The organism is Streptomyces sp. NPDC000878 (genome assembly GCF_053599695.1).
The window spans coordinates 56,873-114,543 of record NZ_JBSFMT010000011.1 but is presented as its reverse complement, the minus strand read 5'-3'; the positions used below and the strand labels follow the sequence as shown (position 1 = coordinate 114,543).

45 protein-coding genes and 1 pseudogene (2 of these 46 running past the window's edge) are annotated in these 57,671 nt (G+C 69.1%); 18 read left to right on the top strand and 28 right to left on the bottom strand.

The genetic code is table 11. The features are described from left to right. Positions 1-890, top strand: the 3' portion of a protein-coding gene (locus ACWDR4_RS13165) for an eCIS core domain-containing protein (protein ID WP_450407656.1). Its footprint begins 520 nt before the window's first position; 890 of the gene's 1,410 nt are visible here — the last part of the coding sequence; its start codon lies beyond the left edge, outside the window; the stop codon is at positions 888-890. Between the two features lie 56 nt (positions 891-946). Here the strand turns inward: ACWDR4_RS13165 and ACWDR4_RS13160 are convergent, their stop codons facing one another. Continuing rightward, entirely contained in the window at positions 947-3,325 is a 2,379-nt protein-coding gene (locus tag ACWDR4_RS13160; protein WP_450407655.1) for an outer membrane protein assembly factor BamB family protein, read from the bottom strand. Between the two features lie 232 nt (positions 3,326-3,557). Further along, positions 3,558-4,277, bottom strand: a complete 720-nt coding sequence (locus ACWDR4_RS13155; protein ID WP_450407652.1) for a VOC family protein — start codon at positions 4,275-4,277, stop codon at positions 3,558-3,560. Positions 4,278-4,479: 202 nt separating this feature from the next. Here ACWDR4_RS13155 and ACWDR4_RS13150 point away from each other — a divergent pair, with 202 nt between their 5' ends. Further along, on the top strand, positions 4,480-5,127 hold the full coding sequence (locus tag ACWDR4_RS13150; RefSeq protein ID WP_450407650.1) for a TetR family transcriptional regulator: 648 nt from the start codon (positions 4,480-4,482) through the stop codon (positions 5,125-5,127). 160 nt (positions 5,128-5,287) lie between these two features. On the opposite strand, the gene ACWDR4_RS13145 is transcribed toward ACWDR4_RS13150, so the two are convergent. Next, the gene (locus tag ACWDR4_RS13145) at positions 5,288-5,767 is read right to left on the bottom strand and encodes a nitroreductase family deazaflavin-dependent oxidoreductase (protein WP_450407648.1); all 480 of its coding nucleotides are present in this window, start codon (positions 5,765-5,767) and stop codon (positions 5,288-5,290) included. Beyond that, the gene (locus ACWDR4_RS13140; protein WP_450407646.1) at positions 5,767-7,038 is read right to left on the bottom strand and encodes an acyl-CoA dehydrogenase family protein; all 1,272 of its coding nucleotides are present in this window, start codon (positions 7,036-7,038) and stop codon (positions 5,767-5,769) included. Before ACWDR4_RS13140 ends, ACWDR4_RS13145 begins: the two co-directional genes overlap by 1 nt. Before the next feature lie 141 nt (positions 7,039-7,179). Here ACWDR4_RS13140 and ACWDR4_RS13135 point away from each other — a divergent pair, with 141 nt between their 5' ends. After that, complete coding sequence (locus tag ACWDR4_RS13135; RefSeq protein WP_450407644.1) at positions 7,180-8,352, top strand: thiolase C-terminal domain-containing protein; 1,173 nt, start codon at positions 7,180-7,182, stop codon at positions 8,350-8,352. Between the two features lie 176 nt (positions 8,353-8,528). Here the strand turns inward: ACWDR4_RS13135 and ACWDR4_RS13130 are convergent, their stop codons facing one another. Then, positions 8,529-9,050 (bottom strand): cysteine hydrolase family protein, encoded by a 522-nt coding sequence (locus tag ACWDR4_RS13130; protein ID WP_450407642.1) that lies wholly within the window; start codon positions 9,048-9,050, stop codon positions 8,529-8,531. A 164-nt stretch (positions 9,051-9,214) separates the two neighbouring features. On the opposite strand from ACWDR4_RS13130, the gene ACWDR4_RS13125 reads away from it, so the two are divergent. Continuing rightward, on the top strand, positions 9,215-9,793 hold the full coding sequence (locus ACWDR4_RS13125) for a TetR/AcrR family transcriptional regulator (protein WP_450407641.1): 579 nt from the start codon (positions 9,215-9,217) through the stop codon (positions 9,791-9,793). Positions 9,794-9,853: 60 nt separating this feature from the next. Here ACWDR4_RS13125 and ACWDR4_RS13120 read toward each other — a convergent pair whose 3' ends face one another. Next, entirely contained in the window at positions 9,854-10,264 is a 411-nt protein-coding gene (locus ACWDR4_RS13120; protein ID WP_235480054.1) for a Fur family transcriptional regulator, read from the bottom strand. Between the two features lie 285 nt (positions 10,265-10,549). Here ACWDR4_RS13120 and katG point away from each other — a divergent pair, with 285 nt between their 5' ends. Further along, positions 10,550-12,772 carry a catalase/peroxidase HPI gene (katG, locus tag ACWDR4_RS13115; protein ID WP_450407638.1) on the top strand — a complete coding sequence of 741 codons (2,223 nt, stop codon included), beginning with the start codon at positions 10,550-10,552 and terminating at the stop codon, positions 12,770-12,772. 84 nt (positions 12,773-12,856) lie between these two features. Next, positions 12,857-13,552 carry a pyridoxine/pyridoxamine 5'-phosphate oxidase gene (locus ACWDR4_RS13110; RefSeq protein ID WP_450407635.1) on the top strand — a complete coding sequence of 232 codons (696 nt, stop codon included), beginning with the start codon at positions 12,857-12,859 and terminating at the stop codon, positions 13,550-13,552. Here ACWDR4_RS13110 and ACWDR4_RS13105 read toward each other — a convergent pair. Together ACWDR4_RS13105 and ACWDR4_RS13100 are read right to left on the bottom strand one after the other, a co-directional pair. After that, positions 13,530-14,183 carry a GNAT family N-acetyltransferase gene (locus ACWDR4_RS13105; RefSeq protein WP_450407634.1) on the bottom strand — a complete coding sequence of 218 codons (654 nt, stop codon included), beginning with the start codon at positions 14,181-14,183 and terminating at the stop codon, positions 13,530-13,532. The two genes, ACWDR4_RS13110 and ACWDR4_RS13105, sit on opposite strands and share 23 nt — an antisense overlap. Positions 14,184-14,187: 4 nt before the next feature. Further along, positions 14,188-14,616: a Zn-ribbon domain-containing OB-fold protein gene (locus tag ACWDR4_RS13100; protein WP_450407632.1), complete on the bottom strand. Its 429-nt coding sequence runs from the start codon at positions 14,614-14,616 to the stop codon at positions 14,188-14,190. A 185-nt stretch (positions 14,617-14,801) separates the two neighbouring features. Between ACWDR4_RS13100 and ACWDR4_RS13095 the strand changes: the two genes are divergently transcribed. From ACWDR4_RS13095 to ACWDR4_RS13080, 4 genes are all read left to right on the top strand, one after another. Then, positions 14,802-15,980 carry a flavin-containing monooxygenase gene (locus tag ACWDR4_RS13095; protein ID WP_450407629.1) on the top strand — a complete coding sequence of 393 codons (1,179 nt, stop codon included), beginning with the start codon at positions 14,802-14,804 and terminating at the stop codon, positions 15,978-15,980. A gap of 153 nt (positions 15,981-16,133) precedes the next feature. Further along, positions 16,134-18,425, top strand: coding sequence for an acetate--CoA ligase family protein (locus tag ACWDR4_RS13090; protein WP_450407627.1), 2,292 nt, complete (start codon positions 16,134-16,136; stop codon positions 18,423-18,425). Between the two features lie 28 nt (positions 18,426-18,453). Next, positions 18,454-19,296, top strand: coding sequence for an enoyl-CoA hydratase/isomerase family protein (locus ACWDR4_RS13085; RefSeq protein ID WP_450407624.1), 843 nt, complete (start codon positions 18,454-18,456; stop codon positions 19,294-19,296). Between the two features lie 50 nt (positions 19,297-19,346). Continuing rightward, positions 19,347-19,967, top strand: a complete 621-nt coding sequence (locus ACWDR4_RS13080) for a flavin reductase family protein (protein ID WP_450407621.1) — start codon at positions 19,347-19,349, stop codon at positions 19,965-19,967. Between the two features lie 28 nt (positions 19,968-19,995). Here ACWDR4_RS13080 and ACWDR4_RS13075 read toward each other — a convergent pair whose 3' ends face one another. Beyond that, complete coding sequence (locus ACWDR4_RS13075) at positions 19,996-21,357, bottom strand: MFS transporter (RefSeq protein WP_450407619.1); 1,362 nt, start codon at positions 21,355-21,357, stop codon at positions 19,996-19,998. A gap of 71 nt (positions 21,358-21,428) precedes the next feature. Between ACWDR4_RS13075 and ACWDR4_RS13070 the strand changes: the two genes are divergently transcribed. Further along, positions 21,429-22,526, top strand: coding sequence for a GlxA family transcriptional regulator (locus tag ACWDR4_RS13070; RefSeq protein WP_450407616.1), 1,098 nt, complete (start codon positions 21,429-21,431; stop codon positions 22,524-22,526). Positions 22,527-23,847: 1,321 nt separating this feature from the next. On the opposite strand, the gene ACWDR4_RS13065 is transcribed toward ACWDR4_RS13070, so the two are convergent. From ACWDR4_RS13065 to ACWDR4_RS13055, 3 genes are all read right to left on the bottom strand, one after another. After that, positions 23,848-24,897, bottom strand: a complete 1,050-nt coding sequence (locus ACWDR4_RS13065) for a Zn-dependent alcohol dehydrogenase (protein ID WP_450407613.1) — start codon at positions 24,895-24,897, stop codon at positions 23,848-23,850. Further along, entirely contained in the window at positions 24,897-26,069 is a 1,173-nt protein-coding gene (locus ACWDR4_RS13060; RefSeq protein ID WP_450407611.1) for an acyl-CoA dehydrogenase family protein, read from the bottom strand. The genes ACWDR4_RS13065 and ACWDR4_RS13060 overlap by 1 nt, the downstream gene beginning before the upstream one ends. Positions 26,070-26,175: 106 nt before the next feature. Beyond that, complete coding sequence (locus ACWDR4_RS13055) at positions 26,176-27,096, bottom strand: SDR family NAD(P)-dependent oxidoreductase (protein WP_450407609.1); 921 nt, start codon at positions 27,094-27,096, stop codon at positions 26,176-26,178. 106 nt (positions 27,097-27,202) lie between these two features. Here ACWDR4_RS13055 and ACWDR4_RS13050 point away from each other — a divergent pair, with 106 nt between their 5' ends. Beyond that, positions 27,203-28,138 carry a cyclase family protein gene (locus ACWDR4_RS13050; RefSeq protein WP_450407606.1) on the top strand — a complete coding sequence of 312 codons (936 nt, stop codon included), beginning with the start codon at positions 27,203-27,205 and terminating at the stop codon, positions 28,136-28,138. A gap of 373 nt (positions 28,139-28,511) precedes the next feature. Here the strand turns inward: ACWDR4_RS13050 and ACWDR4_RS13045 are convergent, their stop codons facing one another. From ACWDR4_RS13045 to ACWDR4_RS13030, 4 genes are all read right to left on the bottom strand, one after another. Continuing rightward, a complete protein-coding gene (locus ACWDR4_RS13045) occupies positions 28,512-29,111 on the bottom strand; it encodes an ATP-binding protein (protein ID WP_450407604.1) in 600 nt (199 codons plus the stop codon). 536 nt (positions 29,112-29,647) lie between these two features. Continuing rightward, complete coding sequence (locus ACWDR4_RS13040; protein WP_450407602.1) at positions 29,648-30,550, bottom strand: acyl-CoA dehydrogenase family protein; 903 nt, start codon at positions 30,548-30,550, stop codon at positions 29,648-29,650. Between the two features lie 8 nt (positions 30,551-30,558). Then, complete coding sequence (locus tag ACWDR4_RS13035; protein WP_450407599.1) at positions 30,559-31,689, bottom strand: acyl-CoA dehydrogenase; 1,131 nt, start codon at positions 31,687-31,689, stop codon at positions 30,559-30,561. Further along, positions 31,689-32,882, bottom strand: a complete 1,194-nt coding sequence (locus ACWDR4_RS13030; protein WP_450407596.1) for an amidohydrolase family protein — start codon at positions 32,880-32,882, stop codon at positions 31,689-31,691. Before ACWDR4_RS13030 ends, ACWDR4_RS13035 begins: the two co-directional genes overlap by 1 nt. A 158-nt stretch (positions 32,883-33,040) precedes the next feature. On the opposite strand from ACWDR4_RS13030, the gene ACWDR4_RS13025 reads away from it, so the two are divergent. Continuing rightward, positions 33,041-34,576, top strand: coding sequence for a class I adenylate-forming enzyme family protein (locus ACWDR4_RS13025; protein WP_450407594.1), 1,536 nt, complete (start codon positions 33,041-33,043; stop codon positions 34,574-34,576). Here ACWDR4_RS13025 and ACWDR4_RS13020 read toward each other — a convergent pair. Then, positions 34,549-35,067, bottom strand: a complete 519-nt coding sequence (locus ACWDR4_RS13020) for an EF-hand domain-containing protein (RefSeq protein WP_450407591.1) — start codon at positions 35,065-35,067, stop codon at positions 34,549-34,551. The genes ACWDR4_RS13025 and ACWDR4_RS13020 overlap by 28 nt on opposite strands. Positions 35,068-35,295: 228 nt before the next feature. Then, complete coding sequence (locus tag ACWDR4_RS13015) at positions 35,296-35,697, bottom strand: STAS domain-containing protein (RefSeq protein WP_389351801.1); 402 nt, start codon at positions 35,695-35,697, stop codon at positions 35,296-35,298. Between the two features lie 417 nt (positions 35,698-36,114). Here ACWDR4_RS13015 and ACWDR4_RS13010 point away from each other — a divergent pair, with 417 nt between their 5' ends. Beyond that, positions 36,115-36,720 carry a sigma-70 family RNA polymerase sigma factor gene (locus ACWDR4_RS13010; protein WP_450407588.1) on the top strand — a complete coding sequence of 202 codons (606 nt, stop codon included), beginning with the start codon at positions 36,115-36,117 and terminating at the stop codon, positions 36,718-36,720. Continuing rightward, positions 36,717-38,060, top strand: a complete 1,344-nt coding sequence (locus tag ACWDR4_RS13005) for a zf-HC2 domain-containing protein (RefSeq protein ID WP_450407586.1) — start codon at positions 36,717-36,719, stop codon at positions 38,058-38,060. Before ACWDR4_RS13010 ends, ACWDR4_RS13005 begins: the two co-directional genes overlap by 4 nt. A gap of 18 nt (positions 38,061-38,078) precedes the next feature. Here the strand turns inward: ACWDR4_RS13005 and ACWDR4_RS13000 are convergent, their stop codons facing one another. The 3 genes from ACWDR4_RS13000 to ACWDR4_RS12990 form a co-directional block, all read right to left on the bottom strand. Continuing rightward, positions 38,079-39,344 (bottom strand): ricin-type beta-trefoil lectin domain protein, encoded by a 1,266-nt coding sequence (locus ACWDR4_RS13000; protein ID WP_450407583.1) that lies wholly within the window; start codon positions 39,342-39,344, stop codon positions 38,079-38,081. Between the two features lie 282 nt (positions 39,345-39,626). Next, complete coding sequence (locus ACWDR4_RS12995; protein WP_450407580.1) at positions 39,627-39,998, bottom strand: DUF6415 family natural product biosynthesis protein; 372 nt, start codon at positions 39,996-39,998, stop codon at positions 39,627-39,629. Continuing rightward, positions 39,995-40,177 (bottom strand): hypothetical protein, encoded by a 183-nt coding sequence (locus tag ACWDR4_RS12990; RefSeq protein ID WP_450407578.1) that lies wholly within the window; start codon positions 40,175-40,177, stop codon positions 39,995-39,997. The genes ACWDR4_RS12995 and ACWDR4_RS12990 overlap by 4 nt, the downstream gene beginning before the upstream one ends. Here ACWDR4_RS12990 and ACWDR4_RS12985 point away from each other — a divergent pair. After that, entirely contained in the window at positions 40,176-40,925 is a 750-nt protein-coding gene (locus ACWDR4_RS12985; protein ID WP_450407576.1) for a DUF6879 family protein, read from the top strand. The two genes, ACWDR4_RS12990 and ACWDR4_RS12985, sit on opposite strands and share 2 nt — an antisense overlap. Before the next feature lie 12 nt (positions 40,926-40,937). Beyond that, positions 40,938-41,261: pseudogene (locus ACWDR4_RS12980) on the top strand (helix-turn-helix domain-containing protein); the annotation flags it as partial. Positions 41,262-41,731: 470 nt separating this feature from the next. On the opposite strand, the gene ACWDR4_RS12975 reads toward ACWDR4_RS12980, so the two are convergent. The 7 genes from ACWDR4_RS12975 to ACWDR4_RS12945 form a co-directional block, all read right to left on the bottom strand. Next, positions 41,732-48,328 (bottom strand): polymorphic toxin-type HINT domain-containing protein, encoded by a 6,597-nt coding sequence (locus ACWDR4_RS12975; RefSeq protein WP_450407573.1) that lies wholly within the window; start codon positions 48,326-48,328, stop codon positions 41,732-41,734. A gap of 505 nt (positions 48,329-48,833) precedes the next feature. After that, positions 48,834-52,592 carry a LamG domain-containing protein gene (locus ACWDR4_RS12970; protein ID WP_450407571.1) on the bottom strand — a complete coding sequence of 1,253 codons (3,759 nt, stop codon included), beginning with the start codon at positions 52,590-52,592 and terminating at the stop codon, positions 48,834-48,836. A 763-nt stretch (positions 52,593-53,355) separates the two neighbouring features. Further along, positions 53,356-53,916 carry a dihydrofolate reductase family protein gene (locus ACWDR4_RS12965; protein WP_450407568.1) on the bottom strand — a complete coding sequence of 187 codons (561 nt, stop codon included), beginning with the start codon at positions 53,914-53,916 and terminating at the stop codon, positions 53,356-53,358. 58 nt (positions 53,917-53,974) lie between these two features. Next, positions 53,975-54,559 carry a dihydrofolate reductase family protein gene (locus ACWDR4_RS12960; RefSeq protein WP_450407566.1) on the bottom strand — a complete coding sequence of 195 codons (585 nt, stop codon included), beginning with the start codon at positions 54,557-54,559 and terminating at the stop codon, positions 53,975-53,977. Between the two features lie 76 nt (positions 54,560-54,635). Further along, positions 54,636-55,538 carry an endonuclease/exonuclease/phosphatase family protein gene (locus tag ACWDR4_RS12955; protein ID WP_450407564.1) on the bottom strand — a complete coding sequence of 301 codons (903 nt, stop codon included), beginning with the start codon at positions 55,536-55,538 and terminating at the stop codon, positions 54,636-54,638. Between the two features lie 92 nt (positions 55,539-55,630). After that, positions 55,631-56,512, bottom strand: coding sequence for a formyltetrahydrofolate deformylase (gene purU, locus ACWDR4_RS12950; protein ID WP_450407561.1), 882 nt, complete (start codon positions 56,510-56,512; stop codon positions 55,631-55,633). 79 nt (positions 56,513-56,591) lie between these two features. Continuing rightward, positions 56,592-57,092 (bottom strand): SCO4402 family protein, encoded by a 501-nt coding sequence (locus ACWDR4_RS12945; RefSeq protein WP_450407558.1) that lies wholly within the window; start codon positions 57,090-57,092, stop codon positions 56,592-56,594. 117 nt (positions 57,093-57,209) lie between these two features. Here ACWDR4_RS12945 and ACWDR4_RS12940 point away from each other — a divergent pair, with 117 nt between their 5' ends. After that, positions 57,210-57,671 carry the 5' portion of an ABC transporter substrate-binding protein gene (locus ACWDR4_RS12940; protein ID WP_450407555.1) on the top strand. Its footprint extends 870 nt past the window's final position, so only the first 462 of its 1,332 coding nucleotides appear in the window; the start codon lies at positions 57,210-57,212; its stop codon lies beyond the right edge, outside the window.

The window sequence follows — 57,671 nt, the reverse complement described above, 5'->3', positions numbered from 1 at the left end:
GCCAGGGCCCGGTCGCGGGCACCGACCGAGGCGACGGCCTGAACGTGTCCGACCCCTCGGACCGGTTCGAGGTGGCCGCCGAGGAGAACGCCCGCAGGGTCCTCGCCGAGCCCGTGCAGCGGGCCGCGGACCCGGGCACCAGGGCCGGCGCGACCACGGCCACCGGCCACGACGTACAGCGCGCCGGCTCGTCCCGGGGTACGGCCACCGTCGACCGGCCGGCCAGGCGGCAGCGGGTGAAGGTCGAGGACTGCGCCGAGTTCCTCGCGGGTCCGTCCTACACCCGGTCCGCCACCCGCGGGGCCGGCGGGGTGTACTCCTACGCCGTACTGGGCCCCAACGGCTACTCCAGCAGGGGCACCGACGCCGACAGCAGCCTGCCCCGCGCGATCAAGGACGCCCGGAGGACGTACGACATCCGCTTCGTCGCGGGACACCTGCTGAACGCGGACTTCGGCGGCGACGGCAAGGACGCGAAGAACCTGACGATCCTGACCCCGGGCGCCAACTCGAGCATGAAGGCGTTCGACAACCCGATCAAGAACGCCATGGCCAACCTGTACAACGTGTACAAGGAGCTGTCCAGGCTCTACCTGCCCATCGACCGGCTGCAATACGGGATCGAGATCAAGGTCAGCACCAGCGGCCCCGACCACGTCTGGGACTCCACCAGCTATCCCGCCGAGTGCATCTCCTCCTACATCCACACCTCGGCGAAGGTTCTCGGCGAGTCGACGATTGACCGCTGGTACACGGACTATGTGGACGGCGGACAGTACGACGTCGAGACGAACCAGCGCTGGGCCGACGTACAGGCGAAAATGGCCGACGTGCGCACCTGGGTGGCACACGCGAACGCGAACGACATGCACGACAACGAACAGCGGTGATCACCGGTGGTCACTGGCGATCACTGGTGATCGCCAGTGGTCCTCGGTGAGGATCACTAGGCCCGCGCCGTCCCCGTCCCCTTCTCCGCGTCCAGCGCGTACACGCAGCGGTCCTTGCTGCACGCGTACACGACCCCGTCCTTGACCACGGGCGCACCCGTGATCTCGCCGCCGGTCGCCAGCTTCCAGCGCAGCCGGCCGTCGTCGGCCTTCAGGGTGTAGAGGAGGTGGTCCGTCGAGCCGAAGTGGATCCGGCCCTCGGCGACCGCCGGGGCGCCGACGATGTCGCCGCCCGCCTGGAAGCGCCACTTGGGGGTGCCGGTGACCGCGTCGAGCGTGTAGAGGCCCTTGCCGCTGCCCACGTGGACGTGGCCTGCGGCCACCAGGACCGGTTCGATCGACGCCCGCGACTCCGTCGCGATCCGCCAGCGGTCGCGCCCGTCCGCCGCGTCGAGGGCGTACACCGTGCCGAGGTAGTCGGCGAGGTAGACACCGCCGCCCGTGACCGCCGGGCCCGGGGCGAAGGTGGGCGGTGAGAGGAAGACCGCCGGGGCCTCGAAGTGCCAGCGGACATGGCCGCCGGAGACGTCGATCGCCAGGACGCGGGTGCCCGCGGAGACGTACACCTGGCCGTCGGGGCCCGGGGTCAGCCGGACCGGGACCCCGCCGCAGGAGGCGGCGTCGCCGATCGGGTAGGACCAGCGCTCGTCACCCGTACGGGCCTCCAGGGCGCGCAGCCGCCCTTCCTTCCACACGAACACCGTGCCCTCGTGGACGAGGGGCCCGGCCTCCGGGGACTCGAAGTCCGTCTGGACGCCGGCGTGCTCCCACAGCTTCTGGCCGGTCGCCGCGTCCCAGCCCTGGACGCCGCCGCCGCGCGTACCGGTGACGACCGTGCCCCGGTCGGCCTTGAGGGAGTACACCCAGGCGTCCGTGGACAGCCGCCACAGGTCCATGCCCTCGCGGGCGTCGAGAGCGAACAGGGTCGGTCCGTCGGAGGCGTGGATACGGCCGTCCGCGACCGCCATCGACCAGGCGACGTCCCTCGTCTTGAAGCGCCGGCGGCCCGTCATCACGTCCAGGGCGTGCACCTCGAAGGAGGTGACGTAGACCAGGTCCCCGGCGACGGCCGGGGTGCCCCAGACGTCGTTCGACATCCGGAACCGCCACGGGCGCCAGCCCGCCGGGGACTCCGGGGGCAGCGGCGGGGCGGCCTGCACGGGGTTCGGGTCGGCGCCGTTGACCCCGGGGCGCGGGCGCGACCAGGAGGCGACCAGACCGGCCTCGGGCGGGGGCGCCTGTACGGCGGCGGCGCGCACGTCGGAGACGCGCGGACCGGGGCCGATGGGCACGGGGGCGCCGGCCAGCCGGACGGGGCCGGTGTCGGGCGCTCCGGTGGGTACGGGGGCCGGCATGGGGCCGGGTACGAGGCCCGGTCCCGGGCGGGGGTCGAAGGGCGGCGGGTCGTGGGAGGGCGGGGGCGGGATCGCCAGTCTGCCGCCGCTGCGGCCACCGGACGACTGCGGCTTCGGGGCCGGGCGTCCGCCGCGGCGCGTCTCGATGAGGGTCACCGCCCGTTCGGGCAGCCACGCGGACGCCGTACCGCTGTCGTCGGAGCCGGAGCCGTAGAGGTGGGGGGCCAGCTGGGCCTGGAGGTCGGCCGGGTTGGGGCGGCCCGTCGCCTCCATCTGCATACAGGACTCGATGAGCGGGCGGAGTTCGTCCGGCAGGCCTTCGAGGTCCGGGCCCTCCCGCAGCAGCATGAAGACCGTCTCGACCGGGTTCGCGCCGTGGAAGGGGGCGTGTCCGGTGGCCGCGAAGACCAGCATCGAGCCGAGCGAGAACACGTCGCTGGCGCCGGTCACGCTCCGCGAGTCCTTCGCCTGCTCGGGGGACATGTAGGCGGGCGTTCCGACGGCGACGTTCGTCATCGTCAAACGCGTGTTCGAGACGCCGGACGCGATACCGAAGTCGATGACCCGGGGACCGTCCTCGACGACGAGCACGTTGGAAGGCTTCAGGTCACGGTGCACAAGACCGGCCCCGTGGATGGACTGCAGCGCCTCCGCGACCCCCGCCGCGAGCCAGCGCACCGCCTGGGCCGGCATCGGCCCGCACTCGTTCACTATCTCCTCGAGGGAGGGCGCGGGGACGTACGCGGTGGCCAGCCACGGTACGGCGGCCCGCGGATCGGCGTCGACGACGGCGGCCGTGTAGAAGCCGGAGACGGCCCGCGCCGCCTCCACCTCACGCGTGAAGCGCACCCGGAACAGCTGGTCCTCGGCCAGCTCCGTCCGGACCGTCTTGATCGCCACCCGCCGGCCGGAGGCCGAGCGCGCGAGATAGACCAGCCCCATGCCGCCGGCACCCAGCCGTCCCAGCACCTCGAACGGCCCGATCCGCCGCGGATCGTGCTGCGTCAGCTGATCCACCACTTGCCTGCCACCTCCCCGTACGAGCCGCGTCACCTACATATGTACGCGACCCCGTGCAGCGTCTCACCACCGCCACCGCCTTGGCGGCACGCACCCCGATTCTTCCTGGCCGGGGCACAGGTTGCGAACTCGGGTCCGAAACGGGGTGTCTCCACACAACCCGGGGCAAAACAGGTCGTCGCGCGGGCCTTTCCGACCCTGCTCACGCCCGCCCGTACCCGCTCCCAGCGGCTCATTTCCGGAGCAGTGCGAACGACGCTCCCTGATTGTCCGTGACGACCGCCACATTCCCGTACGAAGTGTCGAAGGGCGTCGACTGGACGCGCCCGCCGAGCCGGTTCACCGTCCCCAGGGCCTCCGCCATGTCCTCGACGGCGAAATGGACCAGGAAATGCGGCGGCATCTCGACCGGAAACACCTCGGACACGGCGGCCCGGCCGAAGTCGGGGGCCGCGTCCGGGCCGAACAGCGCCTCGTGGAAGAGGTTGCCGTAGAAGGTGTTCACGACGGCGGTGTCCCGGGCGTACAGCTCGGCCCAGGCGAAGGTGCCGGGCTCGTGCCGGCGGCCGAATCCGGGGTGCGTACCGGCCTGCCAGAGGCCGAAAACAGCGCCGTCGGGGTCGGTGACCAGCGCCGTCGTGCCCAGGTCCCCCACGGGAACCGGCGCGGTGATCACCTGTCCGCCGGCCGCGTGGATCCGGGCGACGAGAGCATGGGCGTCCGGGGTGGCGAAGTACACCGTCCAGACGGTGGGCATACGGCCGTCCGTCTTGTGGGCGAGGGCGGCGACGGGTTCGCCGTCGCACAGGGCCTGCACCAGGCCCTCCTTCTCCTGGAAGGACCACCCGAAAAGCTCACCGTAGAAACGCTTGCCCGCCTCTACGTCGGGCAGCTGGGCGTCCACCCAGCACGGGACGCCCTCTGTACCGGCGGATGCCCTGTTTTCGGCCATACCGTCAAGTTAACGGTCCTTCACGCATCCCGCAGGGCAGCGACTGGAGCAGCACGGCAGTAGCAAAGGATCAGGCGCCGGACCAGGCACAGCCGCCTCTCACCAGCCCTCCCACCGCCCTCTCACCGCTCACAGATCACCATTGCACCCCATTTGCAGTCGGCCGAATCGCGCTCCGATCACCCCTCGGTAAGCTGACGGCATGACAGGACAAGTGCGTACCGTCGACGGCCGTGTGGCCGGCCGGCGTGGGCAGGCGACCCGGCAGAAGCTGCTCGACTGCCTCAGCGAGATGCTCAGCTCCTCCCCTTACCGGGACGTCAAAGTCATCGATGTCGCCCGGAAGGCGGGGACTTCGCCCGCCACCTTCTACCAGTACTTCCCGGACGTCGAAGGCGCCGTCCTGGAGATCGCCGAGCAAATGGCCGCCGAGGGCGCTGGGTTGACCCAGCTGCTCGCGGGTCGGTCATGGGTCGGCAAGGCCGGCTGGCAGACCGCCCAGGAACTCGTCGACGGGTTCCTGGAGTTCTGGCGCAGGAACGACGCGATCCTCCGGGTCGTCGATCTGGGCGCCGCCGAGGGCGACAAGCGGTTCTACAAGATCCGCATGAAGATCCTCAACTCCGTGAACAACTCCCTTACGGACACGGTCACCGAGCTTCAGGCCAAGGGCAGGGTCGACAAGGACGTCAACCCCGCCGCGATGGCCGGCTCCCTGGTCGCGATGCTCGCGGCGGTGGCCTCGCACCAGAGAGGCTTCCAGACCTGGGGTGTGAAACAGGCCGAACTGAAGCCGAACCTGGCCCTGTTGGTCCACCTGGGCGTGACCGGCAAGAAGCCGACGAAATAGCCGACGCGTCCCCTTACTCCAGGTTCCGCAGGCCCTGCCGGGCCCAAGTCCTGTCACGCAGGCGGTGGTTCACTCCGGTTCCGTCCGGGTGGACCACCGCCTGTCGCGCATCTGCCTTACTGGCTACGGGTGTTCGGCTCCATCATCAGCTTCATCGGCTTCAGCGCCGTACGATCCTGAAGATCCGTATCTCTCGCTCGACCCGCGCTTGGTACGTCGCGTACGGCGGCCAGAACGCGAGCAGGGCCTTCCAGGCGGCGGCCCGTTCCTCACCGGCCAGCAGTTGGGCCCTGACCGGGATGTCCTCCCCTTTCCAGCTGACCTCGGCGTCGGGGTGGGCGAGGAGGTTGGCGGTCCAGGCCGGGTGACCGGTACGGCCGAAGTTGGACCCGATGAGCAGCCAGCCGTCGCCTTCCGGCATGCAGGCGAGCGGGGTGCGTCGTGGCAGCCCGCTCTTGGCCCCGCGCACGGTGAGCAAGACGCCGGGCAGCAGCTGGGCGCTGAGCAGCACCTTGCCCCTGGTCAGCCGGTGGACGGCTCGGTCGAGGGCGGGGACGACGTGCGGGGCGATCCGGGCGAAGGCGGGGGCCGAGGAGACCCTCTGGACCGCCTTCACGACCCTCGCGGCTGTCACTGGCATCAGACGGTCACCTCTCCCGCGTCGAACTCGTCGAAGAGCCGCGCGGCCTCGGCGGCATGGGCCCGGAGCCGGTGCACCGGGCCGAACAGCAGCTCGTCGCCTGCGGCGCGCTTGAAGTACAGCTGGGCCTCGTGCTCCCAGGTGAAGCCGATGCCGCCGTGAAGTTGGATGCCTTCGGCGGCGGCGGTGCGGAGGGATTCGATTGCCTGGGCGAGGGCGAGGGCGCCGACTCGCTCGCCCTCATGGGCCGTTGTCGCGGTTGCCCAGGCTCCGTAGTAGGCAGCTGAGCGGGCTGCCTGGACCTGGACGTACACGTCGGCGAGGCGGTGTTTTACGGCCTGGAAGGAGCCGATCGGCCGTCCGAACTGTTCGCGGGTCAGGGCGTGTTGGACGGTCAGCTCCAGGATTCTGTCGGCTGCGCCGACGGCCTCGGCGGCGAGGATTGCGGCTGCGGTGTCTCCGACGCGGGGCAAGTGCTGTGCGGGAGCCGGGTGGGTAGTTGCTTGTCCGCGGGCCGGTGGGGGCTGGTCGCGCAGTTCCCCGCGCCCCTGGAGGGGCGCGTTTCCCAGCAGCTCGGCTTGTACGTTCCGTAGTTCCAGGCGGCCTTGGGGGCGGGTCGCGTCCAGGGTTGTTTGGCGGGTGCGGGTCAGGCCTGGGGTGTTGCCCTGGACCAGGAAGAGGAAGGTTTTGGAGCGGGCGTAGCCGCCTGTGTGGGCCGGGATCAGGAGGAGTTGGGCGCTGTGACCGTCCAGTACCTGGGCCACCTGGCCGTACAGGCGCCAGCCGTCCGGCCGTTGGGTGGCCTGGACGCCTCCTGCTCGCCCCCCTCCCGCCCAGTCCCGGCGAGGCTCGCCGGTGAGGGAGAGGACGGCGGCAAGGGCCGTGCCGGGGACGGCGAGAGTCGCAGTGAGGGTGCCGGAGGCGATCCGTGGGAGGAGGTCGGCGCGTTGGGCCTCGGTGCCGAGGGCGGTGATGAGGGGGGCGGACAGTACGGCGGTCGCGAGGAGGGGGGAGGGAGCCAGGGAGCGGCCCAACTCCTCTGCTGCCAGGGCTAGTTCCGTCGTCGTACTTCCGTCGACTCCGCCGTACGACTCGGGGAGCGCCAGCGCCGGGAGGCCCAAGTGCTCGGCGAGGGCGGTCCAGAGGGCCGGGTCGTACCCGGCCGGGGTGTCGACGGCGGCCCGTACGTCACCGGGTGAGCAGCGCTTGCGGAGCAGCTCGCGGAGGGTACGGCGGATGTGGTCCTGCTCGGGGGTGAAACGGGCGTCCATGACCAGTCCCCCTGGTTCCTTCTCCCGCTTGGTTCCTGATGTCTGACGGTCCGTCATATTAGGGCGGACGCCCTCTGCCGCACAGAGCCAGAGCTGATATACCGTCAGATTCATGGTGAGTCGACGACGGATGGGCAGACGGTGAGCCGGAAGGTCGCGATCGTCGGGGTGGCCCTGTCGGACTGCGGCCGGGTGGACGACGTAACCCCTTACGCACTGCACGCGCAGGCCGCCCGGCGGGCGCTGGCGGACGCGGGGCTGGGCCGGGAGGTGGTGGACGGATTCGCGTCCGCCGGGCTCGGCACGCTGGCCCCCGCCGAGGTCGCCGAATACCTTGGCCTGCGCCCCACTTGGGTCGATTCCACCTCGGTCGGCGGTTCGACCTGGGAGGTCATGGCGGCGCACGCGGCGGACGCGATAGCGGCGGGCCACGCGAACGCCGTGCTGCTGGTGTACGGGTCGACGGCCCGCGCGGATGTGAAAGCCGGCCGGCGGACGGGGAATCTGTCCTTCGGTGCGCGCGGGCCCCTGCAGTTCGAGGTCCCGTACGGCCACACGCTCATCGCCAAGTACGCGATGGCGGCCCGCCGCCATATGCACCAATACGGCACGACCATCGAGCAGTTGGCGTCGGTCGCGGTCCAGGCGAGGGCGAACGCGGCGCTGAACCCGGAGGCGATGTTCCGGACGCCGATCACGGTCGACGAGGTGCTCGACGGCCCGATGATCGCGGACCCGTTCACGAAGCTCCACTGCTGTCTGCGCTCCGACGGGGGCGCGGCCGTGCTGCTGGCGGCCGAGGAGTACGTCCAGGACTGCCGTACGCGGCCCGTGTGGATCCTCGGGACCGGTGAACACGTCTCGCACGTCAGCATGTCGGAGTGGGCCGACTTCACGGTGTCCCCGGCGGCGGTGAGCGGGCGGATCGCCTTCGAGCGGGCGGGAGTTCGGCCCGAGGAGATCGACTTCGCGGAGATCTACGACGCGTTCACCTATATGACGCTGGTGACGCTGGAGGATCTCGGGTTCTGCGGAAAGGGCGAGGGAGGCCCGTTCGTGGAGGCCGCCAAGGGGCGGCTGAAGGTGGCGGGCGGTGAGCTGCCGGTCAACACGGACGGGGGCGGACTGTCGGCCCAACACCCGGGAATGCGGGGGCTGTTCCTACTGGTGGAGGCCGTACGGCAACTGCGCGGGGAAGCGGGCGAGGCGCGGCAGGTGCGTACCGGGGACGGGCGGCTGCCGCGCCTCGCGGTCGCGTCCGGGACGGGCGGATGGTTCTGCTCGTCCGGGACGGTGGTGCTGGGAAGCGACTAGTTGGTGACCGTCTGTCGGCGGGGAGGGAGGCGAAGCCGGTGCGGGTGGCCCGGCCGTAGGCCGCGGGCGTTCTCCCGCCCTCGACGGAGGCGGGCGCCGCGAGTCCTGGCAGGGACACCCGATGACGCGCGGCCCAACGGCAAGCGATGTTCCGGCCGGTCAGGCACCAGCCCCTGTCACCGGCGCAGTTCGGGGATCTCGTCCGCCGGCAGGACATCGGCGATACGCCACAGCCCGATCCAGCTCTTCGGGGCGACCGACTCGTCGAGGAGTACGGCGTTGACCTGGGGGTCGGGGTCGTCGCAGGCGTCGGCGACGACGGTGACCTTGAAGCCGGTGTCGACCGCCCACCTGGTCGTGGACAGCACGGTCCCGGAGGTGGCGACACCCATGACGACGATCCGGCCGACCCCGGCGGCCTCCAGCCGCTCCCGGAGGTCGGTGGTGGCGAAGGCGCTGAAGCTGGTCTTGGTCAGCACGGTCTCGCCCTCGGCGGGGGCCAGGAGCGGGTGGATCTGCTCCTGCATGCCCTGCGGGACGACGAAGAAGACGGGCAGTCCGGCCGTACGGGCGGCGGCGAGGGCGTGTGCGGCGCGCTCGGCGACGGAGGGGTCGTGACTGAAGTTGTCGACGATGTACGTGACGTAGTCGAGGGCGAGGAACGCGGTGCCGGTGGCAGGGCTGGCGGGGGTGGCCATGGGGGCTCTTCTCCTTGCGGGGCAGGAAGCGGGGCAGAATCGGAGAGTGCGCCCCGGTTGACCACACCGTACCGGAGACAGCGCCCCGTTTAAATGCTCCAGGTAGGTTCGACGCGAGTTCAAGGCAGTCGTACGACAGTCCAAGGCAAGGGAGACCCGTAGAGATGCCGCCAGAGAACCGGCCCCTGCGCGCCGACGCCCGCCGCAACCGGGACCGGCTGCTGGAGGTGGCGCGGGAGGCGTTCGCCGCCGAGGGGCTCTCGGTCCCGCTGGACGAGATCGCGCGCCGGGCGGGCGTGGGGCCGGGCACGCTGTACCGCCATTTCCCGACCAAGGAGGGCCTGTTCGAGGCGGTGGTCCACGAGCGGCTCGACCCGCTCCTCACCGAGGCTCACGCCCTGCGCGACGCGGACGACCCGGGCGCGGCGCTGTTCACGGTCCTGGACCGGCTGGTGACGGACGCGGTGACGAAGGCGGACCTGATCGACGCGATCGCCCACGCGGGCGCCGAGGTCCAGGCAACGGTCGACGCGACCTCGGCCGACCTCCGCCGCACACTCGGCCACCTACTGACCCGAGCCCAGTCGGCCGGCATGATCCGCCCCGACATCGGCATCGCGGACCTGATGGCTCTGCTGTCGGGCCTGCTACTGGCACTACGACACCGGGCGAACGCGGGAGCGGACCCGCACCTGGCCCTGAGGGTGCTGTGCGACGGATTGAGGGCGCGGAGCGCCCGATAGGGGCGCGGGGAACTGCGCGACCAGCCACGACGGCGCCGCGGTCGGCCTCAAACAGAAGACCTACGAACAGGCCCCGCACAGCCCCCGATACGTCACCTCGACCTGGGACACCGTAAAGCCAAACCGTTCCTCCGCCGGAAGGTCCGCCAGCGGGTTACCGGTCGGGTGGACGTCGCGGATCATCCCGCAGTTGGAGCAGATCAGGTGCTGGTGGGGATGGTGGGCGTTCGGGTCGTACCGCTTGGCCCGCCCGTCCGTGGCCACCTCTATGACCTCCCCCAGGGACACCAGCTCACCCAGGGTGTTGTAGACGGTCGCCCGGGAGATCTCGGGCAGCCGCTGCGCCGCACGCGCGTGCACTTCGTCAGCCGTCAGATGGACGTGTTCGCCGTCGAGGACCTCCGCAACGACACGCCGCTGGGAAGTCATCCGCCAGCCGCGTCCACGCAGTCGCTCCAGCAGGTCGCTCATATCGTTCACCTATTCAGGTTCGGTGGAATACACGGATTTTACCAGTGGACGTCCGGGTTCCGATAGGATATGGATTTGTCACACTTCTTGACTTGGACCTTGTCCATTGTAGGATCGCTTACGGCGATGGCCAAGGGACCGGAAGAGACTCCAGTACGGCAGGAGACAGCAGCGACGTGACGGCGTGTGTGACCTCCTCCACGCGCTCCGCGTCCCCCCACCCCCAGTTCCTGAGCACGCAGTTCGTCAGCACCACCGAGATCTGCCCCGTCCGGAAGGATTCCCATGTCTGAGAACCATGACGCGATCGTCACCGACGCGAAAACCGAGGGCACGGGTGGCTGCCCGGTCGTGCACACGCGCGCCCCGCACCCGACCCAGGGCGGCGGCAACCGCCAGTGGTGGCCCGAGCGGCTGAACCTGAAGATCCTCGCGAAGAACCCGGCCGTGTCGAACCCGCTGGGCGAGGAGTTCGACTACGCCGCCGCGTTCCAGACCCTCGACCTCCCCGCCGTGAAGCAGGACATCACGGCGGTGCTGACGGACTCCAAGGACTGGTGGCCGGCCGACTTCGGGCACTACGGCCCGTTCATGATCCGTATGGCCTGGCACAGCGCGGGCACCTACCGCATCAGCGACGGCCGTGGCGGTGGCGGCGCCGGTCAGCAGCGCTTCGCCCCCCTGAACAGCTGGCCGGACAACGGCAACCTCGACAAGGCCCGCCGTCTGCTGTGGCCGGTCAAGAAGAAGTACGGCCAGAGCCTCTCCTGGGCCGACCTCATGATCCTCGCGGGCAACGTGGCCCTGGAGTCGATGGGCTTCGAGACCTTCGGCTTCGGCGGCGGACGCGCGGACGTCTGGGAGCCCGACGAGGACGTGTACTGGGGTCCCGAGAAGGTCTGGCTCGACGACGAGCGCTACACCGGCGACCGTGAGCTGGAGGAGCCCCTCGGCGCCGTCCAGATGGGCCTCATCTACGTCAACCCGGAGGGCCCCAACGGCAACCCGGACCCGCTCGCCGCGGCCCGCGACATCCGCGAGACGTTCCGCCGTATGGCGATGAACGACGAGGAGACCGTCGCCCTCATCGCCGGTGGCCACACCTTCGGCAAGACCCACGGCGCGGGCCCGGCGGACGCCGTCGGCGACGACCCCGAGGCCGCCCCGATCGAGCAGCAGGGCTTCGGCTGGAAGAGCACGTACGGCACCGGCAAGGGCGGCGACGCGATCACCAGTGGCCTGGAGGTCACCTGGACCGCCACGCCGGCCCAGTGGAGCAACGGGTTCTTCAAGAACCTCTTCGAGTACGAGTACGAGCTGACGCAGAGCCCGGCCGGAGCCAACCAGTGGGTGGCGAAGAACGCCGAGGCGATCATCCCCGACGCGCACGACCCGTCGAAGACGAAGCTCCCGACGATGCTCACGACCGACCTGTCGCTGCGCTTCGACCCGGCGTACGCGGAGATCTCCCGTCGCTTCTACGAGAACCCGGACCAGTTCGCGGACGCCTTCGCCCGCGCCTGGTTCAAGCTGACCCACCGTGACCTGGGCCCGGTCGTCCGCTACCTCGGCCCCGAGGTCCCGTCCGAGACGCTGCTGTGGCAGGACCCGCTGCCCGAGGTCACGCACGAGCTGGTCGACGCCGCCGACGTCTCCGCCCTCAAGGCGCAGATCCTCGCCACCGGCCTCACGGTCTCCCAGCTGGTCTCCACCACCTGGGCCGCGGCGTCCTCCTTCCGCGGCAGCGACAAGCGCGGCGGCGCCAACGGCGCCCGGATCCGCCTCCAGCCGCAGTCGAGCTGGGAGGTCAACAGCCCGGACGAGCTGGCCACGGTGCTGCGCACCCTGGAAGGCGTCCAGGAGACCTTCAACTCCGCGCAGTCCGGCGGCAAGCAGATCTCGCTCGCCGACGTGATCGTCCTCGCGGGTGCCGCGGGCGTCGAGAAGGCGGCCAAGGACGCCGGCTTCGACATCGAGGTCCCCTTCACGCCGGGCCGCGCCGACGCGACCCAGGAGCAGACGGACGTCGAGTCCTTCGCCGCCCTGGAGCCGACCGCCGACGGGTTCCGCAACTACCTCGGCAAGGGCAACCGCCTCCCCGCCGAGTACCTGCTGCTCGACAAGGCCAACCTGCTCAACCTGAGCGCCCCCGAGCTGACCGTCCTCGTCGGCGGCCTGCGCGTCCTCGGCGCGAACCACCAGGGTTCCTCGCACGGCGTCTTCACCGACACCCCGGGCCTGCTGACGAACGACTTCTTCGTCAACCTGCTGGAGCTGGGCACGGAGTGGACGGCGACGTCCGAGGACCAGAACACCTTCGAGGGCCGCGACGAGTCCGGCCAGGTCAAGTGGACCGGCACCCGTGCCGACCTGGTCTTCGGCTCCAACTCCGAGCTGCGCGCGGTCGCGGAGGTCTACGGCAGCGACGACGCCAAGGAGAAGTTCGTCAAGGACTTCGTCAAGGCGTGGGTCAAGGTGTCGAACCTGGACCGCTTCGACCTCGTCTGATCCATAGCTCAGCCGAGCAATGACGTCCAGGTCGGCCCGTACGGGTCGGCCTGGACGTTTTCGTCGATACCCGATACTCGTCGCATGCACCTGTCACCGCGCCCTGACCCCGATCTCCACGAGCTGCTCAGGACCCTGCGGGTGTGGTCCCCCGAGGTCACAACCCTGCCCGCCTTCGACCCGGACGCGGCCCCCGCCGAACCCCTCCCCCTCTTCACCACCTGGTTCGCGGACGCGGTGGCAGCCGGTCAGCCCGAGCCGCACACCATGTCCCTGGCGACGTCGGACGCGGACGGCCTGCCCGACGTACGCACCGTGATGCTGCACGGCGCGGACACCGACGGCTGGTCCTTCGCCTCGCACTCCGGGAGCGGCAAGGGCCGGCAGCTGGCGGCACGCCCGTACGCGGCGCTCCACTTCTACTGGCCGGCGCTGGGCCGCCAGATCCGCCTGCGCGGCCCTGTCGAATCCGCCCCCTCCCCCGAAGCACAGGCCGACCTGCACGCCCGCTCGACGGGAGCACTGGCCGCCGCGCTGACCGGCCGCCAGAGTGAAGTGCTGGGCTCGCTGGACGAGTTGGCGAGCGTGTCGCAGGCGGCCTGGGAACGGGCGCAGCGCGAGCCGGACGCCCCCTCCCCGACCTGGACCCTGTACCGCCTGCGCCCGGACGAGGCCGAGTTCTTCCAGGGAGAGGCTCAGCGACGACACGTACGGCTCAAGTACCGCCGTACGGAGGAGAATTCGAAGGCGGGTTGGGTCAGGGAGTTGCTCTGGCCGTAGGCAAGGCGGCTTCCGGATCCGGATCCGGACCCGAATCGGGGTCCTGGGCTATCCGCCCGTGCAGATGCACATCCCGGAACACATCCTGCCGCCCCTCCTCGAACATCGCGCCCCGCAGTGTCCCCTCGTACCGGAATCCGCAGTGTTCGGCGACGCGGCAGGAGGCGTCGTGGCCGAGGGCGTGGCCGAGTTCCAGGCGGTTGAGGCCGAGGCTGTCGAAGGCCCAGCGGGTGCCGAGGGCGAGGGCGCGGGTGGCGACGCGCCTGCCGCGGGCCTCGGGGAGGACCCAGTAGCCGACGCGGGCGAGGCGGATGAAGGGGTCGATGTCGTTGACGCCCAGGTGGCCGAGTATCGCGCCGCTGGCGGCGTCCGTGACACAGAAGGACACCCGGGTGCCGTCGACCGTGGTCCCGGAACGGGTGCCGAGGGAGTCCCGGGCGCTGTCGAGGTCGGTGACCGGCTTCATCGGGGTGTTCCAGCGCCTGAAGTCCGGATCGGTCAGCCCGCGCAGCCACGCGTCGACGTCGGTGTCGGAGTCCGCGCGCCACTGCCGCAGCCGCAGTCCGTGACCGAACAGCTCGGGAAACTCGGGGATCGGGCGGGTGAGGGACCGCTCATGGATAGGAGCCATCACCCTATTGAAGCCGTACGGCTGTACGACTCCCACCCCGTGGACGGAACACGGGCACCCCCTCCCGAAATGCGACCTCCAGTCCCATCCCGACCCGCAACTCACCCTCCGCAGCGTCCACCACCTCCGTCATCATCCGCGGCCCCTCGTCGAGATCGACGACGGCGGCGACGTAGGGCGTCCGCTCCCCGAAGGGCGCCAGATCATTGCGATGGACGACGGACCAGGTGTAGAGCGTGGCCAGCCCGCTCGCCCCCTCCCACACCACGTCCTCGCTCCAGCAGGACGGGCAGAACTCCCGGGGGTAGTGATGCGCCCGCCCGCAAGCCCCACACCGCCGCACGAGCAACCGCCCGTCGGCCGCGGCGTCCCAGTAGACGCGCGTGAAGGCGTCGACGTCGGGAAGATCGAACCGATCGGTGCCCCTGCCCACTGCGGCCCCCTGACAACCACCCGAATCTGACGGTACGTCAGTTCAGTATGACCTCACCGACCTCCCACAACCAGGCCCCCTACGCCACTCGACCCACCCACCCCTCCCACAGCCGTGATCAATCCGCAACCAATTCCGGTCTTGACCGAGACCCATCAAGTGAGCAGGTGAATACGCTCAGGCACATGACCGACTCCTCGACAGCACCTTCGACCTCGACTCCGACGGCTCCCGTGTACGTCATCGGCGGCGGACCCGGTGGTCTCGCCGTCGCGTACGCGCTGCGGGCCCAGGGGGTACGGGCCGTCGTGCTGGAGCGGGGGGAGCGGGTCGGGACGTCCTGGCGGCGGCACTACGACCGGCTGCATCTGCACACCACCCGGCGGCTGTCCTCGCTGCCGGGGCTGCCCATGCCGCGTTCGTTCGGGCGGTGGGTGTCGCGGGACGACGTCGTGCGGTATCTCGACAAGTACGCCGAGCACCACGAGCTGGAGGTCGTCACCGGCGTCGAGGTGTCCCGGGTCGACCGGACCGCCGACGGCACCGGCTGGCTGCTGCACGCCACCGGCGGGCGCGAGCTGACCGGCAGCGCGGTCGTGATCGCCACCGGGACCAACCACACGCCCCGGATTCCCGAGTGGCCCGGGCGCGACGCCTACCGCGGCGAGCTGCTCCACGCCGCCCAGTACCGCAACCCCTCGCCCTACACCGGCCGCGACGTCCTCGTCGTCGGCATCGGCAACACCGGCGCCGAGATCGCCGTCGACCTGGTGGAGGGCGGCGCCTCCCGGGTACGGCTGTCGGTCCGCACGGCTCCGCACATCGTGCGCCGGTCCACGGCCGGATGGGCGGCCCAGTTCACGGGCATCGTCGTACGACGGCTGCCGGTGCACCTCGTCGACAAGCTCGCCGGGCCGATGGCCAAGGTGAGCGTGCCCGACCTGTCCGCCCGCGGACTGCCCCGCCCCGACACCGGCCTGTACTCGCGCGTCACCGCCGGCTCGATCCCCGTCCAGGACGTCGGCCTCATCGACGCCGTACGCAAGGGGCGGGTCCAGATCGTGGCCGCGGTGGAGGGCTTCGAGGACGGCAAGGTCGTCCTCGCCGACGGCGAACACCTCGAACCGGACGCCGTCATCGCGGCCACCGGCTACCTCCGGGGCCTGGAAGGCCTGGTCGGCCACCTCGACGTCCTCGACGCACGCGGCAAGCCGGTCGTGCACGGCCCGCACTCCCCGAAGAACGCGCCAGGGCTCTACTTCACCGGCTTCACCAACCCCATCAGCGGGATGTTCCGTGAGATGGCGATCGACGCGGCACGCATCGCGAAGGCGGTCGCGCGGCAGGCCACCGTACGGAGCTAGCCGACCGCACGGCCACAGCCGACGGCCCTACGGCAACCGTCGACCGCGGCCCTTCCGCAGCTTCTGTGTGCACGCCGGTTCCTGACGGAGTGTCAGTTCAGTAACCTGACACTGCGTCAGTTAATTGGCTGTCACACAGGAGCGGGCGGACCGATGCTTGGATCAACCCACGGCACCCTCACCACCGACTCCCGCCGGGCCCGGGTCATCGCCTGCGGCGAGCAGCCCTCGCCTGTCGTGCACGGCAGGCCCGCCGACGTCGACGATCTCGACGTCGGCGGCCGGCCGCTGTACGCAGGCGTGCCCGATCTCGACCGCTTCTTCCGGCCCGAGTCCCTGGCGGTGGTCGGTGCCTCGGACGCCGAGGGGCGGCCGAACACCGGTATCACCCGGCAGTTGCTGGCGTGGGCCGAGCGGGTCGGTGCCCGGCTGCACCCCGTGCACCCGACCCGCGAGGCCGTCTTCGGCATACCCTGCTTCCCTTCCGTCGCGGACCTGCCCGAGCAGATCGATCTCGCGGTGCTCCTGGTCGCCGATCCCCTTCCCGTGGTCGAGCAACTCGCCGAGACCAAGGTGAAGTTCGCCGTCGCCTTCGCCTCCGGGTTCGCGGAGACGGGCGAGGCGGGCGCGGAGGCACAGGCCCGCCTGGCGACTGCCGTCCGCCGCTCCGGTCTCCGTCTCCTCGGCCCGAACACCAACCTGAACGCCTTCGAGCACTTCCGCGAGGATCTCGACGGCCCCGCGATCGCCCTGATCACCCAGTCCGGCCACCAGGGCCGCCCCGTCTTCGCCCTCCAGGAACTCGGCATCCGCCTCTCCCACTGGGCCCCCACCGGCAACGAGGCCGATCTGGAGACCGCCGACTTCATCTCGTACTTCTCCGAACAGCCCGAGGTGGGCGCCATCGCCTGCTACGTCGAGGGCCTGAAGGACGGCCGCTCCTTTCTCCTGGCCGCCGACCGGGCCGCCCGGCGCGGAGTCCCGGTCGTCGCGGTCAAGGTGGGCCGCACCGAGACCGGCGCTCGCACCGCCGCCTCCCACACCGGCAAACTGACCGGCGCCGACAAGGTGGTGGACGCGGCGATGCGGCAGTACGGGGTGATCCGCGTCGACGGACTCGACCAACTCCAGGACACTTCAGCCCTGTTGGCCCGCGCCCGCCGCCCGCTTGCCGACGGGGTCGCCGTCTATTCGATCTCGGGCGGCACGGGCGCACACTTCGCGGACCTGGCAACGGAGGCCGGCCTGCACCTGCCGACCCTCTCCGCCGCCAAACAGTCCGAGCTGCACCAGTGGATACCCGACTACCTGAACGTGGCCAACCCGGTCGACAGCGGCGGGCATCCGGTCGGCGACTGGCGCGGCCGGAAGATCATCGACGCGATCCTCGCCGACCCGGAGGTGGGCGTCCTGGTCTGTCCCATCACCGGCCCCTTCCCTCCGATGAGCGACAAGCTCGCGCGCGACCTCGTGGAGGCTGCCGAGCAGACGGACAAGCTGGTGTGCGTGATCTGGGGGTCGCCGGTCGGCACGGAGTCGGCGTACCGCGAGACCCTGCTCGGCTCCTCCCGCGTGGCGACCTTCCGCACTTTCGCGAACTGCGTGACGGCTGTCCGCGCCCACCTCGACCACGCCCGCTTCACCGCTTCCTACCGCTCCCCCTTCGACGAGGCCCCTCGCACCCCGTCGCCCAGTTTCCGCAAGGCGCGGGCGCTGATGCGGCCCGGCCAGGCGCTGAGCGAGCACGCCGCCAAGCTGCTGCTGCGCGCGTACGGAATCCGCGTACCGCGCGAGCAGTTGGTGACCAGCGCGGCGGCGGCCGTCCGGGCGGCGGGGCTGGTGGGCTACCCGGTGGTGATGAAGGCGTCGGGCGGCCAGATCGCCCACAAGACGGAACTCGGGCTGGTGAAGATCGGGCTGACCTCGGCCAGTCAGGTCCGCGACGCCTACCGCGAGCTGACCGACATCGCCCGCTACGAGGACGTGGCCCTGGACGGCGTACTCGTGTGCCAGATGGTCGAGCGGGGCGTGGAGATGGTCGTCGGCGTCACGCACGACGAGTTGTTCGGCCCGACGGTGACGGTAGGACTCGGCGGCGTACTGGTCGAGGTGCTCCAGGACACCGCCGTACGCGTGCCGCCCTTCGGCGAGGAGCAGGCGCGGGACATGCTGACCGAACTGCGCGGGCGGGCCCTGCTGGACGGGGTCCGGGGGCGCCCCCCGGCCGACCTGGACGCGCTCGTCGAGGTCGTCATGCGGGTGCAGCGCATGGCACTGGAACTCGGGGACGAGCTGGCGGAGCTGGACATCAACCCGCTGATGGTGCTGCCCAGGGGGCAGGGCGCGGTGGCGCTGGACGCGCTGGCGGTGTGCGGGCCAGGACCGGACAGCCAGAACGACCAAGCCGGCCAGAACCGTCAGAGCGTGCACCAGCCGCCGCTCTAGCCGCCGCAAGAATTGGAGCAGCACCCACATGACTTCCTCCCCCGAAGAACCCGGCACGCCGGAAATATCCGCCGTGTCAGCTGATTCATTGATACTGCACGCCACTGACAATCACGTCTCGTGGATCACCCTCAACCGCCCCGAAACCCTCAACGCCATCACCCCTGACCAGCGAGAACGCCTGATCCAACTTTTTTCGGAAGCCTCCGCCGACCCCGCCGTACGAGCCGTCGTCCTCACCGGCACGGGCCGCGGCTTCTGCACGGGCGCGGACCTGCGGGGAGGCGGGCAGACGACTGGCGAACGGATCGCCGGTGACGTGGCGCGAGTCATCCGCCAGGGCGCCCAACGCCTGATCGCATCGGTCATGGACTGCGAGAAGCCGGTGATAGCGGCGGTGAACGGCACGGCGGCGGGCCTGGGCGCCCACTTGGCGCTCGCCTGCGACTTAGTACTCGCGGCCGAACAGGCCAGGTTCATCGAGGTGTTCGTCCGCCGGGCCCTGGTCCCGGACGGCGGCGGCGCATACCTCCTCCCCCGCCTGATCGGCCCGCAGCGCGCGAAGGAACTGATGTTCTTCGGCGACGCGCTGACCGCCCCGGACGCGGAACGCCTGGGCCTGGTCAACCGCGTCGTCCCGCCCGAAGACCTCCACAAGACGGCCCGCGAATGGGCGGACCGCCTGGCCACCGGCCCGACCCGCACCCTCGCCCTCACGAAACAGCTGATCAACGCCTCCCTCGACTCCGACCGAGCCACCGCCTTCGCGGCCGAGGCCACGGCCCAGGAGATCAACATGGGGACGGCGGACGCGGCGGAAGGCATCGCGAGCTTCGTGGAACGCCGAACCCCTCGCTACGGCGGGAGCTGACCGCCTTACAGGGCTTCACTTCTGACGATCCGTCAGTTCCAATGGAACGTATGTTGGGACAAGCGGGAATGGCGGCGGCTGCCGTCCGTTATCTCAGGTCGGCCGGTGCACCCACAGCGGCACCCGCCGTCGCGCGCGCCGTCGAAGCGCTGCCCCGACCGGCCTTACGGGCGGTCAGGGACGACGAGCGGGCACCGGTCCCCCCGGCCGAATTCCGGCGCGTACTGGGCAACTTCGCGACCGGCGTCACCGTCATCACCGCCCCGCCCGCCGAAGGCGAGACCACTCCCGCCGGCTTCGCCTGCCAGTCCTTCGCCGCCCTCTCCCTCGACCCACCCCTCGTCGTCTTCATGGTCGGCCGTACGTCGAGAACCTGGCCGCTGATCGCCCGCGCGGGCGTCTTCTGCGTCAACGTCCTGGCCGCCGACCAGGGCGAGTTGTGCCGCGGCTTCGCGAGGAGCGGCACGGACAAGTTCACGGGCGTCGACCACGAGCCGACACCCGTCTCCGGCTCCCCCCGCCTGGCTGGCGCCTCCGCCTGGATCGACTGCACGATCCAGGCGGTGCACACGGGCGGGGACCATCTCATCGTGGTGGGGCGGGTGGAGGGGCTGGGGACGGGGGACGAGGACACCGCTCCCTTGCTGTTCCGCAAGGGACGCTTCCTCTAGACCTCTAGACCTCTAAGCCTCTAAGCCTCTAAGCCACGGCGGACCGCATTCCCGTGGCGACGGTCGGCCGCCTCCGTATAACCAACGCCATCAACGCAGCCGCAGCACACAGCGCCCCCGACGCATACCAAACAACGTCGTACGACCCGAAGACATCCCGTGCCATCCCCCCGAGGAAGGCAACCAGCGCCGCCCCGACCTGGTGGGAGGCGAGCACCCAGCCGAAGACGATCGCACTGTCGTCGCCGTAGTGCTCGCGGCACAGGGCGATGGTGGGTGGGACTGTGGCGACCCAGTCGAGGCCGTAGAAGACGATGAAGAAGATCATCGGAGGGTGGATCGAGGGCGCCAGCAGCATCGGGAGGAAGAGGAGCGAGACTCCGCGCAGCGCGTAGTACACCGCCAGGAGGCGGCGCGGTTCGTAGCGGTCGGTGAACCAGCCGGAGGCTATCGTGCCGACCACGTCGAAGACCCCGATGACCGCCAGCAGGGAAGCGGCGGCCGTTATGGGCATGCCGTGGTCGTGGGCCGCAGGTACGAAGTGGGTCTGGATCAGGCCGTTCGTCGACGCTCCGCAGATCGCGAAGGTGCCTGCCAGGAGCCAGAACGGGCCCGTGCGTACCGCCGAGAGGAGAACCTTCACCGTGCGGCGCGCAGCGCCCTGCACCGGGGGCGGCTTCGGTACGAACTCCTTTGCCCCGTACGGCTTCAGGCCCACGTCCGCCGGGTGGTCGCGCAGCAGCAGCCAGACGAAGGGGATGACCGTCAGGGCTGCCAGGGACACCGTCACCGCCGCCGGGCGCCAGTCATACTTCTCGATGATCCACGACAGCAGCGGCAGGAAGATCAGCTGGCCGGAGGCCGACGCTGCGGTCAGGATGCCCGTCACCAGGCCCCGGCGTTCGGTGAACCAGCGGTTGGTGACCGTCGCCGTGAAGGCGAGCGCCATCGAACCGGCGCCCAGGCCCACCAACAGGCCCCAGCACAGCATCAGTTGCCAGGCGGCCGTCATCCACACGGTCAGGCCTGAGCCCAGCGCGATGATCGCGAGGGCGACCGCCACGACCCGCCGGATGCCGAACCTGTCCATCAGCGCGGCGGCGAAGGGTGCCGTCAGCCCGTACAGCGCCAGGTTGACGGAGACGGCGGCGCCGATCGTGCCGCGCGACCAGTCGAACTCCTGGTGGAGCGGGTCGATGAGCAGCCCGGGCAGGGAGCGGAAGGCGGCGGCGCCGATGATCGTCACGAAGGCCACGGCGGCGACGAACCACGCCCTGTGGATGCGGGGGAGGCGCGGGGCCCGGCCGGGCTTCCGGAGATCACTGGCGGTATCGGCGGTATCGGCGGCATCGGTGGCAGTGGCGGCATCGGTCGGCTCTGTCGTCGTCACGCCGTCAAGCTTCCGACCTGCGGACTCCCCGAACGAGTGGCCCGAAGGACAGCATTCGCTAGGATCGGGCCATGGCCATCACCCCCATCACCTCCACCCGCCCGCAGGGGGACGCGGACTTCCGGCCCCACCGCGTCGTCGTCCTCGCCCTCGACGGTCTGCTCCCCTTCGAGCTGGGCATCCCGCACCGCATCTTCGGCCGCCCCAAGGACGCCCGGGGCCGGCTCCTCTACGAGGTCGTGACCTGCTCGATCCGCCCGCCGGGCCCCGTCGAGACCGACGCCGACTTCGCCATCCAGGTCGCCCACGGCCCGGAGGCCCTGGCCACCGCCGACACGGTGATCGTCCCGGCGTCGTACAGGCTCGGCCCGGTCTTCGAGGAGGGCGTGCTGACCGACGAACTGGCCGCCGCCCTCGCCCACATCCGGCCCGGCACCCGGCTCGCCTCCATCTGCACCGGCGTGTACGTGCTCGCCGCCGCCGGTCATCTGGACGGCCGTCCGGCCACCACGCACTGGGCCGACGCCGAGCACTTCCAGCGGACCTTCCCGCAGATCGAGGTCGACGCGGACGTCCTGTTCATCGACGATGGCGACGTGCTGACCTCGGCCGGCGTCGCGGCCGGGATCGACCTGTGCCTGCACATGGTCCGCCGCGACCACGGCGCCGCCGTCGCCAACGAGGTGGCCCGCCGTACGGTCGTACCGCCGCACCGCGACGGCGGACAGGCCCAGTACATCCAACGCCCGGTACCCGCACCCCAGTTGGCGACCACGACCACCGCCCGCGCCTGGGCCCTGGGCCGTCTCCACGAACCGCTCCAGCTGCGCGACATGGCCGAGCAGGAGTCGATGTCGGTACGGACCTTCACGCGCCGCTTCCGTGAGGAGGTCGGCGTCAGCCCCGGCCAGTGGCTCACCCAGCAACGCGTGGAGCGGGCCCGGCATCTCCTGGAGTCCACCGACCTGTCCGTCGACCAGGTCGCCCGGGACGCGGGCTTCGGCACGGCCCAGTCGATGCGCCAGCATCTACAGGCGGTCCTCGGCGTCACGCCTACCGCGTATCGCCGCACCTTCCGGTCCGGGGGCGTGGGGGCGGGCGGGAGCGACCGGATCTCCGGCCGGTCCGGCAGCGTCGACAGCCACGACGCTGTCGGCACCCTGCGCTGAGCCCTGCGCAGAACGCCCCTCGGAACGCGTCTCGCCCCACCACCCGACGGCCGTCAGCACCAGCGTCAGGGCCACGCCGGCCAGGACGGCCGTGGACGGTGCCGTCACCTGGAGCAGGGCGCCCGCGAGCGAACCCGCCGCCGCGTAACCCGCGCCGGCAGCCGCGTACATGACGGAGTAGCCCGCGGCCAGGGCATCCGCCGGAAGCGCCTCGCGCAGGGACAGGTTGCGGGTGACCAGCGCGCCCGACTGGAGCATGCCGCCCATGGCCAGCGCGGCGGCGATTCCTGCCGTGTCCGGTATCAGCGCGGCGGCGGTCACACAGACCGACATGCCGCCGATCAGCACCACGCTGCGGGTGCGCAGCCGCCCCGGCCAGGCCCGGACGCCGTACATGAAGGCACCCAGTCCCGCGCCCACCGCCAGGCCGGTCAGTATCGGGCCGGACCAGCCGACACCGATGCCGCGCTGTTCGAGCAGCGCGGGCAGGACGAGTTCGGCCAGGCCGAGCAGGGTGAGTCCGGCCGCACCCGTGACGTACACGGGCCAGGCGGCGACCAGAAGCCCGAGCAGCGAAGGCCCCCTCCCCTTCTGTCCCTTCCCCTGTCCCTCCGTCCGGTGCTCGTCGTGCGCCGCCCAACCCGCCGGAAGCAGCCACAGGCCGACGATCGACGACGCCATCAGGACGGCGGCGAGGATCAGCGGGACGCGCGGTGCCACGCCCAGCGCGAGGCCGGTGACGGCGGCCGGGGAGACGGCCCATATGCCCGAGTTCAGCATCGACTCGGTGGACAGCGCCTGTGTCACGGCGCGCGCCGGGACCAGGTTGGTGAGCATCGCGCGCAGCCCGCCCGCGACCGCGGCCGGAGCGCCACCGGCAAGGAACGCGAACGCAGCGAGGACTACGGGATGCGCCCCCGGTATCACTCCGAGCCCCGCGAATCCGACGGCCCCGGCCGCGAGCGCCGCCGCCAGCTGAGGACGCGCCCGGTCCGGACGCAGCCGCAGGCCGACAACCGGGGCACCGATCATCTCCCCGACCACGAACGCGGCGGCGAGCGCGGCGCCCAGGGCATAGCCGCCCGGCCGTTCGCGCACCAGGAACACCAGGGCCAGCGGCGCCATGGCCATGGGCATGCGGGCGCCCACGGAGGTGCAGGCCCAGATGAGGACCTGCTTCGAGGCGACATCGCGATAGCTCATGGTCCGAAGGTAGAGGTCGGCACCGACAATGCCCCAGGGGATTTCCGGCACCTGTGGACAACTCCTGGCATGCCCCGCTCAGAAAGCGATCCCGCCGCCCGGAGAGTGATCCTCCGAGTCAGAACGTCAGCACCCCCCGAGCCACCCGCCCCGCCTCCGCGTCCCCCACCGCCTTCTCGAAGTCCTCCACCGGATAGGTCTCGGTCACCAACTCGTCCAGCAGCAGCCGCCCTTCGCGGTACAGGTCGGCGTACAGCGCAATGTCCCGCTGGGGCCGCGAGGACCCGTAACGGCAGCCCAGGATCGACTTGTCCAGGTACATCGACGAGACGAGGAAGGACGCCTCGGCGGTCGCGGGCGGTACGCCGAGCAGCACCGCCTGGCCGTGCCGGTCGAGCAGGTCGATGGCCTGCCGTACGAGTTCCACGCGTCCCACGCACTCGAAGACATGGTCGGCACCGGTCGGCAGAACGTCCCGTACCCCCTCCGTCGAGGTCAGGAAGTGGGTCGCGCCGAACAGCCGCGCCACCCCCTCCTTCGCCGGGTTCGCGTCCACGGCGACGATCCGCAGGGCGCCCGCGATCCGCGCGCCCTGAAGGACGTTCAGCCCGACCCCGCCCGTACCGATCACCACCACACTGTCCCCGCGGTCCACCTTGGCCCGGTTGAGCACGGCGCCCACCCCGGTCAGCACCCCGCACCCGATGAGCGCGGCGGAGGACATGGGGATGTCCTTCGGGATGCGCACCGCCTGCACGGCCTTCACCACCGTCCGTTCCGCGAAGGCGGAGTTGGACGCGAACTGGAACACCGGCCGCCCGCCCCGGCTGAACGGCCGCCCGGGCCGCCCGATCGCCTTCCGGCACATGGTCGGCCGCCCCCGGTCGCACTCCGCGCACGCACCGCAGTTGGCGAGCGTCGACAGGGCGACGTGGTCCCCGGGTACGACATGCGTGACCCCGTCCCCGACGGCCTCCACCACCCCCGCCCCCTCGTGCCCGAGCACGACGGGAACAGGAAAGGGAATGGTCCCGTCGACAACCGACAGATCGCTGTGACACAACCCGGCAGCCGAGACGGCGACCAGCACCTCCCCCGCCCCCGGATCACGCACCTCCAGATCGTCAACGATCTGGACCTGCTTCCCGTCGAACAGCACCCCGCGCATCAGCCAACCCCCTTGATTCCCTTGGATTCCCTGGATTCCCTGGGCAGACCGAGCACCCGCTCGGCGATGATCGTGCGCTGGATCTGATCGGAGCCGCCGTAGATCGTGTCGGCCCGGGAGAACATGAACAGGTGCTGCGCGGCGTCGAGTTGGTACGGCGCCGCCGCCGACCAGTCCACCGGCCCCACGGCGGCCCCCGCACCCCGGACCAGCATCGCCAGCTCCCCCAGCCGCTGATGCCACCCGCCCCACAGCAGCTTGGCCACGCTCGCCGCGCCGCCGACGTCCGCCGAACCCCCCAACGTCCGCAGGGCGTTCCACCGCATCACCCGCAACTCGGCCCACTGCCGCACGAGTCGCTCCCGTACGACGGGATCCGCCACCGCGCCGCTGTCGACGGCCGCCCGCACCACGCGCCCCAACTCCCCGGCGAACCCGATCTGTTGGGCCAGCGTCGAGACCCCCCGCTCGAACCCGAGCAGACTCATCGCGACACCCCAGCCGCCGCCCTCACCCCCGACGACATGCTCCGCACGCGCATGCGCCCCGTCGAAGAAGACCTCGTTGAACTCGCTGGTCCCGGTCATCTGCCGAATGGGCCTGACCTCGATCCGCCCCGGCTGATCCATGGGTACGAGCAGAAACGTGAGCCCGTGATGCCGCCTGGACCCCGCCTCCGTACGGGCGAGCACGAAGCACCAATCGGCCTCATGGGCAAGGGAGGTCCAGATCTTCTGACCGGTGATCCGATACGTCCCGTCAGACGCACGCTCAGCCTTCGTACTCACCCCGGCAAGGTCAGAGCCCGCCCCGGGCTCGCTGTACCCCTGACACCACAGCTCCTCGCCGGCGGCAATCGGCGGCAGAAACCGCCCCCGCTGCTCATCGGTCCCATGCGCGAGGAGCGTAGGCCCAAGCAGATTCTCCCCGATATGCCCGGACCGCACCGGCGCCCCCGACCGCGCGTACTCCTCGGCCCAGGCGACTTGTTGGGTAAGACCGGCGGTGCGATTCCCATACCCGGACTCCCCCCAGGAGAGCCCGATCCACCCGGCCTTCCCCAACACCCGCTCCCAGGCCCGCCGATCACCAGCCCCATCAACATGCGCACAGAGCCAACCCCGAGCTTCCCGACGGAACTCCTCATCAACGGCACTGAATCCAAACTCCACAGGGCTCCCCTCTCAACGCCGGACGCGATGTCCCACCCAGGGGCGCGGGGAACTGCGCGACAAGCCACAACGAACCCGCACCCGCCAAACAACACACGCACCCGAGCTACTGGGCGTTGGGCCGAGCCCCCTCCCGCGCAGCCCTCTCCATCTCCTCCAACCGCACAAGCATCGGCATCGGATCCACCCCCACAGACCCCGGCAAAAACTCCGCGATCCGCTCCGGCGTCCACCCGCCGGAGTCAGACGCATACGCCGCCCGCAACTCCCTCGGCTGCGCCCAAACCGCGATCTTCGGCCCCGCAACCGTGTACACCTGCCCGGTAATCCCCTGCTCCCGAGCCCTCTCGGACAGCAGATACACCACCAACGCGGCCACATCCTCCGGCTCCCCGATCTCCGCCAACTCCATGGGAACGTTGGCCGACATCCGCGTACGAGCAACCGGCGCAACCGCGTTCGCACTCACCCCGTACTTGTGCAACCCCAACGCAGCGCTCCGCACCAGCGAGATGATCCCGCCCTTGGCCGCGCTGTAGTTGGCCTGCGACACCGACCCCTGGTGGTTCCCACTGGTGAACCCGATCAGCGTCCCCGCCCGCTGCTGCCGCATCACCGCCGAGGCCGCCCGGAACACCGTGAACGTGCCCTTGAGATGCGTGGCGACGACCGGATCCCACTCCTCCTCGGACATGTTGAACAGCATCCGCTCGCGCAGGATCCCGGCGACGCAGACAACACCGTCAAGACGCCCGTACGACGAGACCGCCACGTCGACAACCCGCTGACCGCCCGCCATCGTCGAGACATCGTCGGCCACCGCGACCGCCTCCCCACCCGCCGCCTCGATCTCCTTGACGACGCCCTCGGCGACCTCGCTGGTCGGGGACGCGCCGTCCATCGAGACGCCGTAGTCGTTGACGACGACCCGCGCCCCCTCGGCCGCCGCGCCCAGCGCCACCGCCCGGCCGATCCCCCGCCCCGCGCCGGTCACGGCGATCACCTTGCCTGCCAAGAAGTTCCCCATGCCGGCCCCTTCCCGCGGTTTCTGACGGACCGTTAGATTTTATGGCCCGTCAGATATCCGGAGGCAAGCCCCGGGAGGGACCGGTCTCCAGGAAGGAACCGGACTCATGTCACTGCCGGCCGAGTTCCACGCCATCGCCAAACGCGTGAACAACTGGGGGCGTTGGGGGGAGGCCGACGAGATCGGCACCCTCAACCTCATCACCGACCAGGTCGTCCGCGAGGCCGCCGCGACCGTCCGCACCGGCCATCGCGTCCCCCTCGCCCTCCCCCTCCAGCAGGACGGCGTCCAGACCGGCGCGATCCCCGGCCGCCTGAACCCCGTACACGCGATGATCCAGATCAACCAGGAGCTGTTCGGACCGCCGGGCGGCGGGACCGTCGCGACCAGCGACGACATCGTGACCCTCGGGCTCCAGGCCGGCACCCACTGGGACGCCCTCGCCCACGCCTCCCACTCGGGGAAGCTCTACAACGGCCGCCCGGCGAGCAGTATCACCGCCCACTCCGGCGCCGAGTTCGCCAGCGTCGACAAGGCGCGGCACGTCGTCTCGCGCGGGGTGCTGCTGGACGTGGCCCGCGCGCGGGGTGTCGACCGGCTCGACGGGGGGCACGCGGTCACCCCGGAGGACCTGGAGGCTGCGGAGGAACTCGCCGGAACGCGCGTACGAGCGGGCGACATCGTGCTCGTACGGACCGGGCAGATGCAGGTGTACCTGGCCGGGGACAAGCACGGATACACGTATCCCTCGCCCGGGCTGTCGATCCGTACGCCGGAGTGGTTCCACGCGCGGGACGTCGCGGCGGTCGCGAACGACACTCTCACCTTTGAGATATTTCCGCCGGAGTCGGAAGATCTCTGGATGCCCGTACACGCGCTCGACCTGGTGGAGATGGGGATGCCGCAGGGCCAGAACTGGAATCTCGAAAAGTTGTCCACAGCCTGTGGACAAGAGTGCCGCTACGAGTTCCTGCTGTCGGCGACCCCGGAACCGTTCACGGGCGCCACGGGCAGCCCCGTCGCACCCGTGGCGATCCTCTGACCCCTGTCAGCCGGCCGGCGGCGCGCCACTGCCCACCCCAAGTACGGCACGCGCGCCGCCACCCGCCTTCGACGTTCCCACCCCGCCCCCTTGACCCTGAGGAGGCCGACGCCGAATCGCGATCCGCACTCGCCGAGGGCCCCCGTCACCGAACCCTCGCCGTCCCCTCACGGCGAATCGCGCTGAACACAAGCGTGTTCAAGTGGTCACGTCACGTCAACACCCGTTCGGGGATTTATCGCTTACGCCCTTTTTGCGACAACCGCGCACAGGGGCACACCCCGGCGCACCGCACCACACCCGGCAGGAAAACCGGGCATTTCTGCACCCGTGCCCCGCCGAGCGCCGCACCAACAGGCCGCAGACGCAGACGTCACACGGCTTCGTACGCCGCCATGCCCCCGTACGCGGAAGCAGTGACCGAGGCCGAAGCCGTAGCTGTAGCCGTGGCCGCGGCCGTGACTGAAGCCGTGGCCGTGGCCTTGGCCGCCACCGCGCTTCCACTTCCCCCTCCGTACGGCGCCGGAGGGGCCGGACATCGGTCCAGCTCGCACCAGATGCGCTTGCCGATGCCCTCGGGACTCCACCCCCACCGGTCGGCGAGCCCGTCGACCAGCTCCAGGCCGCGCCCGTTGGTCTCGTCGCCGTCGGCGTGCCGGGGCGCGGGCGGGCAGGGGCTCAGGTCGGCGACCTCCAGCCGGACGAACCCGCCGGCCCCGCCCTGCGGACCGCACACGCCCTGCGCACCCCACACACCCGGCGCGCCCTGGAAGGAGAGCCGCAGCACCGCCGGACACCCGGTGTGCACCACCGCGTTGGTGACCAGCTCGGAGACAAGGAGGATCAGCGTCTCGGCCAGCGGCTCGTCGTCCGCGACCCCGGACCCGGCGAGCCGTGACCGCACCCATCTCCGGGCCCGCCCCACCTCCGCGGGGTCGGGCCGGATCTCCAGCTGCACTTGAAGCACCTGCACCGCTCACACCATCCGAACCGGCGGACACATCGCCCCGCGCCGCACGAGGGCCACGATCGTAGCCATTTTCTGCATGCCCAGAACAACGGTTGGGCCAACGGCCAGATCAGGGATCACGGAACGTGAGTCCCTTACGAGAAAGCATGGTTGACGTACAGTCACCCCAACAAGCGCTTCGGGCATATTCCAACGCGAAGGAGTACGCCTGGGGCATACTGTGCGACGCTCGCCGCGGGGAGTCGAACAGGCGGGCACGGACCTCCGACCCGCCCCACGAGCGGCGCGCACTGCCGGATCCGGGGCCGCCTCAGGGGCAACACCGGGATGGCTCGACCTCGGAACCACTCGCATCCCACAGAAGGTACCGGAGCGAGCACACGACTCCGGGCCGTGACGAGTCACGCGAAGGACACAACCCGGTATCGACGCTCAGTAACTACCGCACACTTTCATCACACTTCCGTCACGCCACGATCCATGACATGAATCCGGCCGGTCCCGGCCGATCCCAGCTCCGGACCGGCTTCCGGGTCGCGTCACGACGCCTCGGCCAGTAACTCGGCGGCGAGCAGCTCCTCACACTCCGTCACCGAACCGGGGCGCCGGGCCCGTACCCACGCCCGTTTCAGATACAGATGGACGTCCGATTCCCAGGTGAAGCCCATCCCTCCGTGTACCTGAAGGCAGTCGCGAGCCCCGCGTACGGCGGCCTCGTCGGCGAGCAGCCGGGCCGCCGCGATGTCCGCCGGGTCGCCGGTGACGGCCGCCGCGTACACCGCCGCCCGCGCCACCTCGACCCGCACCAGCATCCCGGCACACAGATGCTGCACCGCCTGGAAGGCCCCGATCGACCGCCCGAACTGCTCACGGGTCCGAGCGTGTTGCACGGCCAGCTCACCCACCCGGGCGGCGGTACCGAGCTGCTCGGCGGCGGTGAGGAGAGAGGTCAGGAGTACGTCCGTAGTACGGGCGTCCGACGAGGAGTCCGGACCGGCCACCCGGTGCAGCGGCGTGAGCGGATCCGCCGACCGCACGGGTACCGCCCCTGCGGCATCCCCCTGTACGACATCGGCCACCGCGAGCCACTCCACCGCCCCGCCCGCGTCGACGACGGTCACCACCGTCTCCCCCGTCGCCGCGCCCGGCACGACGCCCGCCGCGAGATGGGTGGCGATGAGCGGCCCGGGCAGCAGTACGCGCCCCGCCTCCTCGAACACCAACACCGCCTCGGGCAGCCCGAGTCCGACCCCGCCCGCCGCCTCCGGCAGCCGCAGCGAGAAGAACCCGGCGGCCCCCAACTCCCGCCACAGTCCCCGGTCCAGCTGGGGTGCATCCCCCTCCATGGCCGCCCGGAGCCGCTCGCGCCCGAAGCGCCCCGCCAGCAGCCCCCGTACGCCCTCCCGCAACGCCCGCTGGTCTTCGGTGAGTTGGAACCGCATGTGCGAGGTCACCGTCCTTTCGGCAGCCCGAGAACGCGTTCGGCCAGGATGTTGTGCTGGATCTGGGAGGTGCCGGCCGCGATGGTGTACGAGAGGGAGGACAACCGGTCGAGCACCCAGGGCCGTTCGAGATCCAGCGCCGCCCAGTCGCCCAGCACCTCCGCCGCCGCCTCGTACAACTCCTGCCGGGCGTGCGAGTACCGCAGCTTGAACACCGACCCGCCGACCCCGGGCACCCCCTCGCTCGCCTCGCTGACGTTCCACTGCGTCAGCCGCCACAGCGCCCGGAACTCGGCGTTCAGCCGCCCGAGCCGCCGCCGCAGTACGGGGTCGTCCCAGCGCCCGTTCTCCCGTGCCGCCAGGGCGAGTTCACCCAGCACCCGGCGACAGGCGACCACCTCTCCGACGAACGCCGTACCGCGCTCGAAGGACAGCGTCACCATGGTCACGCGCCAGCCGTCGTTCTCCTCGCCGACCCGGTTGGCGACGGGCACCCGGACCTCGTCGAGGAAGACCTCGGCGAACTCGTCCGTCCCGGCGAGCGTGCGCAGCGGCCGTACGGTGATGCCCGGCGCATCCATGGGCATGGCGAGCCAGGTGATCCCGCGATGCTTCGGCGCGTCGAGGTCCGTCCGCACCAACAGCTCGCACCAGTCGGCGACTTCGGCGTGCGAGGTCCAGATCTTGGAGCCGCTCACCACATAGTCGTCGCCGTCGCGCCACGCGCGTGTGCGCAGCGCGGCGAGGTCCGAACCGGCGTCCGGCTCGCTGAACCCCTGGCACCAGACCTCCTCGCCGCGCAGCACCGGCGGCAGCCAGCGCGCCTTCTGCTCCTCGCTCCCCTCGGCGGCGACGGTCGGCCCGGCGTGCAGCAGCCCGACGAAGTTGGCGCCCACATAGGGCGCGCCGGCCTTCTCCGTCTCCTCCAGGAAGATCATCCGTACGGCGGGGTCGGCACCCCAGTGGACCTCGCCGTACCCGGCGTCGTACAGCGTCCGCTGCCAGCCGAGGTCGTACGCACGCCGCCCGGGCCAGTCGTCGGGCGAGGGTTTCGCGGGGAGGGAGGGAAGCGCCTTCGCCAGCCACTCCCTCAACCGCGCCCGGAATTCCGCCTCTTGGGGATTGTCGGAGAGGTCCACTACTTGTCCAGGTCGAGGCCGAGCATCCGGATCGCGTTGCCGCGCATCAGCTTGTAGACGGTCTCGTCGTCGAGGCCCTTCACATGGTCGAGGGCAACTTCCTTGGTGTGCGGGAACGTTGAGTCGACGTGCGGGTAGTCGGTCTCGAAGGTGGCGTTGTCCCGGCCGACGACGTCGATCGAGGCGACGCCGTGCTTGTCGCGGAAGAAGCAGCAGAAGATCTGCCGGTAGTAGTACGTCGAGGGCGGCTCCGGGATCAGATCCCGGACCCCGCCCCACGCGCGGTGCTCCTCCCACACGTCGTCGGCGCGCTCCAGGGCGTACGGGATCCAGCCCATCTGCCCTTCGCTGTACGCGAGTTTGAGCGCCGGGAACTTCACCAGCACGCCACTGAACAGGAAGTCCATCATCGACGCCATCGCGTTGTTGAAGCTCAGCGAGGCCTGTACGGCGGGCGGGGCGTCCGGGGAGGCGGCGGGCATCTGGCTGCTGCTGCCGATGTGCATGTTGACGACCGTCCCGGTCTCCTCGCACACCGCGAAGAACGGGTCCCAGTAGCCGGAGTGGATCGACGGCAGCCCGAGATACGTCGGGATCTCCGAGAACGTCACCGCGCGCACCCCGCGTTCGGCGTTGCGCCGGATCTCCGCGACCGCCAACTCGACGTCCCACAGCGGGATCAGGCACAGCGGGATGAGCCGGCCGCCGCTGTCGCCGCACCACTCCTCGACCATCCAGTCGTTGTAGGCGCGCACGCAGGCCAGCGCGACCTCCTTGTCCTCGGCCTCGGCGAAGGTCTGCCCGCAGAAGCGGGGGAAGGTGGGGAAGCAGAGGGAGCCCTCGACGTGGTTGAGGTCCATGTCGGCGAGCCGGGCCTTCGGGTCCCAGCAGCCGCGTCGCATCTGCTCGCGCGTGATCCCGTCGAGGGTCATCTCGTCCCGGGAGAAGCCGACGGCCGCGATGATCCGCTTGTACGGGAAGAGCAGCCCCTCGTACTGCCACCAGTCGGTGATCTGGCCCTCGGGGTCGGTCGTGAACCGGTATTTGCCGCCCACGTAGGCGAGTTCACCGATTCCGGCGGTGAAGGGCTTCGGTCCCTTGTCCCGGTACTTGGCCGGCAGCCAGGTCTCGAAGAGGTGCGCGGGTTCGATCACGTGGTCGTCGACGCTGATGATGCGGGGCAGTTCGGTCATGGGTCCCCTCCGCCTGCTGACGTATCCCTGGCTGGCCAATCTGACGATCCGTCAGATCTCTTGCCTCTAGCAGGCTAGTCGCGCACCTATGGACCGACAAGGCGTCAAGCTCTACGCTCCCGGCACGATCTGACTGTCCGTCAGCAACAGGGGGCCACGTGAACGCCGTCGACACCGCACACGCCCTGGGTTCGGCCCGTACCCTCTGGGAACTGGTGACCCGCCGCGCCGAACTCACCCCGGACCGGCCCGTCCTTCTCCAGGACGACCGCGCCCTGAGTTTCGGCGAATTGCGCGACCGCTCCGAGCGGGTCGCGGCCGGCCTGTACGACATGGGCGTACGCCCCGGCACGGTCGTCGCCTGGCAGCTGCCCACCCGTATCGAGACCGCCCTGCTCTCCTTCGCGCTCGCCCGCCTCGGCGCCGTCCAGTCGCCGGTCATCCCCTTCTACCGGGACCGCGAAGTCGGCTTCGCGCTGCGGGAGTCGAAGGCGGAGTTCTTCGCGGTGCCGGGCGTGTGGCGCGGCTTCGACCACACGGAGATGGCTCGGCGGCTGGGCGCGAAGGGCATCTTCCAGGCGTACGAGAGCGATGAACTGCCGGACGGGGACCCGGCGTTGCTGCCACCCCCGCCCGCCGACGGCACCTCCGTCCGCTGGATCTACTGGACCTCGGGCACGACCTCCGACCCCAAGGGCGTGCTCCACACGGACCGTTCACTCATCGCGGGCGGCTCGTGCCTCGCGCACGCGCTGCGGCTCACCGAGTCCGACGTCGGCTCGATGGCCTTCCCGTACTCCCATATCGCGGGCCCCGACTACACGGTGATGCTGCTGTTGTACGGCTTCCCGGCGGTGATGTTCGAGCAGTTCGCGCTGCCGGACGCGCTGGAGGGGTACCGCAAGCACGGGGTGACGGTGGCCGGCGGGTCCACGGCGTTCTACTCCATGTTCCTCGCCGAGCAGCGCAAGCAGCCCGGCGTTCCGGTGATCCCGTCCCTGCGGCTGCTCGCGGGCGGCGGGGCGCCGAAGCCGCCGGAGGTCTACCACTCCGTCGTACGCGAGATGGGCGTGCAGCTCACGCACGGGTACGGGATGACCGAGGTGCCGATGATCACCATGGGGGCGCCGGACGACACGGTCGAGAACCTGGCGACGACGGAGGGGCGTCCGCCGGAGGAGATGGAGATACGGGTGGTGGACGGCGAGGTGCGGCTGCGCGGGGAGGCCGTGTGCCAGGGGTACCTGGACCCCGCGCAGACCGCCGAGGCGTTCGACGCGGACGGCTTTCTGCGCACCGGTGACCTGGGATTCCTCACCGGGAGCGGGCACTTGGTGCTCACCGGGCGGCTCAAGGACGTCATCATCCGCAAGGGCGAGAACATCTCGGCGAAGGAGATCGAGGATCTGCTGCACACGCATCCGGGGGTGGGCGACGTGGCGGTGATCGGGCTGCCGGACGTCGAGCGGGGGGAGTTGGTGTGCGCGGTCGTCGAACAGGCGGAACGGGCGGCGGGGGCCGGGGAGTTGACGCTGGCCGCGCTGACCTCGTATCTGCGGTCGGAAGGGCTGTCCGTGCACAAGCTGCCGGAGCGGCTGGAGGTGGTGGACGCCCTTCCGCGCAACGAGACCCTGCGGAAGGTGCTCAAGTACAAGCTGCGTGAGCGCTACTCCGAGTCGGGGACGGTGAAGTAGCGGGCAAACGCGTCGACGATCTCCGCCTCGGCGATCCGGCCGTCCGCGTCGGTGTCGAGGGTCGCGGCGGCCAGGGCGGCGATGTCCTCGGGCACGCCGAGCGCCTTGAGGACACGCACGGTGTCCCCGACGGTGGCCGCGCCGTCGCCGTCCAGGTCCGCGACGGCCAGGGCCGCGTGCAGGAAGGGGCGGGCGATCTCGGCGAACCGGCCGGGGTTGTCGCGCAGCCGCTTCACGGCGCCGTTCACGAACTCGTCGCGGGTGATCCGCTGGTCGCCGTCCCGGTCCGCTATCCCCGCCATGCCCTGCCAGAAGGCCTCGGCACCGCTGTAGAGGGCCTGGCCCTTGTCGGACCGGGCGGGAGTGTCGAACTCGGCGAGCAGCGCCTTGGCCGCCACGCTGAAGTCCGCCCGGTCGATGTAGCCGTTGGCGTCCTGGTCGAAGGTGGCGAACCGGGCTGTGATCTTCCGCCCGTACTCGGAGCTGACCATGTCTGTCGGGCCTGCCTTACGTCTGCGTCCTGCGGCTGCGTCGTGCATCCGCGTCGAGAGTCTTTCCCGCACGGAGCGTACGACGCGCAGGTGACAACCGGGACACGAAAACGACGCCTGTGCCAAGACTGGGGGAATTCCGCGACAACGGCGTCACGCGCGCGTGGGGCGCATGGAGGCAGGTCACGCGCGCGTGGGGGGCGGTCGTCACCCGTGTGTGGGGGCCTGTCACACGTGGGTGGGCGCGGAGAGCGGGGCCGCCGTCTCGTCGGCGGCCGTGGCGAGGTCCGCGTAGACGTCGAAGAGGCGGCGGACCCCCAGGGCGCCGAGGACCCGGTTGACGTGGTGGGCGTGGGCGCTGTCCGCGATGCCCTGTGCGGGCAGGATCAGGCGCAGGCGGCCCTGACAGGAGCGCAGCAGCCGGCGGGTGGCGATGAGGACGCCGACACCGCTGGAGTCACAGAAGACGACCTCGGAGAGGTCGAGGACGATACGGCGGCGGCCGTCGGCCACCGCTGCGTGCACCCGCTGCCGCAGTTCCGGCGAGGTGACCAGGTCCATCTCCCCGGACACCTGGAGCACGGTCCAGCCACCGCGCTCGCCGTCGGTCACTTTGAACGCCACCATCACGCCTCTCGTTCAACTCGTCCGACGGAAACGGAAGCCTGTCCTACGCTTCCTGTCGACGCGGCTGCCCAGCCGCTGTGCCACCAAACACCGCACATCTACTCGGCCCAGATCGCAAGAGACTTGCAAGCGGTTTGCAAGGGACTTGTTTCGGTCACCCGTGATCCTGTGTGATCAAAAGAGGGGCGACTTGAGTTCATGAATGGTCGACATCAGCCACTCTCGGTCGTTCTCCGTCGGTTCTCTACCATCGGAGGCCCCTCGGAGGGCGCACATTGCCGTAAAGAGGAGTGGGCTGTCAGAGGCGCCGACTACATTCGAGGAGAGGGTGGGCAGCCGCCGGACCTGGACAGAAACACGGCACGGGCACGACTGGGACGCACGGAGACCTGACGAGACCTACGGGGGTGAGGGGACCGCATGGCGAAGAGGGACACACCGCCCCGCTGGGACCGCAAGATGCAGCAGCGGCTCGCGCGCGGGGAGGCCGCCGCACTCGGTGAGCTGTACGACCGGTTCGCCTCGCTCGTGCACGGCCTCGCCCACCGTGTCCTGGCCGACGAACAGGCCGCCGACTGCATCACCCGCGAGGTCTTCGCCCACGTCTGGCAGCACCCCGACGCCTACGACCCCAAGCAGGGCCCCCTGCGTTCCTGGGTGGCCACCCTGACCCACCGCCTCGCGGTACAGCGCCTGCGCCAGACGGAGACGGCCGCGCTGACCGACCCGGAGGCACCACCAGGTGTCACCGGCTCGACGAGTTCCCTGGAGGAACTGGAACGCCGGGTCCGCCGCGCCTCCGTCGCCGCCCGCGCCGACTACATCGTCACGTCGATGCCGGCCCCGCTGCGCGCCGCCCTGGAGCTGGCGTACTTCGACCGCCGCGACTACCGCCAGACCGCCGTCGACCTGGGCGTCACGGAGGCCGAGGCCCGCCGCCGCCTCCGCCTGGGCCTCCAGCTCCTGTCCACGGCCCACGACACCGGCACACCGGGGGCACCCCCCGAATACGGGGGTGCGGTGTGAGCGGCGCGGGTCACGAGGACGGGGACTGGGAGGGGTACGAGGGGCACGGCCCTCAGGGCCCCGCCAGTGGCGACGGCAACGGCGGCGGCAACGGGGACGGCAAGGAACGGGACGTCGGCGCCGGCCCACCCCGCATACCGATGCCGCGTTCCTCAGTGGAGGACACGGGCCACCCCCTACCCGAAACACCCGCCGGACCCCCCGTACCCCCCGTACCGCTGGTCCTGGAACACGACGTGCTGAGGTCGCTGCTCGGGGCGTGGGCGCTGGCGGCGTGCGCGCCGGAGGAGACGCTGGCGGTGGAGGAGCACCTCGGGGAGTGCGGGGCCTGCGCGGACGAGGCGAGGCGCCTGCGCGAGGCGGTCGAACTGCTCCAGCGCCCGGAACCCCTCGACCTGGACCCGACCCTGCGCACCCGCGTCCTGGAGGGCTGCCTGGACCGGCGCCCGCCGCGCATCCCGGTCCCGGAGTGGGCGACTCCGTACGACGCGGAGACCGCCCGCCTCGACGCCCTGCTCCAGGACTTCGGCGACGCGGAGTGGCACGCGCCCGTGCGGCTGCGCTGGTTCGAGGGCGACGAGCAGACGACGCGTCGGACGACGGTCGCCGGTGTCATCGCGCATCTGCTGAGCGTGGACGGCCTGGTGGCGGTCGCACTGGGCCTGGACGACCCGCTCACCGGCAAGCAGGAGGGGCCGGTCACCCCGACTCCGGCGGCCCGCACGGAGGCGTACTGGCGGGCGTCGTACTTCCCGCCGACCCGTTCGGTGCGGATGCCGTGGCGGGAGCAGAGCCACAACATCGTACGAACGGTCTCCTTCGCGGGCGGCGGCGCGGGCAAGCTGCCGGTGCCGTACGGCGACTTCGAACTGCCGTTGCACGACGCCATGTTGGACCGCGCCTTCGAGTGCTGGGTGCACGCGGGCGACATCGCGGAAGCGGTGGACTACCCCTACGAACCTCCCTCCCCCCGTCACCTCCACGGCGTGATCGACCTGGCGGCCCGTATGCTCCCGGAGGCCCTGGCCGCCCGCCGCCAGGCAGGCCTGGCGACACCGAACCGAACCACCCGCCACCTGGTACCGGCGGGCGAACCCGGCCGAAGCCTCCGCCTGGAGATCGAAGGCTCCGGCGGCGGTGAATGGCTGATCCCCCTCGACTCCCCCGCCGCCCTCCCCTCGGCCGCCCACGAGGTGGCCCATGTGGCCCTGGACGGCGTGGAGTTCTGCCAGCTGGCGGCGGGCCACGTCTCCCCGGAGGAGGCCGCGGCGGGACAGGACGGCGACAGGGAGGCGATCAGGGACGTGCTGTTCGCGGCGGCTTCCCTGAGCCGGATGTAGGCGGCGGCCGACTCCAGGTCAGCCGATCGTCCACTTCTGGTTGGCGCCGCCCGAGCAGGTCCAGATCTGCAGCGGGGTGCTGTTGGCCGAGTTGTTGCCGGTCACGTCCAGGCACTTGTTGGCCTGTGGATTGACGATGTCGTTGGCGGAGCTGACGGCCCATTTCTGCGCGGCTGAGCCGTTGCAGTCGTAGAGCTGGACCTTGGTGCCGTCCGCGGTGCCGCCGGCGTTCACGTCCAGGCACTTGCCGAGCGCGCGGATCGTGCCGTCGGATCCCACGGTCCACTGCTGGGCGGCGGAGCCATTGCAGTCGTAGAGCTGTACGGGGGTGCCGTTGGCGGAGTTCGCCCCGGTGACGTCCGCGCACTTGCCGGCCAGGCCCTTGATCGCCACGCCGGTGGCCGTGTCGCCGGTGGTCACCGTCACCGAGTCCACCACCAGCTGGGCGGGGAAGACCGTGGAGCTGTTGGGGTCGCCAGGCCAGTAGCCGCCGACCGCGAGGTTGAGGATCAGGAAGAACGGCTTGTTGAAGGCCCAGGTGTTCCCACCCACGTCGGCGGGCGTGCGCGTCTGATAGACGACGCCGTCGACCGACCACTTGACCGAGTTTGGCGCCCAGTCGACGGCGAAGGTGTGGAAGGCGTCCGCGAAGGCCTGGCCGTTCGAGAGTGTGTAGCCGGCGCCTATGCCGGCCGAGCCGGAGTAGCCGGGACCGTGGAGGGTGCCGTGGATCGTGGAGGGCTCGAAGCCGACGTTCTCCATGACGTCGATCTCACCCGAGTTGGGCCAGCCGACCGAGCCTATGTCGGTGCCGAGCATCCAGAACGCGGGCCACATGCCCTGCCCGCGCGGGATCTTCATCCGGGCCTCGACATGCCCGTACTGCGCGCTGAACTTCCCTGAGGTGTTCATCCGGGCCGAGGTGTACTGACAAGTCCCGTACCAACACTGGTAGTTGGCCGGGTTCTCCTTCTTGGCCGTGATCACCAGGTGGCCCTGGCCGTCCAGGGCCGCGTTGTTGGTGCCGGACGTGTAGTACTGGCGCTCGTGGTTGTTGACGTTGTCGCCGGTCTCCAGCGACCACCTCGAGGAGTTGACGGCGCTGCCGGCGGCACCGTCGAAGCTGTCGGAGAACGTCACCGCCGCGACGGAGACATCCGATGGATCCGAAAGATCCGATAGATCCGCTGGATCCGCGTGCGCGGCACCGGTCGCGGCGGACGCGACCAGCACGGCGGACAAGGCGGCGAACAGGCATCTGCGAAGCAGGCGTGGGGAAGCCATGTCGCGGTCCTTCCGTACGGCGGTCGAGCACACAGGTGAGCCGACCGGAGTGGGGGGAGTGAAGGCGTCGCCTGTTGATTTTGAGGAGCGGGGCAAGGACGAGTCAATACTTTGGTACGGACCAATCGATACTTTGGTGCGGACCAATCCCCGACAACCGAAAACCCCGGACGCCCGGGCTCCGATCCCCCGCACATCGGAGGGCTTCAGCCTCAGGAGTGGCCTTGCTCCAGCGAGACGGTGAGGCAGGACGGCGGCAGGGAGGTGTTCAGGGACCCACGCTCAAGAGGTCGCCCTGTTCGGGCTGTTCAGGCTCTCGTGGTGGTCGCACAGGGCCACGACGGAACGGGCGAGCCGCTTGACGCGCTCGAACTCGCCTGCCAGGCCCGCCCGTTCGATCTCGTCGAGCCGCCGACGGGCCTCACCGACACCGGCGAGCGCCACGTTCGCCGACACGTCGCCGCCGGGAAGGCGCCCGGCGAGCTGCTCGACGCGCGGAATCAACCGCCACAGGTCCCGATGGAAGACGTGCCCGTACCGCTGCACGGTCTCGTACCGCGGCAACACCGGTTCACCGAGAAACCGGACCGCCGCATCGCGCATCGCCACGGTCTGTTCGGGGTCCAGGATCTCAACCCGCCGCTGCACCGTCATACCGCCGGACCCCCGTGCCGAAGCGTGTGCGCCAACCGCAGGGCCACGTCCGCGCGTACGCGCCCGAGTTCCACGAGGCCGAGGGCGGGCGAGGCCGCGTCGACACCGAGAGACGGGAGGACGATCCCGACCTGGTGAAGCTGGTGGTGACAGCATCCACACCAAGGGGAGGCGGCCATGGCACGACGACTGCGCTTCAACGGCACGAACAGCAAGAACGGCGGATGCCCAGCCATTCACGAGGATCTCGACTCCGGGCAGATCATCATCCAGGGCGAGCCACTCACCGACCCCGATGACCTCGCCCAGCTCCAGCACTTCGGCCCCACGGACGCGGCAGTCGTACCGCGTGAACTCATCGTCAACCACGGCCCGAAGGAGATCGACCGAGTGCCCAAGTTGATCGACCTGACCGAGTTCCGAGGGCTCTTCGATACGTTCGAGTACACGGCCTGGCGCCTGGAGACCCGCCGGGGCTACGCATCGGACCGCGAGGACCCCACGTACGCCGAGTTCGTCGAGACCGGTGGCATCACTCTCGACTACGACGACGAATGGTCACGCACCATCCGGACCCAGACCGAGTCCGGCAAAACCATCGGCCGCGTACGGGTCGTCGACCAGCAGCCGACCACCGGCCAGCTCTTCCTGCTCACCGACGCACCGCGCAACGCGGCGGCTGGTGAGGACATGCGGTACCTGTGGCGCAGCGATGCCGAAGCACGGCGGCTTCCCACCGAAGACTTCTGGATCTTCGACAGCCGGTTGGTCGCCCTGCTCAACTTCGACGAGGATGACGTCCTCCACGACGTGGAGGTGATCACGGAGCCTGCGGAGGTGCTCCGGTACTGCCAGGTCCGCGATGCCGCGAGGCATCACGCCGTACCGTACGACCAGTTCGCGGCGCGGCTCGGCGCGAACGGATAGCGAGCGAGGCCGGTGAGCACAGACTTTCAGCAGGCCCGGGAAACCCTCGGAGTGCGTCTCCGAGAACTACGGCTCTCGGCACCCGGAGGCCGGCTCACCGGCACCGACCTCGCCCAACGACTCGGCTGGCCGCACTCCAAGATCTACAAACTGGAGAACGGCCGCCAGACCGCGACCACCGAAGACCTACGGGCCTGGGCCGAAGGGGTGGGCCAACCCGACGCCTTCGCCGAACTGGGCGCGCTTCTCAACGGCTATCGACAAAGAGCGCGAAGCCGAAGACGATTCCTGACGCATGCACTCTGCCCGGGTGGCGCAAGTCCAGTTAGATCGAGCAAGAATTCAGCAGGCGGTTACATCGAGAATCACCAGCCCATCCCGGTGGCATTCCGGCCCGCAAATCAAAAAATCCCCATGGTCCGAGCTATTACCGTAGCAGCACTCGCCCAACCAGCCCTCGCCACCACGTTGCCGTCAAACCCACGGAAGCCCCACCAGAACGAATTCTGATGGGACCTCCGCAAGTCACTCAATCTCCTCCGACGCCCGCCTTGCAAGCTCCGCGTGCGCAGCATCGTGAGCCCCCCGCAAATCCGCCCATGCTGCAGAATTGTGCACGATCCTCTTGGCGTCAGGAAGTGCGCATGACTGCAATGCCATCACCACTCTGACGCAATCAATTACACTGAACCCTTGAGCACGAAGATCAACTAGGACGGAATTGACCGACTTGCCGTTTTCGACAAGCCCAACTTCCCTCTCCAGCACATCCTCGATATCGCGAGGCCTGACCATGGATGCCCCCTTCATTTGGCGTATCTGCTCAAGTTAAGCGTCATGTCTACCTGGTGCCCAACATTTCCGCTCAATCTTACTGCGGTGATTCGAAGTTCCGTGAACCCTTGTTGAGCGGCTGCTGGAGCAATCATCGTCCTCAGTTCCCTTAGGACCGCCGAGGAATCGAGAGCACCGCGCGACATATCCCCGGTTCCATACACAGCCACGTCAGAGAGATGCAGCTTAGTCCCGTCGATCTTCACACCCGCCAGCATTTCCACATCTCCCTTATCGGTCGGCATCGAATGATAGAAGGTGTCACCCCCGCGGAAATTACCCACGCCGCAAAGTCCATCCGAGTTATGGACCAAAACCGGTGTGTCGCCCGCCAACACATAGTACGTGTGCAGGTCATCGACAGTCAGGTTGTACGTGGTGGCATGCTGCGTGTAGGCCCGGTTGCCCGTGACAATGACAGTGCCGCCATCATCCGTGAGCAGAGTCATTCCCTGAGTGAGGTTGCCAGCCTTGACCCACTCGTTCGCCGACGATGACCAGAACGGGTGTTCATGGGTCGCTGTCAGCTTTTCGATACCGTCTTGCGTGGCGATCGACAGTTCGTTGAAGTGCTTGTCGTCTTCGGTGACGATGAGACGGGTGACCTCACGCGGGCCGGTCTCCCCGGTTTCCGGGTCGGTCGCCTGGACCACGTCACCGAGTTCGATGTCTTCGATGTCCTCGGTCGTGCCATCGGCCATGAGGACGTCGGTGCCGGCCAGAAAGCACTTGCAGGCGTTCTTCGCGGCCTTAGCCGCCTTCGCGGCATCAGCGATGTTGTCCGCTTGCTTGGGCAGTTTGGCAACGTCACCCCCCGGCAGGAAGCCGATGAGCCCAGTGACAACCCCGACCGCGTCACCGTCCTTCCATGAACGTTTGAGGTCATACAGGTCGCAACCGGCCCCGAGGACAGGAACCCAACCGCACCCCGCGATGGCTACTTCCTTGGCCACCGGGTCTATGACCGGCGTCGTGTTGGTCCAGTTCTTCAGTGCCGGGTCACTCAGGATGGGGTTGTAGAAAGGACCACTGCCGAGAGCAGGGCCGGCAAGGCCACACCCACACCCAAGAAGACTGCCACCGTCATCGCCACTACCACCGCTGGAAGCCGCCGTACCACTGCTGCACGAGCCGTTGTGGCAGGAGCCACCGCCCGGGTTCCCCGGGTCGATGGGGCCGTCCTCGATGATCTCGCCCGAGCCATCCCCCTTGGGAGTACCGATCCCGCACACGTCTGCGAAGCAGAGGCCCGTCGGGTCGGAGTAGCTGGTGGGGTTGTTGCCCGCGTAGCTGTAGCCGTTGAGTGACTGGTGCTGGTCCAGAACGAGCACCGGGTCCACGCTGATGAAGCGGCCGGTCGACGGATCGTACTCGCGGGCGCCTACGTGGGTCAGCCCTGTCTCGTCGTCCACTGTCATACCGAGGAAGGACTTGTCGTCCGACCAGTTGCCGGTTCCGCCTTCCCGTTTTTCGCCGAACGGTGTGAAGTACCGCTTCGTCACGGCCTGGTCGGTGGAGGCGAGGGCCAGCGTCGAGGTGCCGTGGTGGTCGCCGGCGAGCCACGTCAGAGTGTCCGTGCCGGACTCATTGGTGCGCAGCGCGACGGTGGAACCGGCTGCCGAGTAGTAGCGCTGGGCCCAGGTCTTGTCGGTGTCCGCGTTGTAGTGAACCTCCGTGGCACCGAGGTAGAGGACAGTCTCACCCTGGAGGTTGCGGCGGATGAGCAGGTCGCCGTTGGCGTCGTAAAGGTAGTTGGCAGTGCCGTCGGCGGCGTTCGTGCCGGTCTCGGCCAGGGTAGCGAGCTTGCCCTCGTTGTCCCACGTCAGCATCTGGGTAGCGGTACCGTCGGGGCGAGTTGTGGTGTTGCCTGTCGCGTCGTAGGCGTACTCGTCCTGTGCACTGGTGCAGGTGCCGGTGCCGGTGGTGATGGTGGCGGCCATCGTGTGAGGACGGTCGGAGTCGTAGCAGTAGGTCTCCGCCGTCGTAGCGCTGGAGGTCCGCTTCGTCGCGTCGGTGCGCAGACCCGTGTCGGTGTACTTGTACGAAGTCCAGTACGGAGAGGCCCCGTTGAGGTTCCCAGTGGTGCGGCCTGTGGGGGAGCAGTCGGCTGCCGCGGGGGTCCAGGCCTCGGTGAGGCGGCGATGGCCGTCGTAGTTGAAGCACTGGTAGTCGGCCTTGCTGGTGCCGCCCAGTGTGGTGGGGTCGAAGATCGAGGTGACGTTGCCCGCGTCGTCGTAGCTGTAGTTGAGTTCCTGGAGTGAGTAGGCGTGCGTCTGGTCGGTGACCGCGGACTGAGTGATGCGTCCGGTGCCTTCTTCGAAGGTGTTGGTGATGTACGCCTTCTTGGTGCCCGTGGCTTCGGAGACGCCCAGCGCCAGCTGCGTGACTTCACCGATGGCCGTGTAACTCGCACCCAGCAGGTATCCCGTTGTTCCGGACGACATGCTGACGGGCAGCCCAAGGCCGTTGTACTTGGTCCCGATCTGCTCGGCGGCAAGGCCGCCCACGGCCGGTTCCTTGGTGTACTGCTGGGTGCCGTCGATGTTGTAGGCCGTGGAGAAGTCGAGTGTGGCGGACGGAACCGCAGCTTCCTTCACCAGTTCGTCTTTGTCCGACAGGATGAGCTGCGTGCCAGTGGCGCGATACAGGGCGTCGTAGGCGGTGACCTTGCTGGTGTAAGCCCTACCCGAACTGCTGCTGCCGCCGACGTAGCGGACCGCGGTGTCGGGTTGCCCCTTGAACAGGGTGTCGTAGGTGTGGGCGGTGAGCTGGTTCGCGGCGACCTTTTCCTCGGTCGTGGACGTCAGGTCGGCCGTGGACGGAGCGCTCCAGGTGCCGGTGATCCGGCCGAGCACGTCGTAGCCGGAGATGACGACGCGGCCCTCCGCGTCCTTGGTCCACGAGACCTGGTCGAGGTCGGTATAGCCCGTGGTGCTCGTGCCCGTGTCCGGGTCGGTGGCGGACGTTTCCCTGCCGTACAGGTCGTAGTCGTACGACCAGAGAGCGTTGTCCGGACCTGTGACTGTGGACAGCTTGCCGTCGCGGGTGTAGTCGGAGGCGGTGGCGGTGTACGAGGCCCCCGTTCCGGCACCGTAGGCGGCGTCGGCCGGTGAGGTGCCGGAGTACTCGCGCCGCTCGGTGGTCCGGCCCAAGGCATCGGTGATCACGCGGGTCGCGGAGCCGCCGGCCGGAGCAGTGGTGGCTACGGAGTCCCCGGTGTAGCTGATACTGGTCGTCCAGCGCTTGGCACCCGCCGTGTAAAGAATGCTCGTGGTGGCTCGCTCTGCCCCGTCGTAGGTGGTCGCGGTCTCCTGGGCTGCCTCGCCGTTCGAAGAACGGGCGAAGGCACCCGAGGGGGTCGCGTCCTGGTCGAAGAGGTCGGCGAAGGTCTCGGCGGCCAGACCCCGGTTGTCGTACCGGGTTTCCGTGAGCAGTCGTCCGCCCTGCGGGGTCGGGGACTGGGTCTGGAGAGGGCGCAGCAGCGAGTCGTAGATTGAGTAGGTCGTGTTGTAGGTTTCGCCGTCCGCCTTGAGGGTGCCCATCGAGGTCCACGGGGCGGCTGTGTTACTGACGGAGTAGCCGAAGACGTAGTTGGCCGTCTGGGGGCTGGTCCGCGATCGGTTCGGCAGCCAGACGGCGGTCGCCCGCCCGAGCGCGTCGTACGCCGTCTCCGTCAGCTTCGTGTTGACGTCGTACGTCTTGGTCGTCGAGCCGCGGGCCGGGTCGAAGTAGGCGTAAGACTTCTGTGTCTTGGCGTTGGTGGTCGCCGTCCTGGTCAACGGACCCGTATCGGTGGGGGTATAGGCCGTGCTGGTCGTGTTGCCCGCCGCGTCCGTCACGCTGAGGGAACGGCCGAGGGAGTCGTACGTGCCGGTCTTGGTGACCGTCTGCCAGGACGTGGGGTGCCGCTCGCCACTGGTCGCCGAGACCGGGTACGCAGAGGCCCGTCCGGTCCAGGAGGCGTTGCCCAGGGTCGGTGTCTGCGAGGCGCTCCAGGCGGCGGCGCTGGTGTTGTCGTAGACGGTCGCGGTGTCCGAGAGCACGTCGCCGCGTGAGGCCGCGTTGGCGGGCAGTGACAGCGACGTCTCGGCCACCGAGCAGGGTCGGCCGACGGCGCGGACTCGGGAGATCAGGCTTGTGATGCCGATGGACAGGCCGGTGTCGGGATCGGTGTCCGTGTTGCGTGCGTACCAGGTGCGGGCGCAGGTCTCGTCGCCGGACTTGGCGGTGTCTCCCACGTCGTTGGTGGTGGCCGCCATGCCGTACTCGTCGAACGTGGTCGAGACCGCGCGGGTGCGCCAGCTCGACGACGCGGTGAGATAGGTGTGGGTGGAGGACTTGGCGGTGCGGACGTAGTAGGACTCGGTGTCGGCGTACGACTTGTGCTGGTTGGCTGTCCGCTGCGACCAAGGATCGTTGACCGCGACGGAGACGGGAGTCGATCCGTTGTAAGTGATCTGCTCCCGCAGGAAGCCTGCGAAGGGATCGCTGTCCGTCTGGTCGGGGACGTCAAGACCGCTGAAGTCGACCCCGTCGACGGTCACGGAGCGCCGGGCGGTGGCGTCCAGCGTGCCGTCCGAGGCCAGCAGACGGTCGCCGTGCATGCCCTGCAAGTAGACCGAAACCGTCTTGGACTGGCCGCTGCCCACACCCTTGGTGGTAGTCACCTTCCCATAGCCTCGCCAGACGGACCAGGTGCGCTCTTCGGACGGCACCATCGGGTTCTCGTCGTAGTGCCAGGCGGGGGCCGAGTAGGAGTAGGCGTGCTCCATGTCGACGTTCCGGCCGGTGGGGTCGGAGGTGACGACCGCGAGGACGCGGTACTTGTGAAACCAGTCGATTGAGGCTTCTTCGGCGCCGTTGATGTGCCAGTACTGGGGATAGCAGGATTTGGTGTTCTCGTCGGCGGCGGTGGGCATGTTGGAGCCCCGCACGCACTCGGGCTCGGAGAGGGTGACGTCGGTGATCGCCCCGGTCTCGGAAGCCACGGTCGAGATGCGAGGGCGGGTCAGGGGCAGGATGTTGTCGGTCGCGTCGACCCGGTTCTCACGCATCTGGTAGGTGAACGTCACCGGAGGCAGCGTGATGGCCGTGCCGTTCCTGCCGGTGTGCCTGATGCTCTGCAGCGCGAGGGACTGGTCGGAGGTGTCGTCGACGAGATCTCCTCCGTCCAGGAACATCTGTTCCAGCTTCCAGGTGTCCACTTCGGTGAACGCACCGGCTGTCGCCGACCAGGCATGGGTGTCGATCTGGGTCAGACGCTTGCGGGTGAAGAAGAACGGCGACACCGCGTCACAGTCGGCGTCCTTCTTGCAGATCGAGTCGAAGGGGACGTCAGGCCAGTTGTCGGAGGTGGAGTCCTTGAGTTCCGAGCAGTCGGAGGCCGTGCAACGCTCTGCGTAGGTGAATGTGACCTTGCCCGAACTGACCCCGGTGAAAAGGGCGTTCGCGCGCTGGCCGTAGAGGATCTTGTTTAGATAGCCACCTCGCGTGTACTCGGTCGTCGCGGTGGATGCCCCGTTCTTGGCGTAGGAGTTCGTCTCCGGCGTGTACCAGTACGACATGGCGTTGCCGTGCAGGTCCTCGACGTAGTCCAGGTTCCAGCGCCAGGCCTGTGTCACGGACCGCCCGGAGAAGGAACTCCCTTGGTCGTAGCCGGGTTCTCCGGAGTCGTCACCGTAGACCGGAACCGTCCACACCGAGTTGGTGCGCTCTGTGCCTGCGCCCGGGAGTTTGTTGAGTCCGAAGACGTACTTGGCGCCGTCGCCGGTGACTACGGTCCAGTACTCGCCGCTGTTGTCTTCGTTGTCACCGTCTGTGGACCGCGTCACGATGGACGCGTCGTCGTCCTTCAGCCGCCACGCACCCGTGGTGTCGTCCTTGACCAGTTCGCTGGACTTCCCGTTCAGGACCAGCGAAGCATTCTCGTACTTCCAGCACAGATCGGCCTTGTCTGTCTGGCCGTCCTCATCGCAGGAACCGTAGGACCGCTCGATGTAGGACGACGAGGAGATGTCGAAGCCCTCACCGACCTGGGTCGTCTGGTTGTTCGTGGAAGCGGTACGGCCGTCGATGCTTCCGGAGTCGTACGACAACGAGATCGATGGGGAGGGCCCCGCCGCCGCAGGGGGAGTGTCGAGCCCGTATGACCAGGTGAACGCGCCGGACGAGCCGCCGGCCTCCCAGGCTGAGGACGAAGAGAGCGGAGTCGCCGAGTAGTTGCCGGAGCCTGACGCGGACGCGCTCGCGGTGGCGGCCAGAGCCAGCACGGTGGCCGTGGACGAGTCCGACGACGCCAACGGGACGTCAGCTGTGACCGACTGTCCGGAGACGTCGTTGTGCGAGGCCAGCGGCGTCTTCGTCCGGCAGGCGGCCTTCTCCGGTGTGGTCAGTACGCAGGCGGGCAGCCGCAGCAGCCCAAGCCGGCCTGACCAGCCGCCACCGTATGCGGAGGCGAACGCCGAGTAGTCGACGCTGACCTTGGCCCGGCCTGCTTCGGCGGCTGCCACGGTCAACAGCACACCCTTCACTCCGGCAGCCTCGGTGATCTCACGGTCCAGTACCCGCACTGCGGCCTCACCAGCAGCGGTCTTGGAGGCGGCCTCCGAAGTGATCGTGACCGGAAGGCCACCTGTCCTGACAGAGACACTGCCGGTGCGAGAGCCGGGGAGAGTGATCGTCACCTTGGCGGGCTTCGGCCAACTCACCTGCTGCTCGGCAGCAGCGCGGCGCGCTTGAGCTGCGTTTTCCGCTCTGTCCTGGGCAACTGTCGCACGCGCCTTCTTCGCACCAAGGCCCGAGACAGCGCGGACGTCGCTGTCGCGTTGCGCGGGTACATCGGGCGCACCCAGGCCTCCGCTCGTAGTTGCGCCGACTGCCTGCGCCGTGGGCAGCGCGTTGACGGGGACCGTCAACGCGAGCACCAACGTCGCCGCGACAGCAGCTCGTCTATCACGTATCCAACGGACCACTCTGGTACCGGTATTCACGACAAACCCCCACCAGGAACCAAGGAAGGAAGGAAAAGGAAGAGAAGGAGAACTGACCTCAGTTGCTGCGCCACTGCTGTGGCCGTCAGCTGCTGGTCATGGTGTCCACCTGGCTCCCGTTCGCTGCCGCGCCCGCCCAGATCCGGATGCGTGAGATCTGCCCGGGCAGGTAGTGGCTCCAGTCACTGTCTACATAGCCCTTGCCGACGGCGAGTTCGCCCGTGCCCAGCACCGCCGCATAGACCTTGTCCGTGCCGTTCTGGGTCGAGTCGAGGTAGAGGGCGATCTTTCCGGCCTCGGCGTTGTGGACCCCGGTAAGTTGGGCCCGTCCGTCCACCACGGCAGCGGCGTCCGACTGAACTGCGGAGAAGTCACCGTTGGCTTCAAGTCTGCCGAAGTACCAATAGCCGACGGGAACTTGCTGTTCGTTGCCGTCGTCATCGATCGTGGTCGTCGTACCCGTCAGCTTGTACCACAGCCCCCACGCGGAACCGTCGGCGTTGCGCTGCCCGATGACCTGCGCGGTGTAGCCAATGGCCTTGGTGTCCAGTGCTTTCTTGTCCAGTTCCACCTCTGTGGTCACGGTGAAGGAGCCGGTGTCGTCGACGACCGGACCGGAGACGGTCGCCGCGCCGTTCGTACCGTCCAGGACGATTGCCTCGCCGTTCAGTGAGGCGCCACCGGACAGAGTCAAAGTACGGCCTTCATATCCGCTTAGGGTGTCGGCCAGCGTGGTGCCGCTCGCCTGCTCCGGGTTCCAGTCAGCAACTAGTTCGGTGGCGGTCGACGTGTTGTCAGAGTTCAGCAACCGGGCCTCCTCGGCAACGTCCACGGGGCGCAGGGCTTGCTGGAAGACGGCGACCTCGTCGACTCGCCCCTGCCAGTAGTCCTGGTACGTACCTGGCTTATAGGCGGCGCGGCCGAACTGCATGGGCCCGTCGAACACCTGCGTTTCCGCACCGGCCGGGAGGACGACCGGGCTGCCCTGTGGGCGGCCATTCACGTAGAGCTGGATCGTGGCGTCCTCAGCGTTGTACACACCCGCCAGATGGGTCCACGCGTTGAGCGTCACGCCCTCCACGTCGGCTTCCGCTCCCACTGCCTGCCGGACCTTGTCCTTGTCGGCCCAGCTCCAGAGGAACACCCATTTCCCTATGCCTGCCGAGTAGTAGAGGGAGAACCCCGACTTGTCACTACCGGTCTGCGACAGGACGGTCCGGTAGTCGGAACTGTTCCTGAGATTCGCCCAGGCCGAAACCGTGAACGAGGACTGGGTGTTGACCGGCGCACTACCAGTCACCGCGTAACCGGCGTGCCGAGTAGTGTCGTTGGTGGCGTTCAGCCACAGCGAGCGGTCGCCCTCACCCCGTCGGGCCAACGAGGACCAGCCAGCGCCGGTGGTGTAGAGGGTCGCTGGGTGTCGCGTCCCCTCGGTCGTGGCGGTATCCGCGGCGGTCGTCCCGTCCGAACCCGGGGCACTGTCGTCGAAATGCCAACGCCCAGTTGCCCCCGGGCGTTCCTTGACGTTGAACTTCACCCTTGCGGTCAACCCCAGACGTCCGCTGTCCACATCGTCCTTCGCCCGGACTTCAAGCACCTGTGTGCCGGACAGGTCCGGGGCGATCTGCCTGGTGACCGTCTGGCCGGGTATCAATGCCGACCAGGACGTGGAGGAGGCCAGCTTGTAGACGTAACCCACAACACTGTTGGTGTCCACGGACGCCGGAGAGAAGGTGAAATTGCCTTTGACTCCCGGCCCTCCGGCCGGGTCGCAGAGGTTGGCGGAACACACCGAGTACGGCCCGCCAAGCGTGATCACCGGAGCCCGGGGGGACAGCAGGTCGACCTTGAAGTAGCACCAACCCTTGGTCGTCACCGTGCTGGACGACTGCACATAACTGGCACCGCTGTAATACGAGCGGGTGAACACAGCCATGCGATAAAGGCTGTTCTCAGAGAAGGCGATCGGTGACTCGTCCTTCACCGTCGCTCCGTCAGCGCGATATCCCTCGATCGGCCTCACGGGCTCGGTGACCACATCCCACGAGTCGGCATCCACCTTCTTCTGCACGTAGAAATGAGCCCGCAAGCTGGCATCGGCCTCACCTCCCGCCGCGGTCTGAACAACGGCGGAGAACATCGGCTTGGTGTCCGACAACAGGTCCGGGTCGCCGGCGTCCGTCTCACAGGAGGTCACATCCCCGGAGAGCACACCGGGGCTGGTCGGCGGCGCGGGAACACCGACATAGTCCACGTCCAGCGTCGCGTCGTCGTCGAACCTCTTCCAGCCGTTGGGGTCGCCCTCGTCGTGCGCCTTCAACATCAAAGTCAGGCGGGAGAAACCGCCGGCCGCGAAGACCTTCACCGTGTTGGTGAGGTTCTCGTAGCTCTGATCCGGGTCGTCGTTGAACTCAACGGGCGCATCGGGCTGACTCGGAGTGCACGCCGTCCCACGGCCCGCAGCGACGGTACGGTCTCCGAGCTTGTCCCAATTGCTGGTCGGGCCGGGCCACTTGGTCGAGGACGAGATGTTCGGCGTGCGGACAAGGTCGACGACCGTCTTCTCACACGACATCGACCAGCGCTCGGTCACCCGAAACGTGGCGTCCAGCACACGCTTGCCGCGCAGCTGGTTCGGCGCGAACTCGAAGTACATCCGCTGCTTGTAACCCGAGCCGCAGTAGTAGCCGATGCCGCCCGTCACGTACGTCCCGCAGTAGCCGACGCCCTCGCCGTCGTCGCCGCCGGAGAAGTTGTAGAAGGTGTCGCCGTCCGACGACAACAGCGTCCGCTCCGACTCTCCCCAGGAAACATCCGGGTCGATGTAGAGCGGGTAGACCGTGCCCGCGCCGGTCAGCAGTTCGGCGTCCGGCACGACTGTGATCGAGTCGGTGTCCGCGGTGACCGGCAGGACGACGGAAGCATCCCCGTCGCTGGGGCCTTCTGCGGGATCGGAAGTGAAATCACCGTCGTGAACGGGAGCGTCGTTCGCCACGCCGGTCGAGTCCGAAGCGGTGAGCGACATGGTGGTGGTCCCGGATTCCGCTGCGTCACCGGCAGAGTCCCACTGACGCGCGGCGGGCGTGCGGAACACCGCGTTGCCGTTCTCGTCGAGTGCGTTGAGGCCGCCGCCGACACCGCCGCGCAGCGTCAGCCCTTGCGCCTCGACAGGAAAGTCCAGCTTCTCCAGTTCATCACTGGCCGCCGCTTCGGCTGTCTTGACCACCAGCACCTGGCGGTAGCCCTCAGTGGTCGCCGTCATCCTCAGATCCACTCCGGGCAGCACATCCGCGTACACCGCTGACGCACCGTCCAGCACTGGCTCGGGCAGTTCCCCCGGCCAGCCCACCATCAACGACCGCTTGCCTTCGGCCACCGTCACAAGACCGGCGCCGTCACCCCCGGCGGAGAACGACACCTCCGCCACGGCCGCCTTCGGGCCGATCGAGCCGTCGGCCCGCCGCTCCAGCGTCGCGTCCGGCTCGGCCCACGAGCCGTCCGGCTGTTCGACTCGCACCGGAACCGCAGACTGGCTCAGCGAAAAGGTCACGCCATCCGGATTCGCGAACGTCGTCGCATACTCGGTGCGCTTCCCGAGGATTTCCACCCGCTCACCGGTATCGGCCGCCTCCTCGGCAGCTGCCCTGGCCTCCGAGGTGGCGTTTTCGGAGCCAGCATCTGTGGAAGCCCCCGAGGACGAGTCCGCACTCGCCGCAGTGGGAACAGCAAAAGCGACCGGCGCGGGGAGACCCGCGAGCACGGCCGCTGTCACAACAAGAGCAAACGACTTACGCATACGTCTTGCACGTACGCCGACGTGACGAAACGCCGCCTCCGACCCCACAACGCCCCCCGCTTCACAAAACTGGACAGCAATTTACCGGCGATGCGCAACTTGACCGCATATAGTCGCACTTGCAGCTTGTAGCGAATCCGTTAGATCACAACACGTGCCACCAGGGGCACACAAGGCAAATAACAAGCCAACTCGATCGAATGTTCGATTAGCGAGAGCTGTCAGATCACCCCGTCGAACCACCCGGGCACCTCAAACGTGATCGCTCGAACCGGCGGTGGTTCCCATACGCCGCCTCGACGCATCTGACGTCGAACTTCCCTTAGAAACCGGGCAGTTGGATCACCAGGTATCGATCAGAAGCGCCCGGCGCCACACAGAGCGGTTTCGACGGGACTGGCCGGAAACCACTCACGCCACCCCAGATATCAACGCCGCCCGCAGCCATGCGCTACCCACGCGGCACAAGGCAGCCGCCGAGGGAATGCCAACCCTGGGCGGACAAGGACTGTATCGGTGCGGCCATCGGTATCCGGGTCCCTGGCCACCGCCCCAAGGGCCAGTCCGAGCAGGCCCTGCACGCCGACACCCGCGCAACGAACTCCCTGATCAGAAACGTCTGAGCCCTGGGCGAACGCACCACCGCCGAACTCGAACAACCTGGCGCACCCTGCACCATGTCGCCCTCAGCCCACGGCGAATCGGCGACATCACCCGCACCGCCCACGTCCTCAACTGACACCGGACGTGATCTTCGATAGAAGACGTCACCAACCGGCCCGTCCTCCCCAGGACTCGGCGGACAAGACAGCTAACGCGCCACCCGGTGGCGGAGGTAGACAACCCTCGAGCTGAAGGTGCGGGTCTCGACGAGTTCGAGGTCCACCCGGCGCTCGTGCCGGGGAAAGTACGGAATGCCGCCGCCGACCAGGACCGGGTAGACCATGGTCCGGTACTCGTCGATCAGACCCGCCGCGGCAGCCTCCGCGGCGAGAGTCGCCCCGCCGATCGCGATCTCGCCCTCCCCCGGCTCGGCCCGCAACCGCTCGATCTCCTCCGCGACGCTGCCGGAGGCCAGACGGGCATGTCCCTGCACCTCCGACAGCGTGGTCGAGAACACCACCTTCGGGAGCGGGTTCCAGAGCGCGATCCACTCGAGTTCCGCCTCGCCGAGCGAGGGATCCTGGTCGGCGGTCTCCCAGTACAGCATCGTCTCGTACAGCCGTCGTCCCATCAGGTGGACGCCGACGTCTCGGATCTCGTCGATCCAGAAGCGGAAGACCTCGTCGGGCATCGCCCAGTCGAAGCCGCCGTCCGGCCCGACGATGTAGCCGTCAAGTGAAACGCTCATCGAATAGGTCACGCTGCGCATCAGAGGACCTCCTCGGTCAACGGGTTCGACAGTACGGCCGACGGTCGTTGACACAACCTCACCGGGCCGGATGCAGAGCAGGCCGGTAGACCAGTTCCTGGATGTGGTCGTCGAGCGTCCGGTGCTCGATCAGTTCGAGGTCGAAGTCGGCAGCGCCCTGGAAGATCGGGTCCAGCCCGGTCCGACCGGTGATCACCGGGAAGAGCGTCACCTGGACCCGGTCGACCAGACCTGCGGCCATCAGCGCCCGGTTCATCGACAGGCTGCCGTGCGAGCGCAACGGCACCTCGGACTCCTTCTTGAGCCGGGCGACGACATCCACGGCATCGCCGCTCACGACGGTCGCGTCCGGCCAGTCGAGGGGGCCTTCCAGCGTGGTCGACACCACCGTTGCCGGGAGGTTCACCATCCGGGTGACCCATGGGTCACGCACCTCGGAATCCTCGGCACTCACGGCCAGCATCCCCGCGAACGCCCGATACGTGTTGGCCCCGAAAACCATCCGCTGCTCCTCGTCGTACAGGGCGAGACGGTGGTCGAGAAGCTCCGGACCCTGCTTGCCCCAGTAGCCGGTCCAGTCGCCACCGGCGGCGCCGAAGCCGTCGAGGCTGGAAAAGACGTCGAACGTGTAGGTCACGGTCACGATGCTCTCCTCAAGGGCAGTTGATCGCGTGTCGGAGATACAGACTGGCGGCGACGGCGGAACTCATCGCTCGCCGTCAGGCGAGTCGGATGCCCGCGACAATCGGAAGGTGGTCGCTGCCCGTGGCCGGCAGGGTGCGGACATCGGTGACCGTCGCCGCACGCGCCATGACGTGGTCGATCCGCGAGACCGGGAAGGCCGCAGGCCAGCTGAACGCGAAGCGTCGCTCCGACAACTCCGTCCGCGAGGTGACCGGGGTCAGGCCTCGGTCGTCCAGCGTGCCGTTGAAGTCGCCCAGCAGGATCACCTTCGCCGTCTTCTCGGCGGCGAGGGCCTCACCCAGCAGGCCCGCGCTCTCGTCCCGGTGGTCGGACGCGAAGCCGGTCGGCCCGATGCGGACCGAGGGCAGGTGGGCCACGTACACGGCGATCTCGCCCCACGGCGTACGCGCTCCCGCCCGCAACCCGCGGTTCCAGCCCTCGCCGATCCCCTCCGGCCTGATGTCCAGCAGCCGTACGTCTGTCAGCGGGTACTTCGACCAGAGGCCGACCGTGCCTTCGACCGCGTGGTGGGGGTAGGCGGGGGCCAGGGCTCCCTCGTAGAGCGGCAGCGCGGACGGGGTCAGCTCCTCCAGCGCGATCAGCTCCGGGCCGGCCTCGATCAACGTCTCCGCCGTGCCCACCGGATCGGTGTTCTCGTCGCTGACGTTGTGCTGGACCGCCGTGATGTCAGGTGTGCCGCCCTCTCCGGGAAAGACCATCCCGCCGAAGAGGTACGTCCAGACGGCCGCCGGGAGCAGCAAAGCCACCAGCGCCGTGGTCGAGCGGCGCAGCAGGGCCAGAAGCAGCAGCACGGGGATCGTCAGGCCCAGCCAGGGGAGGAATGCCTCCAGCAGGCTGCCCATGTTGCCGATGGCGTTGGGCACGGCCGAGGGGAAGGCCAGCAGGGCAGACGTCAGTACGGCCAGCGACGCGAGCACCCGTCCGCGTGTCCAGGACGACCGGCCTTTGGCGTCCTTGCCCCACCGCAACCACCGCAACCACTGCGATCGCCGTAACCACCGCACCGGCTCTACGCGAACACCACCGTCCGCCGACCGTTCAGCAGAATCCGGCGCTCCCCGTGCCACTTCACCGCCCGTGCCAGCGCCTGGCACTCCACATCGCGGCCGATGGCCACCAGTTGGTCGGGCGTGACGTCGTGGGCGACTCGCTCGACCTCCTGCTCGATGATCGGGCCCTCGTCCAGGTCGGCGGTGACGTAGTGGGCCGTGGCGCCGATCAGCTTCACGCCCCGGGCGTGCGCCTGGTGGTACGGCTTCGCGCCCTTGAAGCTCGGGAGGAAGGAGTGGTGGATGTTGATGATCCGGCCGCTCAGGGCCTTGCACAGGTCGTCCGACAGGACCTGCATGTAGCGGGCCAGGACCACCAGCTCCACGTCCTCCGCACGGACCAGCTCCAGCAGCCGCGCCTCCGCCTCCGCCTTTGTGTCCTTCGTCACCGGGATGTGGACGAAGGGGACGTCGTACGAGGCGACCAGTTCGGCGAAGTCCGTGTGGTTGGAGACGACCGCCGCGATGTCCACCGGCAGCGCGCCGATCCGGGCGCGGAAGAGGAGGTCGTTCAGGCAGTGGCCGAACTTGCTGACCATCAGGACGACCCGCATACGGTCCTCGGCCCGGTGGATCTGCCACTCCATGTGGAAGGCGTCGCCGATCGCCGCGAAACCCGCCCGCAGCTTCTCCACCGTCACCGGCGCCTCCGCCGAGAAGTGGACGCGCATGAAGAACAGTCCCGTGTCGTGGTCGCCGAACTGCTGGCTGTCCTCGATGTTGCAGCCGGTCATGAAGAGATAGCTCGACACGGCGTGCACGATGCCCTGCTTGTCGGGGCAGGAGAGGGTGAGGACGTACTGCTCGGCGGGAGCCGTTGCCTGGCTGGACTGCTCGTTCATGCCGGACAGGGTCCCATATCCGCCCCGACCGGCCGACTCCCGTCCGCCACCCGGAACAGCCCGACGGAACCACCGACTCCTACGCCGAGCGCGTCAGTATCCGCAGTACCTCCAGCGTGCGCGGCGGGACGTCCGGTTCCTCGCCGTCGCTCGCCGACAGGCGTACGTGGGCGTCCCGGGCCGCCCGGACCGCCTCCGGCCAGCCGGCGTGGTCGAGGTAGGCCGAGACCCGGGCGTCCGGGCCGACCTGGTGCATGATCCGCAGGACGCGGAGTACGGCGGTGTCTACGAGGGCGGCTTCCTGGGAGTCCCGGAAGATCGTGCCGACGTATTTCTCGGCGGACCAGCTGTCCAGCCAGGTGTCCTCGACCAGGCGGTACACGGCGTCGGTGACGTCCCCGTATCCGTCGACGCCGGCGAGCCAGACGTCTCGCTGGAACACCGGGTCGGAGAGCATGTGCAGCGCGGAGCGCACATTGCTGCGCCAGCGCCACCACGGCATGTCGTTGAGTGGCATGCCGCCCATGGTGGAGGAGCGACGGCCGCGACGGGAAGAGTCTTCCGAACCTTGCACGGTCATCGATCGTACGTTCCCTGTGAAAACGAGAACAACAGCCCCCGTAATTCACCTCCGCGTCACCGGATATTGACCGAGGGTCACACCCGGGTTGGCCATGTGACGGAATCGTGCATGCCCATGACCGGCAGGCGACGCACCCGCAGCACCTTCCGTACCACCACCCTCCGCACCCCCTTCAGACTGAGCGCGCTGGCCGTGTGCGCCGCGCTCGCCGCCGGCTGCGGGGTCATCCCCGGCACCTCGGACGGGGCGGGGAGCGGCGGCATCACCGTCATGACCTGGGCGCCGGAGGACACCAGCGCGACCAACAAGCCCGGCATGCCGGCCATGGCACAGGCGTACGCCCGCTGGGTCAACTCCCAGGGCGGTCTGAACGGGCGCAAGCTCAAGGTCCTGACCTGCAACGACCACAACGACCGGGTGGCCGCCGCGAAGTGCGCCCGGCGGGCGGCCGACGAGGACGTCGTCGCGGTCGTCGGCTCCTACAGCCAGTTCGGCGACGACTTCCTGGGCCCGCTGGCCTCCGCCGGAATCCCGTACATAGGCGGCTACGGCGTCACCAACGACGAGTTCACCAAC

Excerpts from the sequence above, each read along its gene's own strand:
- ACWDR4_RS13155 (WP_450407652.1), bottom strand. The coding sequence starts at position 4,277 with ATGGCCGAAAACAGGGCATCCGCCGGTACAGAGGGCGTCCCGTGCTGG.
- ACWDR4_RS13150 (WP_450407650.1), top strand. The coding sequence starts at position 4,480 with ATGACAGGACAAGTGCGTACCGTCGACGGCCGTGTGGCCGGCCGGCGT.
- ACWDR4_RS13145 (WP_450407648.1), bottom strand. The coding sequence starts at position 5,767 with ATGCCAGTGACAGCCGCGAGGGTCGTGAAGGCGGTCCAGAGGGTCTCC.
- ACWDR4_RS13140 (WP_450407646.1), bottom strand. The coding sequence starts at position 7,038 with ATGGACGCCCGTTTCACCCCCGAGCAGGACCACATCCGCCGTACCCTC.
- ACWDR4_RS13130 (WP_450407642.1), bottom strand. The coding sequence starts at position 9,050 with ATGGCCACCCCCGCCAGCCCTGCCACCGGCACCGCGTTCCTCGCCCTC.
- ACWDR4_RS13125 (WP_450407641.1), top strand. The coding sequence starts at position 9,215 with ATGCCGCCAGAGAACCGGCCCCTGCGCGCCGACGCCCGCCGCAACCGG.
- ACWDR4_RS13120 (WP_235480054.1), bottom strand. The coding sequence starts at position 10,264 with ATGAGCGACCTGCTGGAGCGACTGCGTGGACGCGGCTGGCGGATGACT.
- katG (WP_450407638.1), top strand. The coding sequence starts at position 10,550 with ATGTCTGAGAACCATGACGCGATCGTCACCGACGCGAAAACCGAGGGC.
- ACWDR4_RS13110 (WP_450407635.1), top strand. The coding sequence starts at position 12,857 with ATGCACCTGTCACCGCGCCCTGACCCCGATCTCCACGAGCTGCTCAGG.
- ACWDR4_RS13105 (WP_450407634.1), bottom strand. The coding sequence starts at position 14,183 with ATGGCTCCTATCCATGAGCGGTCCCTCACCCGCCCGATCCCCGAGTTT.
- ACWDR4_RS13095 (WP_450407629.1), top strand. The coding sequence starts at position 14,802 with ATGACCGACTCCTCGACAGCACCTTCGACCTCGACTCCGACGGCTCCC.
- ACWDR4_RS13090 (WP_450407627.1), top strand. The coding sequence starts at position 16,134 with ATGCTTGGATCAACCCACGGCACCCTCACCACCGACTCCCGCCGGGCC.
- ACWDR4_RS13085 (WP_450407624.1), top strand. The coding sequence starts at position 18,454 with ATGACTTCCTCCCCCGAAGAACCCGGCACGCCGGAAATATCCGCCGTG.
- ACWDR4_RS13080 (WP_450407621.1), top strand. The coding sequence starts at position 19,347 with ATGTTGGGACAAGCGGGAATGGCGGCGGCTGCCGTCCGTTATCTCAGG.
- ACWDR4_RS13070 (WP_450407616.1), top strand. The coding sequence starts at position 21,429 with ATGGCCATCACCCCCATCACCTCCACCCGCCCGCAGGGGGACGCGGAC.
- ACWDR4_RS13065 (WP_450407613.1), bottom strand. The coding sequence starts at position 24,897 with ATGCGCGGGGTGCTGTTCGACGGGAAGCAGGTCCAGATCGTTGACGAT.
- ACWDR4_RS13055 (WP_450407609.1), bottom strand. The coding sequence starts at position 27,096 with ATGGGGAACTTCTTGGCAGGCAAGGTGATCGCCGTGACCGGCGCGGGG.
- ACWDR4_RS13050 (WP_450407606.1), top strand. The coding sequence starts at position 27,203 with ATGTCACTGCCGGCCGAGTTCCACGCCATCGCCAAACGCGTGAACAAC.
- ACWDR4_RS13040 (WP_450407602.1), bottom strand. The coding sequence starts at position 30,550 with ATGCGGTTCCAACTCACCGAAGACCAGCGGGCGTTGCGGGAGGGCGTA.
- ACWDR4_RS13030 (WP_450407596.1), bottom strand. The coding sequence starts at position 32,882 with ATGACCGAACTGCCCCGCATCATCAGCGTCGACGACCACGTGATCGAA.
- ACWDR4_RS13020 (WP_450407591.1), bottom strand. The coding sequence starts at position 35,067 with ATGGTCAGCTCCGAGTACGGGCGGAAGATCACAGCCCGGTTCGCCACC.
- ACWDR4_RS13010 (WP_450407588.1), top strand. The coding sequence starts at position 36,115 with ATGGCGAAGAGGGACACACCGCCCCGCTGGGACCGCAAGATGCAGCAG.
- ACWDR4_RS13000 (WP_450407583.1), bottom strand. The coding sequence starts at position 39,344 with ATGGCTTCCCCACGCCTGCTTCGCAGATGCCTGTTCGCCGCCTTGTCC.
- ACWDR4_RS12995 (WP_450407580.1), bottom strand. The coding sequence starts at position 39,998 with ATGACGGTGCAGCGGCGGGTTGAGATCCTGGACCCCGAACAGACCGTG.
- ACWDR4_RS12985 (WP_450407576.1), top strand. The coding sequence starts at position 40,176 with ATGGCACGACGACTGCGCTTCAACGGCACGAACAGCAAGAACGGCGGA.
- ACWDR4_RS12990 (WP_450407578.1), bottom strand. The coding sequence starts at position 40,177 with ATGGCCGCCTCCCCTTGGTGTGGATGCTGTCACCACCAGCTTCACCAG.
- ACWDR4_RS12965 (WP_450407568.1), bottom strand. The coding sequence starts at position 53,916 with ATGCGCAGCGTGACCTATTCGATGAGCGTTTCACTTGACGGCTACATC.
- purU (WP_450407561.1), bottom strand. The coding sequence starts at position 56,512 with ATGAACGAGCAGTCCAGCCAGGCAACGGCTCCCGCCGAGCAGTACGTC.
- ACWDR4_RS12945 (WP_450407558.1), bottom strand. The coding sequence starts at position 57,092 with ATGACCGTGCAAGGTTCGGAAGACTCTTCCCGTCGCGGCCGTCGCTCC.